This window comes from Rhizobium sp. 01T444 (assembly GCF_056398305.1).
The window spans coordinates 1-55,875 of sequence record NZ_JBFTPD010000021.1; the positions used below are offsets into that span (position 1 = coordinate 1).

The 55,875-nt window shown below is 61.1% G+C and carries 54 protein-coding genes (1 of these 54 only partly in view); 21 read left to right on the top strand and 33 right to left on the bottom strand.

The features are described from left to right. On the top strand, positions 1 to 455 hold a 455-nt coding region (locus tag AC1DTN_RS24750; RefSeq protein WP_477923015.1), incomplete at its 5' end, for a cobalamin-dependent protein. Between the two features lies 1 nt (position 456). On the opposite strand, the gene AC1DTN_RS24755 is transcribed toward AC1DTN_RS24750, so the two are convergent. Continuing rightward, complete coding sequence (locus AC1DTN_RS24755) at positions 457 to 1,617, bottom strand: fumarylacetoacetate hydrolase family protein (RefSeq protein WP_439018188.1); 1,161 nt, start codon at positions 1,615 to 1,617, stop codon at positions 457 to 459. A 368-nt stretch (positions 1,618 to 1,985) separates the two neighbouring features. Here AC1DTN_RS24755 and AC1DTN_RS24760 point away from each other — a divergent pair, with 368 nt between their 5' ends. From AC1DTN_RS24760 to AC1DTN_RS24770, 3 genes are read left to right on the top strand one after another with little or no spacing between them, the layout of a single operon-like run. Then, complete coding sequence (locus AC1DTN_RS24760; RefSeq protein WP_113319605.1) at positions 1,986 to 2,996, top strand: Gfo/Idh/MocA family protein; 1,011 nt, start codon at positions 1,986 to 1,988, stop codon at positions 2,994 to 2,996. Between the two features lie 10 nt (positions 2,997 to 3,006). Continuing rightward, the gene (locus AC1DTN_RS24765) at positions 3,007 to 4,104 is read left to right on the top strand and encodes a Gfo/Idh/MocA family protein (RefSeq protein ID WP_477923018.1); all 1,098 of its coding nucleotides are present in this window, start codon (positions 3,007 to 3,009) and stop codon (positions 4,102 to 4,104) included. Between the two features lie 10 nt (positions 4,105 to 4,114). Further along, positions 4,115 to 4,525 carry a VOC family protein gene (locus AC1DTN_RS24770; protein ID WP_113319651.1) on the top strand — a complete coding sequence of 137 codons (411 nt, stop codon included), beginning with the start codon at positions 4,115 to 4,117 and terminating at the stop codon, positions 4,523 to 4,525. 61 nt (positions 4,526 to 4,586) lie between these two features. Here the strand turns inward: AC1DTN_RS24770 and cydX are convergent, their stop codons facing one another. From cydX to AC1DTN_RS24805, 7 genes are all read right to left on the bottom strand, one after another. Continuing rightward, positions 4,587 to 4,709: a cytochrome bd-I oxidase subunit CydX gene (cydX, locus tag AC1DTN_RS24775; RefSeq protein ID WP_007815879.1), complete on the bottom strand. Its 123-nt coding sequence runs from the start codon at positions 4,707 to 4,709 to the stop codon at positions 4,587 to 4,589. A 12-nt stretch (positions 4,710 to 4,721) separates the two neighbouring features. Then, positions 4,722 to 5,876 (bottom strand): cytochrome d ubiquinol oxidase subunit II, encoded by a 1,155-nt coding sequence (gene cydB / locus AC1DTN_RS24780; protein ID WP_113319603.1) that lies wholly within the window; start codon positions 5,874 to 5,876, stop codon positions 4,722 to 4,724. Between the two features lie 6 nt (positions 5,877 to 5,882). Continuing rightward, entirely contained in the window at positions 5,883 to 7,460 is a 1,578-nt protein-coding gene (locus AC1DTN_RS24785; RefSeq protein WP_477923020.1) for a cytochrome ubiquinol oxidase subunit I, read from the bottom strand. 77 nt (positions 7,461 to 7,537) lie between these two features. Then, a complete protein-coding gene (locus AC1DTN_RS24790; RefSeq protein ID WP_477923022.1) occupies positions 7,538 to 9,229 on the bottom strand; it encodes an amino acid ABC transporter ATP-binding/permease protein in 1,692 nt (563 codons plus the stop codon). Then, positions 9,226 to 10,932: a thiol reductant ABC exporter subunit CydD gene (gene cydD / locus AC1DTN_RS24795; RefSeq protein WP_477923024.1), complete on the bottom strand. Its 1,707-nt coding sequence runs from the start codon at positions 10,930 to 10,932 to the stop codon at positions 9,226 to 9,228. The genes AC1DTN_RS24790 and cydD overlap by 4 nt, the downstream gene beginning before the upstream one ends. Positions 10,933 to 10,936: 4 nt before the next feature. Beyond that, on the bottom strand, positions 10,937 to 11,512 hold the full coding sequence (locus AC1DTN_RS24800; protein WP_037098473.1) for a GbsR/MarR family transcriptional regulator: 576 nt from the start codon (positions 11,510 to 11,512) through the stop codon (positions 10,937 to 10,939). A 249-nt stretch (positions 11,513 to 11,761) separates the two neighbouring features. Next, positions 11,762 to 12,361, bottom strand: coding sequence for a HupE/UreJ family protein (locus AC1DTN_RS24805; protein ID WP_113319599.1), 600 nt, complete (start codon positions 12,359 to 12,361; stop codon positions 11,762 to 11,764). Positions 12,362 to 12,604: 243 nt separating this feature from the next. Between AC1DTN_RS24805 and AC1DTN_RS24810 the strand changes: the two genes are divergently transcribed. Then, entirely contained in the window at positions 12,605 to 13,636 is a 1,032-nt protein-coding gene (locus AC1DTN_RS24810) for a hydroxyacid dehydrogenase (RefSeq protein ID WP_439018185.1), read from the top strand. On the opposite strand, the gene AC1DTN_RS24815 is transcribed toward AC1DTN_RS24810, so the two are convergent. The 3 genes from AC1DTN_RS24815 to AC1DTN_RS24825 form a co-directional block, all read right to left on the bottom strand. Next, positions 13,633 to 14,646 (bottom strand): Tim44 domain-containing protein, encoded by a 1,014-nt coding sequence (locus AC1DTN_RS24815; protein ID WP_113319597.1) that lies wholly within the window; start codon positions 14,644 to 14,646, stop codon positions 13,633 to 13,635. The two genes, AC1DTN_RS24810 and AC1DTN_RS24815, sit on opposite strands and share 4 nt — an antisense overlap. An 81-nt stretch (positions 14,647 to 14,727) precedes the next feature. After that, entirely contained in the window at positions 14,728 to 15,186 is a 459-nt protein-coding gene (locus tag AC1DTN_RS24820; protein WP_439018183.1) for a YbaK/EbsC family protein, read from the bottom strand. A 227-nt stretch (positions 15,187 to 15,413) separates the two neighbouring features. Further along, positions 15,414 to 15,596 (bottom strand): hypothetical protein, encoded by a 183-nt coding sequence (locus tag AC1DTN_RS24825; RefSeq protein WP_113319595.1) that lies wholly within the window; start codon positions 15,594 to 15,596, stop codon positions 15,414 to 15,416. A gap of 561 nt (positions 15,597 to 16,157) precedes the next feature. Here AC1DTN_RS24825 and AC1DTN_RS24830 point away from each other — a divergent pair. The 7 genes from AC1DTN_RS24830 to AC1DTN_RS24860 all read left to right on the top strand — a co-directional run bounded on the left by AC1DTN_RS24830 (position 16,158) and on the right by AC1DTN_RS24860 (position 23,353). Then, the gene (locus AC1DTN_RS24830) at positions 16,158 to 17,504 is read left to right on the top strand and encodes an extracellular solute-binding protein (RefSeq protein ID WP_439018182.1); all 1,347 of its coding nucleotides are present in this window, start codon (positions 16,158 to 16,160) and stop codon (positions 17,502 to 17,504) included. Positions 17,505 to 17,573: 69 nt separating this feature from the next. Further along, positions 17,574 to 18,875, top strand: a complete 1,302-nt coding sequence (locus AC1DTN_RS24835) for an ABC transporter permease subunit (protein WP_439018181.1) — start codon at positions 17,574 to 17,576, stop codon at positions 18,873 to 18,875. A gap of 3 nt (positions 18,876 to 18,878) precedes the next feature. Further along, entirely contained in the window at positions 18,879 to 19,721 is an 843-nt protein-coding gene (locus tag AC1DTN_RS24840) for a carbohydrate ABC transporter permease (RefSeq protein WP_439018180.1), read from the top strand. Then, on the top strand, positions 19,721 to 20,770 hold the full coding sequence (locus AC1DTN_RS24845) for an ABC transporter ATP-binding protein (protein WP_439018179.1): 1,050 nt from the start codon (positions 19,721 to 19,723) through the stop codon (positions 20,768 to 20,770). Before AC1DTN_RS24840 ends, AC1DTN_RS24845 begins: the two co-directional genes overlap by 1 nt. 3 nt (positions 20,771 to 20,773) lie before the next feature. Further along, positions 20,774 to 21,547, top strand: coding sequence for a glycerophosphodiester phosphodiesterase (locus AC1DTN_RS24850; RefSeq protein WP_439018178.1), 774 nt, complete (start codon positions 20,774 to 20,776; stop codon positions 21,545 to 21,547). Continuing rightward, positions 21,531 to 22,538 (top strand): LacI family DNA-binding transcriptional regulator, encoded by a 1,008-nt coding sequence (locus AC1DTN_RS24855; protein ID WP_439018177.1) that lies wholly within the window; start codon positions 21,531 to 21,533, stop codon positions 22,536 to 22,538. The genes AC1DTN_RS24850 and AC1DTN_RS24855 overlap by 17 nt, the downstream gene beginning before the upstream one ends. Next, entirely contained in the window at positions 22,538 to 23,353 is an 816-nt protein-coding gene (locus AC1DTN_RS24860; RefSeq protein ID WP_113319588.1) for an inositol monophosphatase family protein, read from the top strand. Before AC1DTN_RS24855 ends, AC1DTN_RS24860 begins: the two co-directional genes overlap by 1 nt. On the opposite strand, the gene AC1DTN_RS24865 is transcribed toward AC1DTN_RS24860, so the two are convergent. Then, on the bottom strand, positions 23,354 to 24,208 hold the full coding sequence (locus tag AC1DTN_RS24865) for a glycerophosphodiester phosphodiesterase (protein ID WP_439018176.1): 855 nt from the start codon (positions 24,206 to 24,208) through the stop codon (positions 23,354 to 23,356). A gap of 257 nt (positions 24,209 to 24,465) precedes the next feature. On the opposite strand from AC1DTN_RS24865, the gene AC1DTN_RS24870 reads away from it, so the two are divergent. Beyond that, positions 24,466 to 24,633, top strand: a complete 168-nt coding sequence (locus AC1DTN_RS24870; protein ID WP_439018175.1) for a hypothetical protein — start codon at positions 24,466 to 24,468, stop codon at positions 24,631 to 24,633. Between the two features lie 4 nt (positions 24,634 to 24,637). Here the strand turns inward: AC1DTN_RS24870 and AC1DTN_RS24875 are convergent, their stop codons facing one another. The 13 genes from AC1DTN_RS24875 to AC1DTN_RS24935 form a co-directional block, all read right to left on the bottom strand. Then, complete coding sequence (locus AC1DTN_RS24875) at positions 24,638 to 25,732, bottom strand: pyridoxal-phosphate-dependent aminotransferase family protein (RefSeq protein ID WP_439018174.1); 1,095 nt, start codon at positions 25,730 to 25,732, stop codon at positions 24,638 to 24,640. A gap of 11 nt (positions 25,733 to 25,743) precedes the next feature. Continuing rightward, entirely contained in the window at positions 25,744 to 26,523 is a 780-nt protein-coding gene (locus tag AC1DTN_RS24880; protein ID WP_439018173.1) for an ABC transporter ATP-binding protein, read from the bottom strand. Beyond that, positions 26,520 to 27,302 carry an ABC transporter ATP-binding protein gene (locus AC1DTN_RS24885; RefSeq protein ID WP_439018172.1) on the bottom strand — a complete coding sequence of 261 codons (783 nt, stop codon included), beginning with the start codon at positions 27,300 to 27,302 and terminating at the stop codon, positions 26,520 to 26,522. Before AC1DTN_RS24885 ends, AC1DTN_RS24880 begins: the two co-directional genes overlap by 4 nt. Next, complete coding sequence (locus AC1DTN_RS24890; protein ID WP_439018171.1) at positions 27,299 to 28,129, bottom strand: ABC transporter permease; 831 nt, start codon at positions 28,127 to 28,129, stop codon at positions 27,299 to 27,301. Before AC1DTN_RS24890 ends, AC1DTN_RS24885 begins: the two co-directional genes overlap by 4 nt. Further along, positions 28,126 to 29,115, bottom strand: a complete 990-nt coding sequence (locus AC1DTN_RS24895) for an ABC transporter permease (protein ID WP_439018170.1) — start codon at positions 29,113 to 29,115, stop codon at positions 28,126 to 28,128. Before AC1DTN_RS24895 ends, AC1DTN_RS24890 begins: the two co-directional genes overlap by 4 nt. A gap of 40 nt (positions 29,116 to 29,155) precedes the next feature. After that, the gene (locus AC1DTN_RS24900; RefSeq protein WP_439018169.1) at positions 29,156 to 30,766 is read right to left on the bottom strand and encodes an ABC transporter substrate-binding protein; all 1,611 of its coding nucleotides are present in this window, start codon (positions 30,764 to 30,766) and stop codon (positions 29,156 to 29,158) included. A gap of 123 nt (positions 30,767 to 30,889) precedes the next feature. After that, on the bottom strand, positions 30,890 to 32,290 hold the full coding sequence (locus AC1DTN_RS24905) for an LLM class flavin-dependent oxidoreductase (protein ID WP_439018168.1): 1,401 nt from the start codon (positions 32,288 to 32,290) through the stop codon (positions 30,890 to 30,892). A gap of 34 nt (positions 32,291 to 32,324) precedes the next feature. After that, complete coding sequence (locus AC1DTN_RS24910; RefSeq protein ID WP_439018167.1) at positions 32,325 to 33,302, bottom strand: ABC transporter permease; 978 nt, start codon at positions 33,300 to 33,302, stop codon at positions 32,325 to 32,327. A 1-nt stretch (position 33,303) separates the two neighbouring features. Then, entirely contained in the window at positions 33,304 to 34,323 is a 1,020-nt protein-coding gene (locus AC1DTN_RS24915; RefSeq protein ID WP_442207348.1) for an ABC transporter permease, read from the bottom strand. Then, on the bottom strand, positions 34,313 to 35,863 hold the full coding sequence (locus AC1DTN_RS24920) for a sugar ABC transporter ATP-binding protein (RefSeq protein WP_439018165.1): 1,551 nt from the start codon (positions 35,861 to 35,863) through the stop codon (positions 34,313 to 34,315). Before AC1DTN_RS24920 ends, AC1DTN_RS24915 begins: the two co-directional genes overlap by 11 nt. A 60-nt stretch (positions 35,864 to 35,923) precedes the next feature. After that, positions 35,924 to 36,934, bottom strand: coding sequence for a sugar ABC transporter substrate-binding protein (locus AC1DTN_RS24925; protein WP_439018164.1), 1,011 nt, complete (start codon positions 36,932 to 36,934; stop codon positions 35,924 to 35,926). A gap of 115 nt (positions 36,935 to 37,049) precedes the next feature. Beyond that, on the bottom strand, positions 37,050 to 38,108 hold the full coding sequence (locus tag AC1DTN_RS24930) for an ABC transporter permease (RefSeq protein WP_442207349.1): 1,059 nt from the start codon (positions 38,106 to 38,108) through the stop codon (positions 37,050 to 37,052). Continuing rightward, positions 38,105 to 39,589, bottom strand: coding sequence for a sugar ABC transporter ATP-binding protein (locus AC1DTN_RS24935; RefSeq protein WP_442207350.1), 1,485 nt, complete (start codon positions 39,587 to 39,589; stop codon positions 38,105 to 38,107). The genes AC1DTN_RS24930 and AC1DTN_RS24935 overlap by 4 nt, the downstream gene beginning before the upstream one ends. Before the next feature lie 233 nt (positions 39,590 to 39,822). On the opposite strand from AC1DTN_RS24935, the gene AC1DTN_RS24940 reads away from it, so the two are divergent. Together AC1DTN_RS24940 and AC1DTN_RS24945 are read left to right on the top strand one after the other, a co-directional pair. Continuing rightward, positions 39,823 to 40,869, top strand: a complete 1,047-nt coding sequence (locus tag AC1DTN_RS24940; RefSeq protein WP_442207351.1) for a substrate-binding domain-containing protein — start codon at positions 39,823 to 39,825, stop codon at positions 40,867 to 40,869. Between the two features lie 79 nt (positions 40,870 to 40,948). Continuing rightward, entirely contained in the window at positions 40,949 to 42,157 is a 1,209-nt protein-coding gene (locus tag AC1DTN_RS24945) for an acyl-CoA dehydrogenase family protein (RefSeq protein WP_442207352.1), read from the top strand. A gap of 70 nt (positions 42,158 to 42,227) precedes the next feature. On the opposite strand, the gene AC1DTN_RS24950 is transcribed toward AC1DTN_RS24945, so the two are convergent. After that, positions 42,228 to 43,445, bottom strand: coding sequence for an SfnB family sulfur acquisition oxidoreductase (locus tag AC1DTN_RS24950; RefSeq protein ID WP_442207353.1), 1,218 nt, complete (start codon positions 43,443 to 43,445; stop codon positions 42,228 to 42,230). Positions 43,446 to 43,757: 312 nt separating this feature from the next. Between AC1DTN_RS24950 and AC1DTN_RS24955 the strand changes: the two genes are divergently transcribed. After that, positions 43,758 to 45,086 (top strand): LLM class flavin-dependent oxidoreductase, encoded by a 1,329-nt coding sequence (locus AC1DTN_RS24955; protein WP_442207354.1) that lies wholly within the window; start codon positions 43,758 to 43,760, stop codon positions 45,084 to 45,086. Positions 45,087 to 45,091: 5 nt separating this feature from the next. Here the strand turns inward: AC1DTN_RS24955 and AC1DTN_RS24960 are convergent, their stop codons facing one another. Then, positions 45,092 to 45,868, bottom strand: a complete 777-nt coding sequence (locus AC1DTN_RS24960) for a class I SAM-dependent methyltransferase (protein ID WP_477923039.1) — start codon at positions 45,866 to 45,868, stop codon at positions 45,092 to 45,094. A gap of 174 nt (positions 45,869 to 46,042) precedes the next feature. Here AC1DTN_RS24960 and AC1DTN_RS24965 point away from each other — a divergent pair, with 174 nt between their 5' ends. Beyond that, positions 46,043 to 46,957 carry a LysR family transcriptional regulator gene (locus tag AC1DTN_RS24965; protein WP_113322994.1) on the top strand — a complete coding sequence of 305 codons (915 nt, stop codon included), beginning with the start codon at positions 46,043 to 46,045 and terminating at the stop codon, positions 46,955 to 46,957. On the opposite strand, the gene AC1DTN_RS24970 is transcribed toward AC1DTN_RS24965, so the two are convergent. From AC1DTN_RS24970 to AC1DTN_RS24990, 5 genes are all read right to left on the bottom strand, one after another. Continuing rightward, a complete protein-coding gene (locus AC1DTN_RS24970) occupies positions 46,947 to 47,276 on the bottom strand; it encodes a DUF6665 family protein (protein WP_442207356.1) in 330 nt (109 codons plus the stop codon). The genes AC1DTN_RS24965 and AC1DTN_RS24970 overlap by 11 nt on opposite strands. Before the next feature lie 19 nt (positions 47,277 to 47,295). Next, positions 47,296 to 47,448, bottom strand: coding sequence for a hypothetical protein (locus AC1DTN_RS24975; protein ID WP_310381983.1), 153 nt, complete (start codon positions 47,446 to 47,448; stop codon positions 47,296 to 47,298). Between the two features lie 133 nt (positions 47,449 to 47,581). After that, positions 47,582 to 48,223: a ThuA domain-containing protein gene (locus AC1DTN_RS24980; protein ID WP_113322992.1), complete on the bottom strand. Its 642-nt coding sequence runs from the start codon at positions 48,221 to 48,223 to the stop codon at positions 47,582 to 47,584. Between the two features lie 19 nt (positions 48,224 to 48,242). Continuing rightward, a complete protein-coding gene (locus AC1DTN_RS24985) occupies positions 48,243 to 49,346 on the bottom strand; it encodes a Gfo/Idh/MocA family protein (protein ID WP_442207375.1) in 1,104 nt (367 codons plus the stop codon). A 31-nt stretch (positions 49,347 to 49,377) separates the two neighbouring features. Next, complete coding sequence (locus tag AC1DTN_RS24990) at positions 49,378 to 50,577, bottom strand: ROK family protein (RefSeq protein ID WP_113322991.1); 1,200 nt, start codon at positions 50,575 to 50,577, stop codon at positions 49,378 to 49,380. Positions 50,578 to 50,835: 258 nt separating this feature from the next. Between AC1DTN_RS24990 and AC1DTN_RS24995 the strand changes: the two genes are divergently transcribed. From AC1DTN_RS24995 to AC1DTN_RS25010, 4 genes are all read left to right on the top strand, one after another. After that, positions 50,836 to 52,104 (top strand): extracellular solute-binding protein, encoded by a 1,269-nt coding sequence (locus tag AC1DTN_RS24995; RefSeq protein ID WP_439018889.1) that lies wholly within the window; start codon positions 50,836 to 50,838, stop codon positions 52,102 to 52,104. Positions 52,105 to 52,204: 100 nt separating this feature from the next. After that, on the top strand, positions 52,205 to 53,128 hold the full coding sequence (locus AC1DTN_RS25000) for a carbohydrate ABC transporter permease (RefSeq protein ID WP_439018888.1): 924 nt from the start codon (positions 52,205 to 52,207) through the stop codon (positions 53,126 to 53,128). A 79-nt stretch (positions 53,129 to 53,207) separates the two neighbouring features. Then, on the top strand, positions 53,208 to 54,005 hold the full coding sequence (locus tag AC1DTN_RS25005; RefSeq protein WP_112572501.1) for a carbohydrate ABC transporter permease: 798 nt from the start codon (positions 53,208 to 53,210) through the stop codon (positions 54,003 to 54,005). 21 nt (positions 54,006 to 54,026) lie between these two features. Next, positions 54,027 to 55,100 (top strand): ABC transporter ATP-binding protein, encoded by a 1,074-nt coding sequence (locus AC1DTN_RS25010; RefSeq protein WP_439018154.1) that lies wholly within the window; start codon positions 54,027 to 54,029, stop codon positions 55,098 to 55,100. 102 nt (positions 55,101 to 55,202) lie between these two features. Here the strand turns inward: AC1DTN_RS25010 and AC1DTN_RS25015 are convergent, their stop codons facing one another. Next, a protein-coding gene (locus tag AC1DTN_RS25015) for a dicarboxylate/amino acid:cation symporter (RefSeq protein ID WP_439018153.1) crosses the window boundary here: on the bottom strand, positions 55,203 to 55,875 show its 3' portion. Its footprint extends 662 nt past the window's final position; 673 of the gene's 1,335 nt are visible here — the last part of the coding sequence; its start codon lies off the right edge, out of view; its stop codon occupies positions 55,203 to 55,205.

Consider the following 55,875-nt stretch of genomic DNA (forward strand, 5'->3'; position numbering starts at 1 on the left):
AGCTTGACGTGCTCAAGGTGCGTATGGCGGAAGTGACCGAGGCGATGGGTAGAAAGCCTAAGATCATGGTCGCCAAGCTCGGCCAGGACGGACATGACCGCGGCGCCAAGGTCATTGCCTCGGCCTTCGGCGATGTCGGTTTCGATGTTCTGGCCGGCCCGCTGTTCCAGACGCCGGAGGAGGCGGCCGGCATGGCGCTCGGCGAGAAGGTCAATGTCATCGGTGTCTCGTCGCTGGCGGCCGGTCACCGGACGCTGCTGCCGCAGCTTATCGACCGGCTGAAGGAGCAGGGCGGCGGCGATATCATCGTTGTCTGCGGCGGCGTCATTCCCCGGCAGGATTATGAATTCCTGCACGAACACGGCGTTGCCGCCGTGTTCGGTCCGGGTACCAATGTGCTTGAGGCCGCGAATTCCGTTCTCGACCTCCTGCAGGGGATCAGGCGAAACCAGTAGCTCAGAGCAATCCGCGCTTTGCGAGGTTGCTCATCAGCGTGGAGATGCCGAAGGTCCAGGGCGGGCATTCCGTCGAAAGCCTGACGGTATTGACCAGCGCGCCGAGACCGGCGGACGAGATTTCCACGACGTCGCCGATCTTGTGGGTGAAGCCCTGGTTCTTCGCATCGCGGTCCTGCGTCGGCGCAAAGAGGGTGCCGAGGAACAGCAGGAATCCGTCGGGGTACTGATGGTGAGCACCAACCGTCTGCTTGACGAGATCGGTCGGGTCGCGGCTGATCTGTGACATGGAGCTCTTGCCGTGCAGCACGAAACCGTCTTGGCCGGTGACCTTTAGGTCGAGCTCGGCCTTGCGCACGTCGTCGAGACTGTAGCTCGCGTCAAACAGTCGAATGAAAGGTCCGATCGAGCAAGAGGCGTTGTTATCTTTCGCCTTGCCGAGCAGCAGCGCGGAGCGGCCTTCGACGTCACGCAGGTTCACGTCATTGCCGAGTGTCGCACCCTTTATCTCGCCGCGGCTATTGACCGCCAGCACGATTTCCGGCTCCGGATTGTTCCAGGTCGAGATCGGATGAAGACCGACGTCGGAACCCCAGCCGACGGAAGAGAGCACCGGAGACTTGGTGAAGACTTCGGCATCCGGGCCGATGCCGACTTCGAGATATTGCGACCAGATGCCTTCCTCGATCAGCGCCTGCTTCACCTTGGCAGCTTCGGGCGAGCCGGCCTTGATGTTGGTCAGGCTGCCGCCGATCAGCGTGCTGACGCGCTCGCGGATCGAGGCGGCGCGATCCGGGTTACCGGCCGCCTTCTCCTCGATGACGCGTTCGATCATCGACTGTGCGAATGTTACGCCGCAGGCCTTGATCGCCTGCAGGTCGGCCGGCGCCAGAAGATAAGCCTTGCTCGCATCCGGCTTGCCGGTGCTGTTGGCGGCGATCGCTTCCAGCGTGCCGAGCGTTTTACCGGCGGCGGCCCGGACGAACTCTGCGGCATCGGCTCGTTCCAGCAGCGCGCTCAGCGTCGGCGCTTCGGGGGAGGTGATATCGACAAGTGCGCCGTCGCGAAGCGTCACGACGCTCGGTCCGACAACATTAGGATTCCAGGCGCGGCCGACAAACAGGCCGCCCGAAGCGGTCGCATCGAGGGGAGAATGGGACATGGTGATCTTCCGTCACAGGGCGGAGCGGGGAGCGCTCCTGCAGAAAGGGATAGCTGCCGTCCTCCTACCCGACGGCTTGCGAAAATCGAGCATATTCATCGGGCAAGAGCAAGTCTCAGCGGGCGAAAAGCGGTTCGCATCGGCGGCTTGCGCCCGCGACGCAATGGAGCACCCAAGCGGCATTTCATCATAACTTATAACTATTTAGATACAAAATAACCGTTCTATTTCATATATTTACCAATGCGGCAAAAGAGTTTTGCCGCTGATCTTGCCTTGACAGGGCCTCTCTTTCGCTGTCTGTTTTGCACTATGGAGAAGGGTCGGCGGCTGCCGATTCCGGAAATTTCGCGGGAGGAAATACTGCGATGCTGAGATTTGCCGTCGTCGGGATCGACCATGGGCACACGTTCGATCATGTGAAGGGACTGCTGGCCGCGGGTGCCGAATTCGTCGGCTATTGCCCGCAAACGACTGTGCCTGCAATCCGCGAAATGTTCGAGAAGACCTATCCGGATGCGCCTCAGATCGATCGCGAGAAGATCTTCGCCGATCCCTCGATCGACGTCATCTGCATTGCCGCCATTCCGCGCGACCGCGCTGGCCTTGCCATCCGCGCCATGAAGGCTGGCAAGGATGTGATGACCGACAAGCCGGGTGTCACGACCTTTGCCCAGCTGGAAGAGGTCAAACGTACTGTTGCCGAGACCGGCAAGATCTTCTCCATCTGCTTTTCCGAGCGCCATTGCGTGCGCTCCGCCGTCAAGGCCGGCAAGCTGGTGAAGGAAGGGGCGATCGGCAAGGTCATCCAGACGCTCGGCATGGGGCCGCACCGCTTGCAGCTGCCGACACGGCCGGACTGGTTCTTCGATCCGGAAGCCTTCGGCGGCATCATCGTCGATATCGCTTCGCATCAGGTTGATCAGTTCCTGTTCTACACCGGCTCGACGACGGGTGAGGTGGTCGCAAGCTCCGTTGGTAATTTCGGCATGCCGGAAAAACCTGATTTCCAGGATTTCGGCGAAGTGCTGCTGCGTTCCGACAAGGCAAGCGGTTATGTCCGCGTCGACTGGTTCACGCCGGAGGCGCTGCCCACCTGGGGCGACGGACGCCTGACCATTCTCGGCACCGAAGGTTATATCGAGCTGCGCAAATATATCGATATCGCCGGCCGGCCCGGCAAGGATCATCTCTTCCTCGTCAACGGCAAGGAGATGACGCATATCGATTGCAGCGGCGAGAAGCTCGACTATTTTGATGCCTTTGCCGCCGATGTAAGCGACCGCACCGAAACGGCGATGACGCAGAACCACGTTTATGAGGTCTGCCGCCTTTCAATCGAAGCACAGACCAAGGCCGCCCGCATCGGCACCCGCTGAGGAAAACATCATGACACGGAAACTGCGCGTGGGCGTCATCGGCGCGGGCATTGCAGAACGGCATCTGACAGGCTTCGGCTGGAACCGCGATCTTTTCGAGGTTCCCGTTCTCTGCTCTCTCGACGCGGATCGCGRCCAGCCGCTCTGTGAGGAGCACAAAATTCCTGAATATACCCAGGATACGGATTCGCTCTTCACACGCGACGATCTCGATATCATCGATATCGCCACGCCGCCGAGCTCACATTTCGAGCTTTGCAAAAAGGCAATCGAAAGCGGCAAGCACGTGATATGCGAAAAGCCGCTCTTCGGTTCCATCGCCGAAGTGGACGAGATGGCGCGCATCCTGGCGCGTTCGAACGGCCGCAAGCTGATGCCGATCTTCCAGTATCGTTACGGCAGCGGCCTGCAGAAGCTGAAGCTGTTGATCGAGCGCGGCCTGGCCGGCAAGCCGTTCCTCACCACCATCGAAACGCATTGGTGGCGCGGGCCGGACTATTATGCCGTGCCGTGGCGCGGCAAGTGGGCGACGGAACTCGGCGGCGGCCTGCTCGGCCATGCGATCCATGCCCATGACATGCTGAACTATGTACACGGCCCATGCGCCGAGGTGTTTTCCTATGGCGCGACGCTGGTCAATCCGATCGAGGTGGAAGATACCGCCGCGCTATCGGTGAAGATGCAGAACGGCTCCCTCGCCACGCTCTCCATGACGCTCGGCTCACGCAAGGAGATCTCCAGACTGCGCTTCTGCTTCAGCGATCTCGTCGCCGAAAGCATTCTGGAACCCTACACGATGGGTCGCGATCCCTGGACCTTCATCGCTGGGACCGAGGAACATCAGGCCCGCATCGACGCAGCGCTTGCCGGCTACGAAGCCAAGGAAGACGGTTATACACGGCAGTTCGAGCTGTTCCATCAGGCCCTTATGGAGAGCAACGATCCGCCAGTCACCCTGCAGGACGCGCGCAATTCGCTGGAGCTCGTAACAGCCGCCTATTATTCGCAGCGTACCGGCCAGCCGACGCCGATGCCGATCACGGCCGATCATCCRCTCTATCGTTCCTGGCTGCCGGAAGAAGATCGGCGCGTTGCGGCTGGCGTCTGAGGTAGTGAAGATGCTGAAATCATTCGAACATATCGGTATGACCGTCAGCAATATGGATCGTGCCATCGAGTTCTATTGCGGTCTGCTCGGGCTAAAGTTGCAGCTGCGCAAGCAGATGCCTGATGGCATGCAGGTTGCCTTCCTCGACGCTGGCGGCGGCATGCTGGAAGTTTTCGCCCCGCCTGGCGGGGCCGCTCGCGCGGTCGATCTTCCCGAAGGAACGGCAGGCGTCAAGCACATCACCTTCCATTTCGAGAATGTCGAAGAAACCTTCGCGCAGCTGGAAGCGGCAGGCGTCGAAATCAAGGAACGGCCGCGCTTTGCCGTCCATTCGGAGATGCTGAACAGGATCGCCTTTGTCCGCGATCCCGATGGCATCATTGTCGAGCTTGCGGAGCGGTCGCAGAACCGGCTTGGCTGACAGCTGTGCGGCGATGAGCTGAAAGAAAAAGGGCGCGGTTTGGGCCGCGCCCTTCAATTCTTTATCGGCGTTCGCCCGATGCCTTTTTCTTGGCTTCGTCATCCACCAGCTCGTACCATATGGCGTTGAGGACGGCGAAGGCGGCTGCCAGCGGCAGGCCGAGTATCCATGCGAAATACCACATCGTTTCGTCTCCTCAGTAAGCGTGGCTGTTTTTGTCGGTGATGCTCTTCTCGTCGACCTTGCCCCACAGCACCTTGTAGACCCAGGCGGTGTAGGCAAAGATTATCGGCAGGAAGATGACCGTAACCACCAGCATGATGAAGAGCGTCTGGTGGCTCGACGACGCATCCCAGACCGTCAGGCTCGACCTCGGATCGAGCGAAGAGGGCAGGATGAAGGGGAACATCGACAGACCGACCGTCGAGATGATGCCTGTTATCGAGAGGTCGCTGAAGAGCAGGGTCATGACTTCCAGCCGTGCTCGCATGGCAAGGAAGGCGGCCGCCGCACCCAGGAAGCCGAGTACCGGAGCGGCGATCATCCAGGGATGGGTGACGTAATTGGCAAGCCATGCACCGCTTTCCAGCGCCACCGTCTTCAGAAGCGGGTTCGACGGGCCGACCGGACTGATATCGCTGGTGATGCGATAACCGCTGACACCGGCCCAGAGCCATAGGCCGCCGAGCGCAAAGAGCACGATGACCACAAGCGCTGCGATGCTGCCGAAGCGCCGGGCGCGATCGGCAACCGGCCCTGTTGCCTTCAGCACCAGCCATGCGCTGCCATGCATTACCAGCATGGCGACGGAAAGCAGGCCGCAGAGAAGGGCATAGGGGTTCAGAAGCGCGAAGAACGAGCCCTCGTAGAAGATCCGCATATCGTCCGCGAAGCGGAAGGGAATGCCTTGCAACACGTTGCCGACGGCAACGCCGAAGATCAGCGACGGCACGAAACCGCCGATGAAGAGCGCCCAGTCCCAGCCGTTTCGCCAGCGCGCGCTGTCGCGCTTGGAGCGATACTTGAAGCCGACCGGACGCAGGATGAGCGCGAAGAGGATCGCAAACATCGCCAGGTAGAAGCCCGAGAAGGAGACCGCRTAGAGCGGCGGCCAGGCGGCGAAGATCGCGCCGCCTGCGAGGATGAGCCAGACCTGATTGCCTTCCCAGGTGGCGCCGATCGTGTTGATGGCGACACGGCGTTCCGCATCGGTCTTGGCGACGAAGGGCAGGAGCGTCCCGACGCCGAGGTCGAAGCCGTCGGTGACGGCGAAGGCGATTAGCAGCACGCCGAGCAGCACCCACCAGATGAGGCGCAGGGTTCCATAATCGATGAGTTCATGAAGGATCATGACAGGTCACTCCGCGGGAACGAGGGTTTCGGAAATGAGCTTGGCTTCCGGTTCGTGGTCCGGTTCCGGGCCCTGGCGGATCGCCCTGAGCATCAGGCTCATCTCGATGATGATCAGGGTCGTGTAGAGTGCGGCAAACCCGATGATGGTGAGCAGCACTGCCCAGGCGCCGTGATTGGAGACGGCAACCGCCGTCGGCAGCACGCCTTCGATCACCCAGGGCTGACGGCCGATTTCGGCAACCACCCATCCGGCTTCGATAGCGATCCAGGGCAGAGGGATGGCAAAGACCGCGATGCGCAGCAACAGCGGATATTTGTCCAGATGTCGGCGGGCCGACAGCCAGAAGAAGGTTGCCGTCAGAACGATGAAGAACATGCCGAGGCCGACCATGATGCGGAACGACCAGAAGAGCGTCGGCACATGCGGGATGGTATCGCGTGCCGCCTGGGCAATCTGTTCGTCGGTCGCCTGACGCGGATCGTCGACATAGCGCTTCAGGAGCAAGCCATAGCCAAGGTCGTGGCCCAGATCTTCGAAGGAGCTCCGGACTTCCTGGGCGACCTGATCCTGGGCCGGGGCGGAACGGATCTGCATCAGCGCATCGTAGGCCTTGATGCCGTCACGGATACGGATCTCGGCCTGCTGTTCCAGCTTGTCGATACCGGGAATTTCCGTCGTCAGCGAGCGCGTGCCGATCAGGCCCATGACCCAGGGGATATGGACGGCGAAATGTGTCTCGCGTGCTTCCTGGTCCGGGAAGCCGAAGGCGGTGAAGGCGGCCGGAGCCGGCTCCGTCTTCCACATGGCTTCGATCGCAGCGAGTTTCATCTTCTGGTTTTCGGTGGCGAGATAGCCGCTTTCGTCACCGAGAACGACCACCGASAGCGCCGMMGCGAGGCCGAAGGAKGCGGCSACCGTCATCGAGCGCTTGGCAAGCTCGATATGCCGGCCCTTCAGCATGTACCAGGCCGAAACGCCGAGCACGAAGATCGAGGCGCAGACGTAGCCGGCTGAAACCGTGTGGACGAATTTCGCCTGGGCGACAGGGTTGAAGACCACGTCGAAGAAGCTGACGATCTCCATGCGCATCGTCTGGGGATTGAGCGCGGAACCGACCGGGTTCTGCATCCAGCCATTGGCGATGAGGATCCAGAGCGCGGAGAAATTTGAGCCGAGCGCCACTGCCCAGGTGGCGACCAGATGGCCGACCTTGGACAGCTTGTCCCAACCGAAGAAGAAAAGGCCCACAAAGGTCGCTTCGAGGAAGAAGGCCATCAGGCCCTCGATTGCAAGTGGCGCACCGAAGATGTCGCCGACATAATAGCTGTAATAGCTCCAGTTCATGCCGAACTGGAATTCCATGACGATACCGGTTGCGACGCCCAGCACGAAATTGATGCCGAAGAGCGTGCCCCAGAATTTCGTCATCTGCCGCCAGATCTGGCGGCCGGTCATGACATAGGTCGTCTCCATGATGGCAAGCAGCACGGAAAGGCCGAGCGTCAAGGGCACGAACAGAAAGTGATAAAGCGCAGTCAGCGCAAATTGGAAGCGCGATAGCGCTACGATGTCTAGTTCCATTGTCTTACTCCCACGGTCCCACGGGGTATCAAGAAGTTTCCGCATGCCGGCTGGCCGTGCGGAGCATGCCTGTTCGCTCAATCCGGCCGAAGCCGGTCGAGCGCCTTTTCGAACGCCGCCTCTCCACGGCGCGAAACTTCTGAGATGCGGCCGTCCTCGATGACGGCGATCAAGTCTGCAAGCGCCGCTTCGCGGCGAATATGTGTGGCAATGACAAGCGCGCGGCCTTCCGCTCTCAGCGCGAGGCGATGCAGCACATCGCGGGCGGTGCGGCCGTCGAGCCCCTCGGTCGGCTCGTCGAGCAGCCAGAGCGGCGTGTCGCGCAGGAAGAGGCGGGCGAGCGCCAGCCGGCGCGACTGGCCGCCGGAAAGCCCCATGCCGCCTTCGCCGAGCGGGGTATCGAGGCCTGATGGCAGCGCATCGACATCGGCAAGCAGGCCTGCGGCTCTGAGCGCGTCTCGCAGTCGGTCATCTTCAACATCGGGCGCCGCGAGCAGCAGGTTGCCGCGCAGCGTGTCCTGGAAAAGCTCGGTGCGCTGGGTGAGCAGCGTTGCGTCGAGCGCTACGGCCATGCCGGCACTTGGCGGCAGTTCGCCTGATAGTAGCGACAGCAGGGTCGATTTGCCGGCGCCGCTGCTGCCGACCAAGGCCATGTGCTCGCCGCGGCGAAGTTCGAGCGTTACGTCCCGCAAGGCCGGCAGAGCCGCTCCATCATGGGCGACGGCCACATTCTGCAGCGCGAAGGCAAGCTCATGGGCCGGAGCCTTGGGCGTGAAATCCGCTTGAATGGCCGAAAGGCGTGGCGCGATCCGCTTCGCCGCTAGCATGGTCCTGCCGAATTCCATCGCGCCGCGGCGCAATGCGGCAAAGGGTTCTGTTGCGGCAAAGGCGACGAGCACGCCGAGTGCCGCAACGGGTGCGGTGATCCTGCCCGTCTGCATYAGCGTCGCTGATGTGAGCAATGCCCCGACCAGAAGGGCGGTCGAGACGAGCCCGAAACCGAAACTCACGCCGGTCTCGATTCTGTTCAGGCGGTCGTCGGCCTTTGCGGTATAGGCGTCCGCGGCGGCGATTGCCTGCTGCTGTGCGGCAAGGCGGTTTGCCATGAGAAGATCGGTCTGCCCAGCGACGAGATCGATGGTCCGCGACCGGATGGTTTCGATGCCGTAGGCGCGGCGGCGAGCGTGCTTCAGTGCCAGCCGGCCGGCGGCGAGTGGCAGACCAAGCCCCACCAGAACGAGGCAAGATCCGAAGAGCAGGCCGAACAGCGGATGCATCAGGCCGAGTGTCACGCTGGCAACAAGTGCCGTGCCGACTGCTACGGCTGCCGGCACCAGGATGCGAAGATAGAGCGAATCCAACGCATCGATATCGGCGGTCAGCCGGAAGAGCAGCCGGGCCGGACGGTTGAGAAGGGCGCGCGCCGCACCGGCAGAGGCCCAGCCGCGAAACAGGCGCTCGCGAAGGGCGGCGAGCACGGCGAGCGTCGCGTTGTGGGTCGTCAGTCTTTCGCCATAGCGTGCAGCCGTGCGCAGGATGGCAAGGAAACGGATGCTGGCCGATGGCGCAAAGACGTCAAAGGTCGCGGCAACGGTTACCGAGAGACCTGCAAGCGCGGTTGCGGTAATGAACCAACCGGATAGGCCGAGCAGGGCGATACCAGCCGTAACGGTCGCCGCCGACAGTGCGGCGCCGAGCAGGAGTTCCTTGCGACGCGTCTGCATGAACAGGCGCAGGACCGGCCTGATATCTCTAAGGAAGTTGGTCATTCGGCAGCCTCCTGAAGACGCTCCGTATCAAGGCGGATGGCGTGGTGCATGCGTGCGGCCAGCAGCGGGTCGTGCGTTGCCACGATCAGCGTGTGGCCCTCCGCAAGAGCAAGCAGGCTCTCGGTGATCTCGGCAGCCGTCTCGGCATCGAGATGCGCGGTCGGCTCGTCAGCGAGGATGATGCGGATATCGGGGTCGCAGGCAGCCCGCGCGATCGCAAGGCGCAGCGCCTCGCCGCCAGAAAGACCGATGCCGCTTTCACCGAGCGGGCGATGTCCATAGGCATTCGCGACACCGCCAAGCCTTGCGAGATCGAGCGCCTTGGAGACTTCTGCCTTGGCGATGCCGGGCCGTCCCAGCGCAATATTGCCGGCAACGGTGCCTGCGAAAATATGCGGCTTCTGGCCGATCCAGGCCATTTTGCCGCGATCTGTCGCTGTGCCGCCAATCAGAACCTGACCCTCATTGCAGGGCGCCAGACCGGCGATCAGCGACAACAGTGTTGATTTGCCGGTACCGCTGGCGCCAAGCAGCGCTACGTGTTCGCCGGCGGCAATATCGAGACTGAAGCCATCAAGGACCGGCGCATGATCCGGCTGATAGCGAAAGCTGATATTTTCCAGGTTGATATTGAGGGCCTCGTTCGCGGCAAAGGCTCCCGCCTCTTCGCGATCGGGAAGCGTCATGCCTTCGGCAGCGAGCCCATCCAGCGCCTTCAGCGCGGCCTCGCCCGAGGCACGGTCATGCCAGACGGCGGAGAGTTCACGCAGCGGCTCGAAAAAGGCCGGTGCCAGCAGCAGGACGAACAGGCCTTGCGAAAGGTCAAGGCCGCCCGACCAGGCGCCAAAGCGGATTTCGCCGAGCAGGCTGAAGCCGACATAGACGGCGGTCATCGCGACCCCGAGTGCCGAAAAGAGTTCGAGCACAGCCGAAGACAGGAAAGCGATCTTCAGCACTGTCATGGTGCGCGTGCGAAGCGATTCTGCTTCCGCGCGAAGCCTGCGCGCTGTGGCATCGACCGCGTTCAGAGAGCGGATCGTCGCAAGACCGCGCAGCCGGTCGAGCAGGAAAGCGTTGAGGCCGCCCGTTGCGACGAGTTGCTTTTCGCTCGCAGTCTGCGCGCGCCAACCAATCAGCGCCATGAAGATCGGAATGAGCGGCGCCGCAAACAGCAGCACGAGCGCGGCGATCCAGGAGATCGGAAAGATGCAGCTAAGGATGATGAGCGGCACAAGGCTTGCCTTCATCCGCGCCGGCTGGAAACGAGAGAGATAGGGCACGATCAGCTCAGCTTGTTCGCCGAGAACGCTGGCGGCCTCACCCGACGCAGGGCGCCCGGCATCAACAGGCGAAAGACGGGCAAGCAGGCGGATGGCAGTGGCGCGTTTTTCGCTGAGTTCAGCGCGTGCCGCACGAAAAGCAAGGCGGCCGCCGGCCGCATCGAGACAGCTTTTGACGACGCCGAGCAACAGGATGAAGAGTGCCGGCCAGAGGATATCGGCAGGGCTTCCACCATCGGCGAGCCGGCCGACGGACCAGGCGAGCAGGCCTGCCTGGGGAATCCAGAGGGCAGCCGCAAACGCTTGCAGCATCGCTGCGCCGCGTAGGCGGCTTTTGGTCTTGGACGGCTTGCGTGCCGCGGCCTTACGATCCGGTATCCCGGACACTTGCTGGTTTCTCGCGTCGAAGAAAGCACTACCCATGGCGCTAACTCTTGTTCGCAGGATTGGGACGGCGGCGGCCAAGCGAAACGACTCTGTCCTTGGCCTCCAGCAATTTGGTCACTTTCGCACCTAGTGAGAGTAACGTCGCAAGCCTTTCTGTTTCAAGTTGTTTTACGTCTTCATACCAATGCGTCAGCTGTTCGATCAGCGTGTGCATCTCGCTCATACGCTCCTGCGCATGGCGTTCGGCCTCGCTCGCCGGGCGCTGCATGAGGATCTCGCGCAGCACAGATAATGTGGGATCGACCTCGCGCTTCTTGCGCTCTTCGGCAAGCGTTCTGAGAATCAGCCAGACATCGTCGGGTGTGGTGAAGAAGTCGCGCCGGTCATCCGGCTTGTGGCGCAGAATCACTAGGTTCCAGGCCTGCAATTCGCGAAGGCTCATGGAGACGTTCGAGCGCGATATGCCGAGCGCATCGACGATCTCCTCGGCGCAAAGCGGCGAAGGCGAGACGTAGAGTAGGGCATAGATCTGGCCGACCGTGCGATTGATGCCCCAGCGGGAACCCATTTCACCGAAGTGCAGGACAAAGGACTGAACGAGAGGCGGAAGGTTCATTGTCGTTTCCGTTATATCTGTTATTTCAGAAATTTCTGAAATCACTATACAGACTTTCGCGTTTATGCCGCAATTGCCCAGCTTGACCTGCGTCAATTTGGATACATGCTTCGGTGGTCTGTTTCTTCATAGACCGGCGTCGCGCGCCTGAAATTGACTTGAGTCAAATCGCGCAAATATAAAACGCCCGACAGACAAGTGTCTGCCGGGCGCCAAATGCCATATAAATTTATCGGAGAGGCGTGAGCCTCAGATCAGGCCGGTCAGGATGCCGACGCCGGCAACTGCCGCAAGGCCGCCTGCGGAACGCACGACAAAGGCGCCCTGACGCTCGCCGAAGCGGGCGATGAGGAAGCCGATGCCGAGCCCGACTGCATGCAGCAGAGCGGTTGCGATCATGAAACCTACGGCATAGGCAGCGCCGCCGGCATTTTCAGGCATCTCGACGCCATGCGCGTGGCCGTGGAAGATTGCAAACAGGCCGACAATCGCCATCGCGACTGCTGTCGAGGCACGGATGTTCAGCGCGACGACAGCGCCGAGCACGATGACGGAAAGCGCAATGCCGGTCTCGACGAAAGGCACATTGATACCGGCAATGCCGAGCGCGCCACCGAAGGCCATGACGAGCACGAAGGTCGCGGGCACGGCCCAGAGAGCGCGGCCGCCAAGCTGGAAGGCGAGAACGCCGACCATGACCATGGCAAGGATGTGATCGAGGCCGGAGATAGGATGGCTGAAACCATGGACAAGGCCGGCCGTCTCACCGACGCCGGTATGGGCATAGGCGACTGCCGGGAGCGCTGCGGTGGCGAGCGTAAGGACGCCGCTCTTGAAGATTGATTTCATTGTGGAATTCCCTCCGAGCTTTTAGATCCTGCGGCCGCCGACCCCTCAGGCACGGTTTCAAGTCGCGTCGCCAAGCTAGTCCAGCGAGATTTTATCGTCAACGAAAAGCATGAAAATAAATAGGAATTTCAATTGCTTATATCATAGGCAATTGCCTTTTTGAAGGGCGGCTTCACAAGGGGCGCTCAACCGGATTATCAATCATCTTGCGGAGGTGTGCCGCCGCGTCTCGAGGAGGACCCCATGACGAATACCGAAAGGCCGCTGGCGATCAGCGCGCCGGAGCCGCGTACGCTCGACCTGATCTTCAGCGATAAGGCGCGCGCCGAACTCAACGCCAAATATGAGATCGTCGAGGCCGATCCCGAAAACATCGCTGGCCTCGACGATGATGTCATCGGCAAGGCGCGCTACATCATCGGCCAGCCACCGCTTTCTGCGGAAACGCTTGGTCGTATGCCGCAGCTCCGCTCGATCCTCAATGTCGAGAGTAATCTCCTCAACAACATGCCCTACGAGATCCTCTTCCAGCGCGGCATTCATGTGGTGACGACAGGACAGGTCTTTGCCGAGCCGGTGGCGGAGATCGGTCTTGGCTTTGCGCTCAGCCTCGCCCGCGGCATCGTCGATGCCGATGTGGCTTTCCGGGAAGGCAATGAACTCTGGGGCGGTGAGGGCAATACAAGCGCCCGGCTAATATCCGGTTCCGAGATCGGCATTGTCGGTTTCGGCGATCTCGGCAAGGCGCTGCGGCGGGTTCTGTCGGGCTTTCGCGCCAGGATCAGGGTTTTCGATCCCTGGATGCCACGCTCGATCCTGGAGGAAAATGGCGTCCAGCCCGCGAGCCTGAACGAAGTGCTGACACAGAGTGATTTCGTTTTCGTCGTAGCATCGGTCACCAGCGAGAACAGGGGCTTCCTTGGTGCGGATGCGTTTGCCAGCATGCGCAAGGGTGCCGCCTTCATCCTGCTCAGTCGCGCCGATGTCGTGGATTTCGACGCGCTGATGGCCGCCGTCGCGTCAGGCCACATCGTTGCGGCAAGCGATGTCTATCCGCAGGAGCCGTTGCCGTCAGACCATCCGGTGCGGAACCTCAAGGGCTTCATCCGCTCGGCCCATCGGGCCGGTGCACTCGATATCGCCTTCAAGAGGATGGGCGACATGGTGCTTGAGGATATGGATCTGATGGACCGCGGCCTGCCGCCGATGCGCTGCAAGCGGGCGGAGCGCGAAACGGTGTCCCGCATGCGCTCCAAACCCGTTTCGGTTAATTAAGCAGCGCGCTGGCCGGTGCCCTGGATGGCGGCAAGCTTCCAGTCGGCGCCGGACTTGCGCACGAAGGTCCAGACCTCAGTGCTTTCGCTCGGGCGGCGGTCGTCGCCCGAGACGAGGCGACCGCTGTTACGCTCGACCATGGCGTCGATCGAGGAGTAGCGCATCGCAAGCGTCGCATATTCCAGCCCGTCGTCGCGCCAGGCTTCGGCGATATCGCCCTGTAGCAGCTTGACGTCGGTAACCTGGTTGCGGACGCCGTTGGTCGCGTTCTCGCCGAGTTCTTCAGCAAGGTAGGACATGGCTTCCGGCGTCGTCAGGCGGCGCAGCGCACCGTAATCCTCCGCGCCATAAGCGGTCTGAATCTTGGTCAGCAATTCCTCGAACTGATCGAGGTCGGCCTGGGCAAGGCCGATCTCATCGCTCGGCCGTGCGTTGTGCTGCTGTTGGCCGCTGGAGCCCGAACCGATTGCCGGAATATGGAAGGACGAACCGCCATTGGCCGGCGACATGCCATAGGACTGCGGTCCGCCATAGCTCTGGCCGCCTGCGCTGTAGGACGGCTGGCGGCGATTGGCGAAGAAGCGCATGGCAAGGGTGATCGCTCCGAAGATCAGCGCGATCTGCAGGAGCATGCCGAGGAAACCGAAGCCGCCGCCGAAACCGTGGCCGAGCAGCATACCGAGCAGACCGCCAGCAATCAGGCCGCCGATCATCGAACGGCCGAAGCCGCCAAAGAAGCCGGGGCGCTGCTGGGCGTAGCCGGGTTGTTGTGTGTTATAGGGCGTAGTTGTCTGCGGGCGCGGCGTCATCGAGCGCTCAATGGGCGCAACCGGGGCAGGAGCAGTCTGCGTGACCGGAGGCGCGCTGAAGGTACGCGTGCCGCGGCTTCCGAATCCGCCGAATCCACCGGCGCGGCGCGCATCGGCATCACCGATCGAAGCAAAGACGGTAGCGCTCGCAAGAACGGCAATCGCCGCGATCCTGGCAAAACGCGAAACGGCAGTGGGCATTCGTTCATCTCCTATCATGCGCTGAATGGCATGTCGGTACCTAATATAGGTATTCTTTCTGCGCTGTGAAGTTATGCGCCGCTACTGGCAGACGTCGACCCATTCGGCCCGGGTGATTTCCGCCAGTCTTTCGGTGGGGATGCGCACCGCGGAATTGGTCGAGCCGGCGGCCGGAACGACCTCATCGAACTGCTTCAGCGACATGTCGCAATAGATCGGCAAGGGTGCCGGCAGGCCGAAGGGGCAGACGCCACCGACTGGGTGGCTCGTCACCGCCAGCACTTCCTCCGCGTCGAGCATGCGCCCCTTGCCGCCGAAGGTGTCCTTGAACTTCCTGTTATCAAGACGCGCCATGCCGCTCGCCACGATCAGCATGATGCGATCACCGACGCGCAGGCAGATCGTCTTGGCGATCTGCGCCGGCTCGACGCCATGCGCTTCTGCGGCGAGGGTGACTGTCGAAGAGCTGCCGGCGGTTTCGATGATGGCAATGTCGGGGGCGTTGGCGGCGAAGAAGGTGCGAACGGATTCGAGGCTCATGGGATGGATACTTCTGGATGAACAGCCGACAAGGGACCGCGAAGCGGCATGGGGATTCATGCGTTCAACTTAATATCTCAATTTCAGAAAATTCAATCGCTTGGTTTACAGAGACGATTTCGGGTGCTTCGAAAGGCCACCCGGATTGCCGGCCGCAAGCTGGCGGGATGATCTGAAAGAGGATCACCCGCCAGCTGATCGCTGGTAAGGTTTGCAAAGTGTGGGACTTACTCATCGAACAGAGCAAGATCACGGCGCAGCCATGGTGGGAAAGCTTCGACGCTGTTCACGACGCGACGACGTCTCCACCGGGCAATGATGGTTGCGACGAGAATTTCTCTAAAGCTGAAGCGCGAGCAGAGCTCGCTCACGGATGTCGCCAGGCTCTCGCCGGCGTGTTGATTGTTCATGATCAAATGCGGCCAGAATTCTGGACCGCCCTTCCTTCAAGCTGAATGTGCGCAGCAAGATCAGGCGCAGTCGTTATCGCTGCCAGGCGCTGCGTGCGAAACGGGTGCCATCTTTGGATGGTGAAGCTTGAAAGACCCCGAATAGGGGCAAGGGTTGGGAGCTTCGAAGGCTATGCCAAAGAGGCGTGGGACGAAGAAATATCTGTCATTGCACGCCTCCGTTGTTGAACAGCTCCGGCGAGATTACTAGCCGATTGAGAAAAGGTAGGCAAGAGCTTGAATATGGACGCAGGGTCCGTGTCGCGGTCGATGACCGGCGTCGTTGCGTCCTTTGATATCAATTTCCACCGGCAGCTGAACTGGCGTTTCCATCAGCGATTGACCACGTCGAGAACATCGTCATAATAATTTTGCACACGTGCTCAATTTTGTCATTCGGCCGTTACGTTCGCCCCCTAGAGCGGGATACGCCACGTTTTCGTGGGGCTATCGGAACGGCCATCAACACCAGTGATGACCCGTCAAGAGGCCTCACACTGCTCTTCTAGGGAGACGAAGAAGATGACCATTTTGCCGACACTGAAATCCCTTACCATTGCGGCCGCAATCCTGGCCTCGACCTCTGCATTTGCGCTTGCCAAGGATGTTCACATCAGCGTCTGGGCTGGTGGTACCGGCCCGAACGACGTTTATCGCCTCGATGCCATTGAGATCGCCGCTCAGCAGCTTCAGCGCGAAGCTGCTTTGAAGGGCGAAGATCTGAAGATCATTGTTGAAAAGACCCCTTACTCCGGTTGGGATGATTTCAAGCAGGCGCTGACGCTTGCCGCCGAAGCCAAGAAGGCTCCGAATATCGTCGTCAGCGGCCATGAAGACATCGCTCCCTGGTCGCAGGCCGGCCTCATCGTTCCTGTGGAGGATTATGTCGACCTCGACTCCTGGCCGCTCAACGACATCTACGAAAACCTGATGCAGATCGCCTCCTACAATGGCTCGGTCTACGGCATCCCGCAGGATGCAGAATCCCGCCCGATGCTGTTCTGGAAGCCGCACATGAAGGCGATCGGCTACAGCGATGCTGACCTCGACGCGCTGCCGCAGAACGTCCAGGACGGCAAGTACACGATGAAGAACTTGCTCGAAGACGCCAAGAAGATGCAGGACAAGGGCCTCGTACAGCCCGGCTACGGCTTCTATCCGCGCACCAGCAACGGTCCTGATTACTGGCAGTTTTACACCTCATTCGGCGGCGTCATGGAAGAAAACGGCAAGCTCGTTTTCGACAAGGCTGCGATGAAGCGCACGTACCAGTTCTTTGCTGATGCCGTTGCTTCCGGCGTCACCAAGAAGAACCACATCGGCATGCCGGGCGACCAGTGGTGGAAGGAAGTCTCCAGCGGCAAGGCCGGCATCTGGGACGCCGGCACCTGGCACTATGCCCGCATGGTCAACCAGGAAGGCCTGAAAGACTTCTTCGGCAACATCGCCTTCACGCTGATTCCGGCTGGCGAAGGCGGCAAGGCCAACACGCTGACGCACCCTCTCGTTTACCTGCTGACATCGGGTCATAGCGACGAGGACACGCAGATCGCAGCCCAGCTGATCACGATCGCTTCGGAGCCGCGCACCAATGCGCTGCACGCTATCAAGTCGGCGCATCTCGGTGTCTCCAAGTCCGAATCAGCCGTTGATTTCTACGCCGCCAATCGCTGGGCCCGCGAGGCGACGGAGCGACTGCTGCCCCACGCCAACGCGATGCCGAACAATTCCGATTTCGGCACCTACTGGAACATCATGTGGAAGAACCTTGAAGCATCCTGGACCGGCGCCAAGACTGTCGACGCCGCCGTCAATGATGCCGAGAGCGAGCTGAAGAGCACGCTCGGCGACAAGATCGTCATCCGCTAAGATCGGCGCACTCTGCCGGAAGGCGGCCGCAACGCCGCCTTCCGGAGCGTCGTCCATGAGGGGACTTCCATGAAATCGTCCAGAACGCTTGGGCTGGTGATGATCGCACCTGCGGCGATCATGATCCTTCTGTTCTTCCTGCTACCGGTCGTTCTGACCGCCGTCTTCTCGATGACGAACATGACGACGGCGACCGGCATTTCCGGCGGCGTCTACCAGGTCGCGCCGAATTCGCTGATCACGCTCAAATCGACCATGCCCGATATCGCCGATCAGCTGGGCGAGCCGCGCTACACGATCGACGAAGCTGGCCTCAAGGCCGTCGAAGACCTGAGCCTCTCGTCAGCCATCGTCTCGGAACTGCGCGATAAGCATATGAACGAGGTCTTCCCATCACGCCGCGAAATCGAGCGCATGATCAAGGACCTGAACGAGCGCCCCTCGACGCGCGAGGTCAAACAAATTTCCGACCAGTTCAACCGCTCGGTCGTCAATGCCCGATTCGACAGCAAGGACGAGCTTTTCTCCGCCCTCGATACGCTCGGCTTCAAGCTGACGCCCGACCAGAAGGAACAGGTCGCCAAGGCCGCCTATACCGGTTGGGTGTGGACATCTGACAATTTCTCGCGCATGGCCTCCTCGCCGGATATGGCCCGCGTGCTGCTGAATACAGTGCTCTACGTCGCGCTGGTGCTGGTCATTTTTAATGTCGGCTATGCGCTGCTGCTTGCCATCTGGACGCATTACATGCCGGCGGCACCGGCTTCCTTTTTCCGGGGTGTCTGGCTACTGCCGCGCATCACGCCCGTCGTCATCTATGTCATGCTCTGGAAATGGCTTGCCTGGGATACCGGCTTCATTTCCACGCTGATGGGCAATTTCGGTTATCCGCCGAAGAATTACCTACTCGACAATGCCTATAATGCCTGGGTCTTCGTTGTCATGATCAATGGCTTCATCGGCGCCTCCATGGGCATGCTGGTTTTCTCGTCGGCAATGAAGGCTATTCCGAAGAGCCAGTTCTATGCGAGCGAGGTTGACGGCGCGTCGCGCTGGCAGCAGATCCGCTACATCATCTTGCCGCAGATGCGCTGGCCGATCCTCTTCGTCACCTGCTACCAGACGCTCTCGCTGCTCGCCTCCTTCAACGAAATCCTGCTTTCGACGAACGGCGGACCCGGCAGGGCGACCGAAATCTGGGCGCTCGCCGCCTACCATACGGCGCTCAACAACTACGCCGGCAACCTGGAATACGGTCTCGGCGCCGCCATGGCCCTCGTGCTTGTGGTTATCGGGGTGACATTGTCTCTGATCTACCTGCGCATCTTCAACTACGGCACACTTGTCTCCAAGCCGCTGATCGAGGACTGATCCATGGCCGAAAAAGCGCAACCCTCCGCGAATTTCAGCAGTTGGCCGGTCATCGCCATGCTCGCCGTCGTCAGCCTGCCGCTGCTTTTGATGTACGCCTATTTCTTCATCGACACGGTAACGGTGAAAGAGGCCGGCTCGCTCATACCCTCCAGCTTCACCCTCCAGCACTGGCGCTTCCTGTGGCAGACGACCGAAGGCAAGCCGAACATCTGGATCGTGACGCTCAATACGCTGCTTTTCGCCAGCTCCACGACGAGCGTGGTCGTCATCGTCTCGTCGATGGCAGGCTATGTGCTCTCGCGGCTCAATGTACCTGCGCGCGGCTTCTTCCTTGCCGGTGTCATGGTGCTCCACGCCTTCCCGTCGGTAACGCTGATCATCGCCATCTTCATCGTGCTGCAGATGATCGGCCTCTACAATTCCCTGATCGGCGTCATCCTGGTCAAGGCGGCGATTGATCTGCCGCTCGGCATCTGGTTGATGAAGGGCTTCTACGACACGGTGCCCTGGGAAATAGAGATGGCTGGCGTCGTCGATGGCGCTTCGCGGTTCCGGGTCTGGCGTAGCCTCGTTCTGCCGCAGGTCGGTCCGGGCATCATGGCGCTCGGCCTCTTCTCGTTCCTGTCCGGCTGGGGCGAATTCATCCTGCCGCAGGTGCTGGCGCCCGGCAATCAGGTGCAAGTGCTCTCGGTCTATCTCGCCGGCTTCCTCGCCGACGATAACAATTATGATTTCAACATGTTCAAGGCGGTAGGCCTCTTCTACGTCATCCCGGTTCTGATCGCCTACGCACTCTTCCACAAATATCTCATGAACATCTATGGCGGCGGGAGCAAAGGCTGATGCGTATCCTCCTCGACAATTTTTCGAAGAGCTTCGGCTCCACCAAGGTCATCGAGAACATGAATCTCGAAGTCGGCAGCGGCGAGATGCTGGCGCTTCTCGGGCCCTCGGGCTGCGGCAAGTCCACAACGCTGTTTGCCATCTGCGGCATCCATCGCCCGACCGGCGGCCGTATTCTCTTTGGCGACCGGGACGTCACCGACCTGCCGAGCCAGATGCGCAATGTCGGCGTCGTCTTTCAGTCCTATGCGCTCTATCCGCATATGACGGTTGCAGAGAACATCGGCTTTCCGCTGAAGGTGAAGGGCGTCAATGCGGCCGATATCCGCAAGGAGGTCGAGCGCATTTCCGGCCTCGTGCAGATCGGCAATCTGATGGAGCGCCGGCCAGCCCAGCTTTCCGGCGGCCAGCAGCAGCGCGTAGCCCTTGCCCGTGCGCTGATCCGCAAGCCGGACGTCCTGCTGCTCGACGAGCCGCTTGCCAATCTCGATGCCAAGCTTCGCCTCGAAATGCGTTCGGAAATTCGCCGCATCCAGCGCGAGACGGGCATCACCGCCATCCTAGTCACCCATGATCAGGTGGAAGCGATGAGTATGTGCGACCGCATTGCCATCATGAAGGAAGGCGAGATCGTGCAGATCGCGACGCCGGCCGAGATGTATAGCGACCCGCGCACTGCCTTCGTCGCCGGCTTCCTTGGCAATCCGCCGATCACCTTCCTGCGTGGCGTGATGAAGGATGGCGCTTTCGCCATGCCGGAAAGCGAGATCCGCGTGCCGGTATCGGTCCAGGCCGCCGAGGGCACCAAGCTGACGCTCGGCGTGCGCCCCGAACATTTCAATCCGGCCGGCGACATCGCCGTTCCCGGCAAGGTCACCTTTGCCGAAACGCAGGGCCGCGAGAACCTTTACGACGTGCAGCTTGCCGGCGGCTCGCTGCTGCGGTCCATTCAGCCGGTCCGCAATGACATCACCGTCGGCGACGAGGTGAAGTGGGCGATCGACAGCCGAGGCGTATTCGTCTTCGATGAAGAAGGCCGGAGGCTCTGAGCGATGCGTGACTTCTCGTCTTTTTTCGAACGTTATGATTGGCCCTCGAACAAGGGATATCTGCCTTTCTGCATCGGCCATCGCGGTGCAAGTGGCCATGAGCGGGAGAATACCCTCGAAGCCTTCCAGCGCGCTGCCGAACTCGGCGCGGAAATGTGGGAGCTCGACACGCAACTCACCAAAGATGGTGTGGTTGTCGTTTCCCACGACGATCATCTCGAGCGCGTCTTCGGTATCGACCGCCGAATTTCCGAGATGACGGCGGCCGAGCTTGCTGCTCTCGAAGGCGTCAACGTTCCGACCTTCGAGGCGGTCGCAGCCCTTGGACGGCGGACCAATACAGGCCTCTATATCGAGCTCAAGGCGCCGGGCACGGGGCTTCGGTGCTGGAAGCATCTTATTGAGAAAAACCAGCGCTTTGCCTGCCTCGGCTCTTTCGATACCGCGCAAGTGCGTGAGCTTCGCGATGCGGGCTGCGATTACCCGCTCTCGGTACTGGTCCGTGTTGGCCACGATCCGCACGCAGCTGGCGATGAAGCCGGCGCCGATATCCTGCACCTTTGCTGGGAAAGGGCCGGCGAGCGCCCGCAGGATCTGGTCACAGGAGAGCTGATGCGGCGAGCCTTCGGCGAAAGCCGTGAAATCGTGCTGTGGCACGAGGAACGGCCGGCCATTTTGTCCGACATCATGAAGCTTCCGGTACTCGGCATCTGTACGGACCTGCCCGATCTGATGCGCCCGGCCGCCAGGGATGAGAAGCATGGCAGACAAGGATAACAAGGGACCGAGGAAGGTCACGTCCTTCGACGTGGCACGTGTGGCGGGCGTCTCGCGCGCTGCCGTTTCGCGCGCTTTCACCCCGGATGCCAGTGTTTCGCCGAAGACGCGCGAGAAGGTCTATCAGGCGGCCAAGGATCTCGGCTACCGGGTGAACTATCTGGCTCGCAGCCTCACCAACAAGCGTTCCGATCTCGTCGGCCTTGTCGCCGCCGGCCTCGATAACCCGTTCCGCACGCTGCAGATCGAGCATCTGGCGCGGGTGCTGATCGCCCGCAATTTTCGCCCGATCCTGTTGCCGACCTCGAAGGAGGCGGACACCTCGACCGTCATCGGCCAGCTTCTGCACTATGCCGTCTCCGGCGTCATCGTCACATCGGACGCGCCGCCGACGGAGATCTGCGAGCAATGCGCAGCCGAAGGTGTGCCGATCGTGCTGATCAACAAGGGCGACGATATTCCCTTCGTCGACCGCATCATTTCCGATGATCGCATGGCAGGCCATCTCGCTGCCACGCATCTGATCGAAAGCGGCGTCAGGGCGCCGGCGGTCATGGCGGCGCCCGCTATCTCCTATACGGCAAGGCGGCGCGGTGAAGCCTTCATGACGGCCTGTCGGCAACTCGGCCTCGAGCCGCGCATGATCGAATTGAAAATCAACGACTATAAGAGCGGCCACGACGCGGCCGCCGATCTTGTTTCGCTCGGTATTGACGGTCTGTTCTGCGCCAACGACTACATGGCCTGCGGCGTGATCGACCGCATCATGAAGGGGCTTGGCCGCGACGATGAGCCGCCGCTACGCATCATCGGCCATGATGACATTCCGCAGGCCAGCTGGTCTGCCTATGACCTTACGACCATCCGCCAGCCCTGCGATTTCCAGGCCGAACAAACGGTCGATCTGCTGATGACCCGCATGTCCGAACCGGATATGACCGCCCGCGTCGAATTTACCCCCGTGACGCTGATTAAAAGAAGGACTGCTTGATGAATTCCGCATTCGATGCCTCTGCTCTAACCGCGCGGGCGGAGGTCGCAATCGACGTGGCCCGCAAGGTTGGACGCGAGGCTGCGCGCTTCAGGCGTGAAGGACACCCAGGCACGCTGCATGTCGAAAACAAGGGATTGCAGGATTTCGTTACCGTCGCAGACAGGCAGGCAGAACAGTCGATCCGCGAAGGGCTGCTGGTGCGCTTTCCAGACGACACATTCATGGGCGAGGAAACCGGCGGCGAGTCCGGCTCTGCCGGCACCTGGGTCGTCGATCCGATCGACGGCACGACAAATTATATCAGAGGCTTTCGTCACTGGGGCGTCTCCATCGCCTTCGTCGTTGGTGGCAAGGTGGAGATCGGCGTGGTCTATGATGCGGCCAACGACCAGGTTTTCTCCGCGATCCGCGGCCGTGGCGCCTTCAAGGAGAGCCAGCCGATCCACGCTGCTCCGACGACCGATCCTGCCAATGCGATCGTCGTGCTCGGCCATTCGCGCAAGACGAGCTTTGACGACTATGCGGCGCTCTCCAAGCGGCTCTACGAGCGCGGCATGGATTATCGCCGCATGGGTGCAGCCGCAGTCGATCTCGTGCGCGTGGCGGAAGGTGTTTCAGACCTCTTCTACGAACGGCACCTGAATGCCTGGGATATGCTGGCTGGCGCGCTGATCGCCTCGGAGGCCGGTGCGAAGGTCGCCATTCCACCTGTCGATACGCTGCTGGAGGATGGCGGTCCTGTTATCGCCCATTCGCCTGGACTGGCAGAAGAATTCGCCTTCCTCGTCGAGTTCGAAGGTCTGGCGGGCTGATCAGCCCGCCATGCGCTTCAGCCACGCCCGCTCGGTCGCCAGGGCTTCGTCCGTGGTGATCTGATCCGGCTTCAAAGTGACCAGTGCCGAGAAGTTCGTCCACTCCGCATCGCTGAAGCCGCCGTCGGGATCTTTCAGTGTGAAGGTCCAGGCGTCGACCAGCTTGGCCTCGCTGTGGCAGAGCGCGATCATGTCGAGGCCGGCCTTTGCGGCATCGAGCAACATCGGCCAGTAAAGGTAGATTGTTTCCGGCTCCGTCGGGCCGCGCAGATCTGCAAGCAGTTCCTTTTCGACCGCTTTCCAGCCTTCGGCTTTGGCGATATCGCCGAGTTTGTTGGTGGGGTCGATGCCGCGGCGCAGATGCGGCAGCTTGTCCTTGACGGCCAGGATTAGCTCCGGACTTCCAGCGCTGACGATGACGGAGGCGGAAATCTGCTGCAGGTGTTCTGCAAGATGGGCGATGCCCTTTTCGCCGATCGCCTCGTAATCGTCTTTCATATCGAACTGCAGCAGCGCGTCCGGATGGGCCGATTGCAGCATGGCTGCCAGATCCTCGCTGTAGAGGAGCGGACGATTGCCGTCCTTCATGCGCAGGTCGCGCAGATCCGCAAGGCTCTTTTGGGCAATGAGACCGCGCCCGGTCGTCTCGCCTTCCAGCTCCTTATCATGCAGCACGACGAAACCACCATCGGCGCGCACCCGCAGGTCGAGCTCCATCGAAGCGCCGGCCTTGAAGCCTTCGGCCATCACCTCGGCCGAAAACAGCGGGTCGGCCATACGCCGGCGCAGCCGGTGCCACTTCAGCAGGGGCGAATGGCCTTCAAACTCTATCCGAAGTCCGCCTGTATCGGTCATTCCATCATCCTCGACCTATTCGTCTCGGCTTCTTCGTGCATCGGAAAGGTTCGATTCTCAAGGGTCGGTGGAAGATTAGGCTTGATCTCGCGGCCGCGGCCCCTCTTTACCGAACAAAGCCTTTTTCGTGCGCCAGTCTTCCCGTGGCATCTGCATGCGGCACAACAGTGCAAATTAGAATACTAATTTTGTAGACAATGTTCCCTGGCCCAGCGATCCGTGCGAAAATCGTGGCTCGGTTTTCCAGGAGGTGACGTATGTTTGCGGCATTCAAAACTTTCTTTGCGAAGCTTTTCCGAGACCGTGACCAACCGGTGTTCGAAACATCTGTCCACGCGACGGAAGAGGATTCCGAAAGCCGTCTGCGTAGCCTGCGGGAGGAAGAACTCTTCTTCTGGCAGCCGACGCCGAATTCCTGGTACTGAGCGATCAGCTGCTATAGATCTTCGCGACAGCTTCCGATGCGGCGCCGATATTCGCCGGGAAGCCGGCCTGCCGAAGCGCGGCACCATAGGCCACGACATTTGCGAGCACGGTCTGGAAGGTTGCCCGTGCCCCTGTGTGGTTGATACGCATGAGGTGCGACGAGCCTGTCCCGACACCCGGCGTCAGTTCGACGCCCAACCCCGCCGCAAAACCAACCACAGAGGTGGGTTTAATTCCTGACGGTAAGGAGACCGTTGTCACGAGGTTCGATGCCTGTTCGGCCGGCACCCAAAGGTTGGCGCCCAGCGCTGCAAGTCCGGCCCGGCTCGCCGAAGCTGCTCTTTCATGGCGGGCGACGACCTGCCCGAGGCCTTCCGCCTCGACCCGGTCGAGGGCCGCTTCCAGTGCAAAGAATTCCAGCGGTGCCGGCGTTCCCGGCAACGCGCCGCGGCCGGCATCCACCCAAGCCTTCAGGTCGGCCAGCGACAGGATGGAATCACGCGGCGCACCRTCATAGAGGGCCAGTTCCCAGGCATGCTGGCTGACTGACAGCGCGGAAACGCCGGCCGGCCCGCCGAGTGCTTTCTGTGGGCCGATCACGGCGATATCGATGCCCAACGCGTCGACATCGAGCGCATGGCCGCCGACGGAGGCAACGGCATCGACTACCGTCACAATGCCTCGCGCCTTTGCGAGAGCAGCGATCTCGGGCAATGGATTGAGGATACCGCTTGCCGATTCCGCGTGGACGAGGGCCAGTACGTTGACATCGGGATTTGCATCCAGCGCGGCGGCGATTGCTCTGGCCTCGATAGGCAGGCCGGGCTGAGCGATGACATCGACGACGTGAGTACCGCCGCGCCGCAGCCATTGTCCAAACCAGCCGCCGTAGGCGCTGGTGACGACGTTCAGCGCGGAAAAGCCAGGTCTGGCAAGGCTGGTCGCAACGGCTTCGAGCGCCACCACCGCCTCGGCCTGCACCAGCAAAACGTCGTTGTCCGTCTTCAGGATCGCGCCGATGCGGCGGGCGAGGGCGGTGTAACGTTCGGCCGGATAGACCGGCGCACCATAGAACGGGTTCCAGGCGACTTCGGTCATGGGAAACTCCTTCAAACGGGTTCGGTTACAAGGCGCGGCACAGCCGCGACGAGCCGGCGCGCTGCATCGGATCGCGGGGCATTGACGATATCCGCTGCCGGTCCCTCCTCAACGATTCGGCCCGCATCCATGACCGCGATACGATGCGAAACCGCGCGCACCACCGCGAGGTCATGGGATATGAAGAGATAGGCAAGGCCACGCTCGCGCTGCAACTCGACCAGCAATTCGAGGATGCGGCCGCGAATGGTCACGTCGAGCGCGGAAACGGCTTCATCCAGCACTAGCAGAGACGGCCGCGTCGCGATGGCACGGGCAATGGCAACGCGCTGTCGTTGCCCGCCCGAGAGTGTGCGAACAGGGCGGGAGGCAAAGGTCGAGGGCAAGCCGACGCGCTCCAGCAGGGTAGCGATTTCGGCCGGCCGCTGTTTCCTGTTCGCGATGGCGTGGATCCGCAGCGGGTCGTCGAGAACCGAGGCGACGGAGGACAGCGGATTGAAGGCGCCGAGTGGGTCCTGAAACACCATCTGCATATGCGCGCGCCGGCGCCGCAGTTCGGCGCCTCGAAGCGCGCGCCAATCTTGCCCTTCGAATCGGATGAAGCCGGAATCGGGCTCCAGCAGTCGCAGAAGGACGCGCGACAACGTCGATTTTCCACTGCCCGACGCTCCAACCAAGCCCAGGGTTTCGCCGGCTGCAATCGTCAGTGAAACATTGTCGAGAGCGGCAACCTGTCGGCCGGTGGAGGAATAGGCCTTGGATAGAGCCTCAACAGTCAGAAGCCCGCTCATGACGCTGCCTCGGCAATCAAGGGCGGCGTGGACAGATCGCGATGGCTTGCGATGAGGGCCGCGGTATAGCCATCGGCCGGCGACGACAGGACCGATCTGATAGGGCCGGCCTCGACCAGTTCTCCATTCCGGAAGACGGCGATGCGATCGGCGAAACCGGAGGCAAGCGCGATATCATGGGTGATGAAGAGCAGGGTCATACCTTCTTCGCGCACCAGCCCGTCGAGAAGGCTGACGATCTCGGCCTGAACAACGACGTCGAGCGCGCTGGTCGGCTCATCGGCGATCAGCAAGGTTGGCTTGGCGGCAATCGCAGCCGCAATTGCCACACGCTGCCTTTGGCCGCCGGAAAGCTGATGCGGAAAGGCGCGCATGGCGCTCGCGGGCTGTGGTATGCGCACCCGCTCGAGAAGCTCTTCGGCACGGGCATAGGCTCGCCGCCAGTCTAACCCCAGGTGCCGTCGGGCCGCTTCGGCAACCTGCTCGCCGATGGTCAGCACCGGATTGAGGCTGGTGCCGGGGTCCTGAAAGACGAAACCGAAATCGCGACCGGGAAGCGGCGCATGACCAAGCGCCGGCCATGTTATGTTGCCTCTGATCCTGGCGCTCTTCGGCAAAAGTCCGGCAAGCGCTCGGGCAAATGTGCTTTTGCCGGAGCCGCTTTCGCCGATGAGGGCCAGCCTTTCACCTCTGAGGACATCGAGGTCGATGGATTCCAGAGCCGCATCGCGCTCGTAATGGACGGAAAGCCCTCTCACGCTGCAGAAGAGATCACTCATCGCAATCCCTCCTCATTGCCAAGCGCCTTGCTCAGCCCCTCGCTAAAGAGATGCACTCCGAGCACCGTTATTGCCAGCGCGAGGCCGGGCAGCACGGAAAGGTAGGCGGCCGAGCGCAACACGCTGCGGCCCTCAGCGATCATTGATCCCCAGGTGGCGAGATTGGGATTGCCGAGACCGAGGAAGGAAAGGGCGGCTTCAGTGAGGATCGCGCCTGCGACAATAGTGGCGGACAGGGCCAGAACCGGAGGCAGCGCATTCGGCAGGATTTCCTTGAAGGCGATCTCAGCCGGGTGCATGCCGATCACGTGTGCGGCAGCCACATAATCCCGTTCGCGGATGGACAGCACTTGCGCGCGCGTCAGCCGCGCAGGATCGGCCCAGGTTCCGAGCGCAATGGCGAAGACGATGACCGGCGTCGAGACGCCGATGATGCTGACAAAGGCGAGCGCCAGCAGGAAGCCCGGAACGATCTGGAAAGCATCGACGACGCGCATCAGTGCTTCATCGATGACACCACCGGCAAATCCGGCAGCCATGCCGACAAAGAGCCCAAGCACCATGGCGGACAGGGCAGCGGCGATACCGACGGCGAGCGAGGTGCGCGCACCGTAGAGCAGGCCGGCGAGCACGTCGCGCCCCAGCCTATCGGTGCCGAGCGGCAGCCTCGGATCGGTGAACGGCGTAAGGAGCGCCCGGCCAGCAATTCGTAGTGGATCTCCTGGCGAGATGACCGGCGCCAACAGGCCGGCGACGAGCAAAGCTGAAAGGATTGCAAGCCCGATCCCACCTTCCGGAGTTTGAGGAAGACGACGCAGCAGTGTCATGCCCGGCCCCCAGATGCGCCGATGCGCGGATCGAGCGTCGCATAGACCAGATCGACAATGAAATTAACGCAGATGACGAGAACAGCGCTGGAAAGGATAATGCCCATCAGCAATGGCGCGTCACGACCGTTGACGGCTTCCTGGGCCAGTCGGCCGAAGCCCGGAATGGCAAAAACGCTCTCGATCACCACACTGCCGCCGAGCATAGCCGCGGATTGCAGGCCGAGCATGGTAACAAGCGGCAGAAGCGCATTGCGTGCCACATGGCGAAGCACGATACGGCTGCGCGACAGGCCTTTGGCCCGGGCAAAGAGCACGAAATCGAGCTTCCAAGCTTCTTCCATACCCGAGCGCATGACGCGCAGGAACAGCGCGAGATAGATGAAGGCAAGTGCGCCAACCGGGAGGGCCAGGTGCTCCGCGATATCGAGCGCACGCGCGAGGCCTGTCTTGCCCGAGGCAATGGTTTCGATGCCAGCAATTGGCAGCCAGCGTAGCTTGACCGAAAAGAAGATGCTGAGCACCAATCCCAGCCAGAAGCTCGGAATGGCGTAGATGACGAGCGAGCCGATCGAGAGGAAGCGATCCCGCACGCTGCCGGGCCTTGCGCCAGCCAGAATGCCGAGTGTCGAACCAAGCCCGAAGGAAAGTGCCGTGGCACTTCCCATCAAAAGCAGCGTGTTCGGCAGCCGCTCGACAATCAGATCCCGCACCGGCCGGTTGAAGGCCACCGACCAGCCGAGATCGAGGCGGGCAAGTGACGACAGATAGAGCCAGAGGCGGGCAAAGACCGATTGATCGAGGCCGTAGCTCTGCCGCAGCGAATTTATAAGGGCGGCGTCACCACCGCCGATCGAACCAAGATAGGCATCGACCGCATCGCCGGAGGCGGATTCCAGCAGGAAAAAACTGAAGATCACGACGATCAGCAGCACCGGAATGCTGCTGATGACCCTGCGTCTCAGGAGGAGAAGTGCACGTTTCACGCCGGACGAGGCCCCTGCAGCAATTGCGCCTTCGACCCTATCACGATTGCAGCGCGGTATCGCCCCAGTTCGAAACTGCCCAGCGCGGATTGTCGGACACATTCAGCACGGTGTCTCGGGCGACCGTGATGAAGCCCCATTCGGCGACGTTGATCAATGGCAGCTCGGCCACCACAAGCTGCTGGAACTTGTAATAGAGGTCGGTGCGTGCGGCCGTATCAACGGTCTCGGACGCCTGCTTGATGATCTTGTCGAGCTCGGCGCTGACATAACCGCCCTGGTTGGAGAAGGGCACACCGTCAGGTGTTCCGGACTGCACGAGGATCGTCGTGGAAATTGCCGGATCACCGCGGAAGACCGGCGGGCCGACGGCGATGTCGAAGTCGTGGTCGGTATAGACGGCCTTCTGGTGGGCGGCCGCATCGGCATTGACGATGACGGCATCGATACCGATGGCAGCAAGCGCCTGGCGCAGATAATCGCCGAACTGGCGTGTCTCGTTGAAATAGGGTGCAGGGCGCAGCTTGAGTTGGAACCGATTGCCGTCAGCGCCTTTGGTATAGCCGCCCTGGTCCAGCAGCTCGTTTGCCGCCTTCACGTCGAAATTGTAGTTGGCGACATCGGCGGTGTAGAATTCTTTCGAATTCTTCGGAACGGGGCCGGTGGATTCTGTCGCATAGCCGAGAAAGATCGTATCGACGACAAACTTCTTGTCGATCGCATGGGCAATCGCCTGACGAACTCTTAGATCTGACAGCTCCTTGCGGCGATGATTGATCTCGACGACAAGCTGATAGGTTAGCGCCTCATAGCCCTTGGAAATCACCTTGATGCCATCGACCTTGGAGATGCGGTCGAGATCGGCAAGCGGCACGGCCGAGAAGGCGGCGAGATGGATCTCTTCTGCTTCGAGCGCGGCCCCGGCCGATTCACGGTCCGGCAACACGCGGTAGACGATTTCGTTGAGCTTCGGCTCGCCCTTCTGCCAGTAATTTTCGTTGCGTGTCAGCCGGTAATATTCGCCAGGCTTGTATTCGGCGAATTTGAAAGGTCCGGTGCCAACGAGTGCATTGTTGGCCGGATTGGTGGCGATATCGGTGCCTTCGAAAATATGCTTGGGAACGACGCTGGTGACAGCCGGAAGCGCATTGCGGATGAGCTGGAACGGCGTCGGCTTCGAGAAGCGGAAGATCGCCGTATGATCGTTGGGCGTATCGACAGCCTGCAGATTGGCAAAGACCAGGCGCCCGAGGTTCTGGAGCGGCTTCCACACGTTGAGCGCCGAGAAGGCAACGTCGGCCGAGGTGAAGGGCTTGCCGTCGTGCCAAGTGGCGTTTTCGCGCAGCTTGAAGGTCACGGAGAGCCCGTCCGGCGAGCCTTCCCATGACGTTGCAAGACGCGGTGCGAGACCATCCGAACCTTCATAGGAGGCTTCCGCCAACGGTTCGATCACCTTGCTTGAAATGAAGAAAACGCCGTTCGAGGCGACGATGGCAGGATTGAGGTTCTTCGGCTCGGAGTCGGCTGCAACGATCAGACGCCCGCCAGCCGGCACTGCCTGCGCCAGCGCAATGCGCGACAGCGCCGTTGTTCCGAGCAGCAGCGCCGTGCCCTTCAGCAGGCCACGCCGAGAGATATCCGCAATAGTCATGCCCCCTCCTGATCCCTTAAAAATTCAATGATCTATATTCGAGCTGAAACCGTAAGTGTGACAGGAATTAAATTCGAACAGGATGGCCAGGCGAGATATTTTTTGTCACCCAGCCATTATTTTTCAGCGGCCGCCGACAGCAAGCCGCAGCGCTTCCGCGCCAAGGTTGCGATAGGCAGCTCCCGGATGGGGCGCAACCAGCCTCGGCCCCGCAGCGCCGAGCTTTTCGCGCAGTGTACCCTGCCGGTATTCGGTCTTGTAGACGCCGCGCTTCTGCAGTTCCGGCACCAGCAGATCGACGGTATCTTCGAAGCTCTCGGGCGTCACCGCATAGGCAAGATTGAAGCCGTCGACATCGGTGTCCTCGACCCATTCCTGCATCAGATCGGCGACCGTCGATGGCGAGCCGACGAAGACCGGGCCGAAACCGCCGACGCCGACCCAATCGGCCATTTCGCGCACAGTCCATTCCTTGCTCGGGTCGATGGTCGTGAAGGTCTCGACAGCCGACTGCACGGCATTCGTATGGCGGTGGCGCAGCACCTCGTCCGGGCCGAACTGGCCGAAATCGATGCCCGTCCAACCGGATATCAGCGTCAGCGCCCCCTCGAAGGAAGCGTACTTGCGATATTCGTTGAATTTGCGCTGCGCCTCGGCATCCGTTTCGCCGAGCACCACGGTCTGCAGGTTGAAGGCAAGCATTTCGCGCGGGTTACGTCCCAGCCGTTCGGCGGCCTGGCGGACATTGGCGACATAGCGCTTCAGAACCGTCTTGGAGGGCGCAGCCACGAAGATGCATTCGGCATGTGCGCCGGCAAAATCCTTGCCGCGGCTGGAAGCGCCAGCCTGATAGAGAACGGGCGTGCGCTGCGGCGAGGGCTCGCTCAGGTGAATGCCGGGAACGTTAAAATACTTTCCCGAATGGTTGATCGGATGGACCTTTTCCGGATGGGTAAAGATGCCGCTTTCGCGGTCGCGCACGACAGCATCGGCCTCCCAGCTTCCTTCCCAGAGCTTGTAGCAGACCTCGAGATATTCGTCGGCGAGATCATAGCGGTCGTCATGGTTGGTCTGTGCCGGCTGGCCGATATTGAGCGCGCCGCTGTTGAGATAAGACGTGACGATGTTCCAGCCGACGCGGCCCTTGGTCAGGTGGTCGAGCGTCGAGATTCGCCGGGCGAATGTATAGGGGTGTTCAAAGGAAAGCGAAGCCGTCAGGCCGAAGCCGAGATGCTCGGTCTCATAGGCCATGGTCGGGATGAGTTGCAGCGGATCGTTGACCGGCACCTGCGCCGAATGGCGAAGTGCTGCATCGACGTTGCCGTTCAGGACGTCATAGACACCGAGCACATCGGCGATGAAGAGACCGTCGAACTTGCCGCGCTCCAGCGTCTTTGCCAGATGCACCCAGTAGTCGAGGTCCTTATAGGTCCAGGACTTGTCGCGCGGATGCCGCCAAAGCCCTGGCGACTGGTGTCCGACGCAATTCATATCGAAGGCGTTGAGCCTGATTTCACGGGTCATTTTATTCTTCCTACATCGGTCGGCGAGGTGCGGTTCAGGCGCCGACGGTTTTTCTGTTGATGAAGCTGAAGGCGAGCACGGCAAAGATGAGCGTGCCGGTACCGACCTGCTGCCAGTAAAAGTTCAGGCCCGTCAGCAGCAGGCCGTTGGCGACGATGCTGAGGAGCAGGACGCCGAGAACGGTGCCAAGCACATTGGGCCGACCGAGCGGCGACAGCGTCGTGCCGATGAAGGTGGCGCCGATGGCGTTCAGCAGGAACGCATTGCCGGAGGAGGGGATGTAGACGGTCACGGTCGCCGTCAGGATAAGGCCGGCAACGGCGGCAATCAGCCCGGCGAGAATGAAGGTGGCGGCCACAGGGACGCCAAGCCCGATGCCGGAATAGCGCACGACGCTTGGCTGAATACCGATCGAGACCACCACCCGCCCGAAACGCGTCCAGGCGAACACGGCTGCTGCACCGGCAATGACGACCGCGGCGATCACCAGCGGAACGGGCACACTGGCGATCGTGCCGTTGCCGACGAAGCGGAAGGCGTCCGGCACGCCCGAGGGCGGCAGATAGACCGGATTTCCGCCATTGGTCAGCAATTGCTGGATGCTACGACCTATAAACAAGGTGCCGAGTGTCGCCAGAAATGGTGCAACGCCGATCACGGACACAAGAACAGCATTGAACGCGCCGACCAGTGCGCCGGCTGCAAGGCCGGCGAGCAGCGCGAGCGGCACCGGCTGGCCCGCCAGAACGAGGGAGACGAAGGCGAAGCTTGCAAAATCGACGGCCGTGCCGACCGACAGATCGATGCCGCCTGCGGAGACGGCGAAGGTCATGGCGATCGAGACGATGGCGAGCAGCGTGAAATTGTTGACGAGAATGCTCTGCAGGTTGCCGGGAGTGAAGAAGGTTGGCGCCAGGATCGAGAAGACGGAGAAAACCACGATGAGCGCCACGATCAGGCCAAAGCGTGCGAGGCCGGCGAGCGAGCGGCCGGCTGAAGTCGAGGCGGTCATGTCAGATCTCCCGCTTGCGCAGCAATGTCGTGGCCGACACGACGATCAGAATGAGAAGCCCCTGCACGCCGCTGACGAGCGTACTCGGCAGGTTCAGGAGCTGGAAGCCGTTGGTGAGGAAGCCGATGAATAGCGCTGATATCAGTGTTCCCGGAACAGTGGGCACCAGCCGACGCGAAAAGACCGAGCCGAGCAATGCGATAACGACGATGGGCAGCAACGCTTCGCCCGAACCGGTCGTGCTGCCGCTGAGATAGGAAACCGAGAGAATGCCGGCAAAACCACCGCAGAACCCGCTGGCAATGAAGGCCCCGGCAAGCAGCCGCTTGAGCGGCAGGCCAGCGGCGCGCGCGGCATCCTGAAATTCGCCGACGGCATAAAGCCTCAGACCGACTGGCGTATATTGCACTATCGCGGTGGCAATTGCTGTAAACCCGATCAGCACATAGGCGAGAATGGGAATGCCGAAACTGTCGGAAGCCGAAACCACTGTCAGAAAATCGGTCGAGGCGGGCACGACGGTATTCTGCGTTAGGACGAGTTCGAGACCGGCGACGACATTCATTACCGCGAGCGTTGCTAGCAGCGGGACGATGCCCGCGAGCACGACGGCGACAGCGTTGACCGCGCCGATCGCAAGCCCGGTCAGCAAGGCCGCAGCCACCGCTGTTGCGTCGCCATAGCCGAGCTGGATCAAAGTCGCATAGACTGCAGCACTCAGGCCCATATTGGCGGCCAGCGACAGGTCGATGCCGCCGGTGACGACATTCGAGCCCCCCGCGACCAGCACTACGGTCAAGCCGATCGCCAGCACGCCCGAAATGGCGGACTGGCCGAGAACATTGCCGATATTGCCGACCGACAGGAAGTAGGGCGCGGTCAACGAGAACACGACGAGGATGGCCGCGAAAGCAAGCAGCGAGCCGAAGCGGAGCACCGCGACGGCTGCTGCGCCCTTGGCTTGCGGCACGGGGTCGGAGGAAACGGCGGGATGGGGCGCGAAGTGAACGTCAACCGACATGGCGCAATCCTTCCGAAGCGCCGGTCGAGATGGACAGCACTTCATCCGTTGTGGTTTTGGAGGAGTCTAGCTCTCGGATCAGCCGGCCGCGGAAAAACACCAGGATCCGGTCCGTGATGCCGACGAGCTCCGGCAGGTCGGAGGAGAGGACGATGACGCCGGCGCCACGCGCCGCAAGTTCGCCGATCAGCGCATAGATCTCGACCTTCGAGCCGATATCGACGCCGACGGTCGGTTCATCCAGCAGGTAGATTTCCGACTGGCGGCTCAGCCACTTGGCGATCGCCACCTTCTGCTGATTGCCGCCCGAGAGTGTGCGGACCAGCGCATCGCGCCCGGCCGTCTTGATCTGCAGCCGCTTGATCAGGTCCTCGGTATCGGAGCGCTCACGCCTGCGATTGAGGAAACCGAAACGGCTGTAGCGGTCAAGGCTCGGGAGCGTGACATTTTCGGCCACGCTAAGATTGAGGCCGACGCCGTGTCCGCGCCGATCCTCGGGAACAAGTGCAAGCCGACGGTCGACGGCCCTTGCCGGGCTGCGCGGCTGTGCTGCTCGACCCTCGATTTCAATCTCGCCGCTCGCGGCCTGTTCCAGACCGAAGAGCGTGCGGATCAGGTCTTTGGCGCCGGAGCCGAGGAGACCGGTGATGCCGAGCACCTCGCCACGTCGCAGGCTGAAACTGACATCGTCAAACCGGTTGGGCGCTGAAAGCCCGCGGATGTTCAGGATCGTTTCGCCGAGGTCGACCTGGCGCTTGGGGAACATTTCGGCGATGTCACGCTCGATCATCAGGCTGGCGATCGCCTTGGCCGAGGTTTCGCCAATCGGCAACGAAGCCACATCCCGGCCGTTTCGCAGCACGGTGACGTGATCGCAGAGTTCTTCGATCTCGTTGAGGTAATGCGAGATGTAGATGATGGTCACGCCTTCGTCGCGCAGCCGGCGGATCAGGCGAAAGAGGATCTCGGCCTCGCGCCGCACCAGGGCCGCGGTCGGCTCGTCGAAGACGAGTATTTTCGGCTGGTGGAGCAGTGCGCGGGTGATCTGGACGATCTGCCTTTCGGCGGTCGATAATTCACTTATAAGGGCGTTCTTCGGCAGAGTGATCCCGAAATAATTGGCTAGGAGCTCACCGGCACGCTTTTGCATCGCCCGGCGATCGAGGAAGGGAGTTTTCGCAAGCCGCGTTTCACGGCCGAGGAACAAAGCCTCGCCGACGGTGAATGTCGGAACCAGCAGCCTGTCCTGATGGATGAAATGGATGCCGAGCTCTTCATTGAGATGCGGTGTCAGCCGATCGTAGACTTTACCCTCGATTTCGATCGTGCCCTCGTCTGCGACATGCAGCCCTGCAAGCAGCTTGATCAGCGTCGACTTGCCGGCGCCGTTTTGTCCGACGAGGCCGTGGACGGTGCCGCGTCGTATGGCGAGCGATGCGTCGGCGAGCGCTTGGGCACCGCCGAAACGCTTGATGATGTGATCGAAGCGAATGATGACATCGTTGCTGTCGGTCACTTGCGCCGGGACGGGTTCAGTCATGATGCCGCTTTCCAGGGACATGCTGACCTTGCGGCGCTAACCGCAAGGTCAGCCTTGATATCAGCCGATGCCGAGCTTCTTGATGATCTCGGAGACGTTTTCCTTGTTGGCGAGCAGCGCCTGAACATAGGTCTCGCGCGGCAGCGTCTGGCCGGCGAGCAGCTTGGCAACGTTGCGGACTGCGACACGGCCGATTTCGGCGGGCTGCTGAGCGGCATCGGCGCCAGCCGGCGAGTTCTTGTCAGCAACGAGCTGGAGAACCTCCGGGCTTCCATCGACGCCATAAGTGCGGATCTCGTTGCGGCCGGCGGCGGCGATCGCCTGCGTGGCGCCGAGCTGCGGAATGTCCCAGGCCGACCAGACGGCCTTGATCGAGCCCTTGTCCGGATATTTGTTGAGGATGGCGGTGATCTGCGTGAAGGCGTCCTGAACCGTATTCGGGATGACGTCACGCAGTTCCGGCTGGATGATCTTCACCTTCGGGAAATACTTGATGACGTTGACGAGCTGGTCGTAACGGATCGCGCAGGGTGTCACGCCGTAGAACCCGTTGAAGACGACAATATTGCCTTCCCCGCCGATATCGGAGACGAGCTGCAGGGCGAGATCCTTGCCAATGCCCCAATTGTCCGACGTCGTGTTGTTGATCGAATTGGTTGAGCCGACATCGACGGTCAGAACAGGAATGCCGGCGTCACGGGCCTTCTTCAGCCAGGGATCGATGACGCTGAGCGTGCCGAGGATCTGGACGATCGCATCCGGCTTCTGAGCGACAAGCGTCTGAAGCTGGGCGATCAGCTTGCCGTCGTTACGGCCGGCATCAACGGCGATCGGTTCGCCGCCAAGCCGCTTCACCTCTTCGATCTGGGCATTATAGACCTGCAGATCGAAATAGTGGTCCGTACCGGTGGCGCTGATGGCGACGCGCTTGCCCTTCAGGGAAAGCCCCTCGTCGTCGGCCCTTGCGGCGGGTGCGGTCAGCATGCTGGCGCCTGCAAAGGTCGCGCTGGCGACAGCCGCGAGCTTCAAGATTTCACGGCGTCCGAAGCCGCCTCCAAGTCCTTCATTCATAACGATACCCTCTCAATTTGATAGTCTGTAAAATATATAGATTTAAGGCTCATAAGAGGTACGTTATTCCAAAAGCACACGGTCGCAGGAAATTTTCTGAAGCTAAGGCCTGGCTTCAGCGATCGCTGTTGCGGCCGAGCCCATAGGTCAGGGCAAGTGCTCCGACGAGCACGGCACCCTTGACGAAATCCTGCGTGTAATAGGGTGCGTTCAGCATCGTCAGGCCATTGAGCAGCACGCCGACGAAGACGGCGCCGGCAATGGTGCCAAGCACATTGGGGCGGCGCAGGTTGAGGACGGCAAAGCCGATGAGGGCGGCAGCGACCGAGTCCATCAGCAGCGAGCCGCCGGAGGAGACATCGCCGCGCCCGACACGGGCGGCGATCACGATGCCACCAAGAGCGGCCAAGGTTCCCGAGATGACATAGGCAAGCGTCTTCAGCCGGGTGGTGGAGGCGCCGGCAAGCCGCGTCGCTACCTCATTGCCGCCGGTCGCAAAGAGCAGTCGGCCGATGCGGGTACGCTCTGTCAGCACGAAAAGGAAGATGGCGACGGCGGCCATCAGCACGACGGAAACGGGCAGGGTGGCAAACAGGCTGTAACGGCCGATCAGCAAGAAAGCTGGATCATAGGCACCGGTCGCCTTGGAGCCGTCGGGCAGGACCAGTCCGGCAGAAATCGATCGCCCGGCGGTCGGGATGAGTTGCAGGCCCGACAGCAGGAACATCATGGCAAGCGTCGCCAGCAGATCGGGCACGCGCAGGCGCACGATGAGCAAGGCATTGACGAGCCCGACCGCGGCACCGAAGGCAAGGACGAGCGGCACGGTGGCAAAAACATCGAGATGCCAGACGATCATCGCATAGCTCGCGGCCATGACGCTGGAGGCGGCGACAGCACCGATCGAGAGATCAAAGCCGCCGACGGCAAGCGTCACCGTCACACCGGCGCCGAGGATCGCAACGACCGATACGGCCTGCAGGATACTCATCAGGTTGCCGATGTTGATGAAGGCCGGTTGGGCGATGGTGAAGCCAATCACCATCAGCCCGAGCAGGATGAACACCGCACCGGCGCGCAAGAAGCTGCCGAGTGCCAGAGCGCGGCTATCCTCATTATGGCTCTGAGGGACCGCACTGGTCTTTGGCAGGGCCTCTTCGTCGATGGTCGTCATGCGGAAATTTCCTGTGGGGCTGAAGAAGAGGCGATGTCGACGAGATCAGGCAGCAAGCTGTGGTGGTCGATCGTCAGGATGCGATCGGCGACCTCATAGGCCTCTTCGGGATCGGATGTGGCGATCAGCGTTGCGCGGTCGGTGCGTGCCCGGATCGCCTGGATGATGTCATGGCGGGCGCCGACGTCGACCCCCTGGAACGGCTCGTCGAGCAACAGCAGCCGGCTCGGCTCCGCTTCCCAGCGGGCGATGACCGTCTTCTGCTGATTGCCGCCCGACAGTGACCAGATCGAAGCGTGCGGACCGGCGGCCTTGATGCTGAGCCGGGAAATGGCCTGCTCTGCCTCGTGCCGCTCGCGGCCGCCGAATAGCAGGCCGCTCGGATACCATTTGGCAAGATGCGGCAGGCTGATGGTAGCCGCGAGCGAATTGCCGGGCCACGCGGCCGGCATCAGCGAGGAGCGATGGCGGTCCTCCGCCGCCATGGCGACACCTGCGGCAATCGCCTCAGCCGGCGATTTCGGCCGGTAGGGCTTGCCATCGAGTTGCATCGTGCCATCGGCCAAGTCTCGAACGCCGAAGATCGCCGAGAGCAGGCGGCTTTTGCCGGCGCCGAGCACGCCGGTGATGGCAACGACCTCGCCTTCGTGCAGGGTCAGATCGAAGGGCTTGCTTGATGGCAGAAGCCGGATGCCGTTCATCTCGAGAACAGCTGAGCCCGTCACTGGGCGGGCATCCGGCCGTGCCGCTTCGAGCCTGCGACCGATCATCGTTTCGATGGCGCTGGAAAAATCGATAGGGCGATTGAAGCTGCCGACGATGCGGCCGCCGCGCATGACGAGTGCCCGGTCGGCGATCGCTTCGAGGTCGGCGGTCCGGTGAGAGATATAGAGGATGGCAAGGCCTTGCGCCCGCAAGGTGAGCAGGATGTCAAATAGGCGTCGGCTCTCGTCCGCCGAAAGGCTTGCYGTCGGTTCGTCGAGGATCAGCAGCTCGGCCTTGTTGGCAAGCGCGCGGGCGATCGCAACCAGCTGCCGGTCGGCGGCAGTCAGATCGCCGAAATCCCGGTCGAGCGGCAGCGAGAATCCGGCGGTATCGAGCACGGAGCGCGCTTCGCGTCGCACGCTTGCGTGAGAGAGAAAGAAGGGTGTGCTGCCCTCTGCGAAGCGATGCAGCAGCAGGGCATCGGCAACCGTCAGCCCCGCCGGTCCGACAAGATCCGTCGATTGATGCACGGTCACGATGCCGGCCTTTGCCGCCTCGGATGGTGTTTTCGGCGAAAAGGGCCGGCCGTTCAGGCTGATTGTGCCGCCATCTGCCGCAAGCACGCCGGAGACTATCTTTACCAGCGTCGATTTGCCGGCGCCATTGGCTCCCATCAGCGCGACGATCTCACCCCGCTCGATAGAGAAATGCGCGCCGAAAAGCGCGCGTGTGGACCCGAAACTGCGGGTGATATTCTCGACTTGAAGGAGCGGCATCGGGCAAATCCGGGTCTGCTTTTAAGCCGCGATATTGGCCTGACAGATGCCCGAACTTCGAGGCAAGCCTTGCCTCGGTCGGAAGGCGATGGGAACAAAGAATCTCCTGAATCCGCAAAAATCAGATCATTAAATCTACTAAAAACATAGAGTTTATATCTAATAATTTCATGCGTCGCAGGGAGCTGCCAACCTGTCAGACGACGCACCCGATTGACTAGAGGATCGCGACGATGAAATCCTTCGCACGGCTGGCGCTCTCTGCAGCCGCAATTTCTTTTTCTCTCTATCAGACCTCCTTTGCCGCTGGCCTTAACGGCGCACCGGCGCCCTTTGATAAGGGCGGCGTCAAGGTGGCACTGATCAGCTACATCTCGGCGGGTGACTTCTTCCAGGCTTATCAGGCCGGTGCGGAATCCCAGGCCAAGGCGCTCGATATCGACCTGCGCGTCTTCCCCGGCCGGCAGGATGCCGCCGAGCAGCGTGAGCAGATCCTTCAGGCGATCAATCTTGGCGTGGCCGGGATCGTCGTCGATCACGGCCTGCCGGAATCGCTCGGCGATGTCGTCCAGCAGGCGCTGGACAAGGGCATCAAGGTCGTCGCCTTCGACGTCAACCTCAACAATCCCAAGGTGCCGCAGGTGGAGCAGAGCGACCACGAACTCGCTCAACTCGCGCTCGAACAGGTGGTGAAGGACAACGGCAAGAGCTTCAATGCCGGTTATGTCTATGTCGCCGGTTTCGCGCCGCTCGACCGCCGCAACGAGGTCTGGGATAAGTTCAAGTCGGAGAATTCCGGCGTTGTTGAAAAGGCCCGGTTCGGTAACGTGAGCGACACCACCGCGACCTCTACCGCCGATCAGGCCAAGGCCGCGCTGACCGCCAATCCCGATATCGGCGTCGTCTTTGCGCCCTATGACGAGTTTGCCCGTGGCGTAAAGCTTGCCGCCAACGACCTTGGTATTGCAAGCAAGCTGAAGATCTATTCGGCCGACGTTTCGACTGCTGACATTCAGGAGATCATCGAAGAGGGCAGCCCCTGGGTTGCGACCGTCGCCACCAACCCGGCTGTCGTTGGCGCCGTCTCCGTCCGCGCCGCGGCTCTGCAGATCGCCGGACAGGACGTCCCCCATCAGATCACAGTCAAGCCGACGCTGCTCACGCAGGAAAGCCTGCGCGCAGCCGGCGTCAAGACGATCGAGGACCTGGCGCAGAAGATCCCGGCCTTCAGCACAAGCGACGCGGCAACCGCTAGCTGGATCCCGGACAAGCTTTTCTAGGCTGCCTGCCTCGATCTTCCGGCGGGGGTTGTGCGGCCCCCGCCGGCCCATTTTTTTCAGGAAATCGGAGTTTCGACCCATGAGCCAGTCCAATGTCGTCTTCGCGACCAATCGCAGCACAACGCGAGAGGACCTCTTTGCCCGCGCCGAAGATATCTCGGCCGATCTCTCCAGACGCGCCGCCGAGCTCGACCGCGACGGTCGCCCGCCTCTTGCGGAGATCGTCAAGCTGAAGAATGCCGGCCTGCTGAACGCCCTGCATGATCAGAAGATCGGCGGCGGTGGCCTTGATTGGGTGGATGGCTTGCGGCTGGTGCGTATCCTTGCGCGCGGCGAAAGCTCGATCGGCCAGCTGCTAGGCTATCACTTCGTCAACAGCCAGTATGTCTACTGGGCGCTAGAAGAAGCACGTGCTCATGCGGTGGGTGCCGAAACCGTGGCGAAAAACCTCTATTGGGGCGCTGCCGTCAATCCGCGTGATCCGGGTCTTGTGCTGACCCGTCGTGGCAATGGCTATGTGCTGAACGGGCGCAAGTCGTTTTCCACCGCCGCCCATGTATCTGACTATATCAATGCCAACGCCACGCTCGACGACAAGATCGTCGGTTTCGCCGTGCCGACCAACCGGCCCGGTTATCAGGCAAATGACGACTGGGACAATTTCGGCCAGCGGCTCTCCGACAGCGGCAGTGTCGAGTTCCACGATTTTCCTGTTTATGAGGAAGACTTCGTCGGTCCCCCGGCTGCTCCTGATGCCGCCCCGCCGGTGCTTTCCACCTTCAATACGCCGCTCATCCAGCTCGTCTTCGTCAACTTCTATCTTGGCAGCGCAGAAGGCGCGCTCCAGGCTGCCGTCGATTATGTGCGCACGACGACGCGCCCGTGGATCACCTCGGGCGTCGAGCGCGCTGCAGACGACCCCTATATCCTGGAGCGGGTCGGTGAGTTCACCGCCGCGCTGAAAGCCTCTGCTGCCCTGGCCGATACGGCCGCCGCCGCCGTTCAGGCAGGTCTCGCAAAGGGCCACAGTGTCACCGCCCGCGAGCGTGGCGAGGCGGCGGCAGAAGCCTATGCCGCCAAGGTGCATGCAACCCATGTCTCGCTTGATACCACCTCTCGTGTCTTCGAGCTGACCGGCGCGCGCTCCACGGCGGAGAAATATCGCTTCGACCGTTTCTGGCGCAATGTGCGCACTCACACGCTGCACGATCCGGTCTTCTACAAGGCCAAGGAAGTCGGCGAATTCGTGCTGAACGACAAAATCCCTGAAGTGAGCCTTTACAGCTGAACTCAGGAACATAAGCAAAAAAGAACCCCATTTCCGGTGACGGAAGTGGGGTTTTAGTTGAGGAGAGGGTTCAGAGCGCGCCGTTCTTCGGCGGAATCGCGCCGTTCAGGTGGTAATTGCCGACGACATGGTACTTCCAGCGCACGGGATCGTGCAGCGTATGGGTGCGTGCGTTGCGCCAGTGCCGGTCGAGATTGAGGTCGCTCTTGACCGCAGAGGTTCCGGCAAGCTCGAAGAGCGTGTTGGTGGCCTCAATGGCGATCTCGGTCGTCAGCACCTTGGCGGCAGCCACGGCAAGCGTGGCGTCGACGACGGTCTTTTCCGTCGTCTCGATCTGCGCGGCATCGACCTTGCGGCCGGCGCGTTCGAGGAGTGCTGCAGCAGCTTCCAGCCGGATGGCGATCTGCCCGACCTTCGAGATCGTCAGCGGATCCTCGGCGGCGCGCTCCACGCCGCTATCCATCCAGGGGCGTGACTTGGTACGCACGAATTCCAACGTTTCCGCAAAAGCGGCCCGCGCGATGCCGAGATCGATGCCGGCATGGACGATCTGGCCGACCGAGCCGATCGTCGCCGGCCGCTCGAAACCCTTGTGATGCAGGACGACGGAATCGGCATGGACATAGACATTCTTGAGGATCGTGGTGCCACTGCCGGTCGTGCGCTGGCCAAAGCCGTCCCAGTCGTCGAGGATCTCAACACCCTCGGTCCCTTTCGGCACGAAGGCCATGACAAGCCGGTCTTCCTCATCAAGCGCGAAGACCGTGATCCAGTCGGCAAACAGTACGCCGGTCGAGTAATATTTCTGGCCGTTGATGCGGTAGCCGGGTCCGTCCCTGACGATGCGCGTATTGTAGTGGCCGACCGTCTTCGTGCCGCGCTCCGAAAGCGCATTGCCGAAACGATCGCCGGCAAGCGCCCGGCCGAAGAAATACCGCTTCTGCTCCTCGCTGCCATCGGTGCGCAGGGCTTCTAGAATGTAGAAATGGTTCTGCGGGATCTGGCCGATCGAGCCATCAGCTTCCGCCAGGATCGCGGTCACTTCGGCAAGCACGGCATTCGAAACATCGAGCCCACCATATTGCGCTGGAACGGCAATCGCCAGCAGGCCGGATTGCGCCAGCGCATCGAGTTCGGCGAAAGGCAACCGGCGCTCTGCGTCTCGTGCGGCGGCCGTGGCGGCAAATTGAGCGCCGAGCCTGCGGGCCGTCTCAAGTGCCTCCTCGTCGCTGGCTATGCGGGCGGCCACGGGCCGGATCTGGTCTTGCTGCCTGAGCACGGTCGTCATTGATTTCTCCAGTTCTGACCGTGATATGGGTGAAAGAAATCGGAGCGACAGGTAAGATTATAAATTCTATAGATGTGATAGAAAATGAAAAGTGCTTGCTTCTGTGAGGCGCGTCGGCACGGCTAACGTCTGCCCCTATCCATCTCATCCGGCAATTGACCGGGTTGCCGGTGAAATCGCCGCCAGAAAATGCCAATGCTGATCTCGAATTGCTGTGCGCCAACGCCTACGTAACCCAAACGGATGCGTCGTTCCGGCATCACCGTTCAGCAGAGGGCAGGCGGTCGCTTCGCCCGATCCATGAGGAAAAACATGACCCGTTCACGGCAGTTGCGCCTCGGCGCCTTCATGCGTCCCGTTAGCCTGCACACCGGCGCATGGCGCTATCCCGGCTCCTATCCGGATGCCAATTTCAATTTCTCCCATATCAAAGCCTTCGCGCAGAAGCTCGAGGCCGCGAAATTTGATGCCTTCTTTATGGCCGATCACCTGGCGGTGCTCAACATGCCGGTCGAAGCGCTGAAGCGCAGTCACACCGTGACTTCCTTCGAGCCCTTCACGCTGCTGTCGGCGCTTGCCTCCGTCACCGAGAGGATTGGGCTCGCTGCAACGGCATCGACGACCTTCGACGAGCCCTACCATGTAGCCCGCCGTTTCGCTTCGCTCGATCACATCAGCAATGGCCGCGCCGCGTGGAATATCGTCACGACCTCCAATCCCGATGCTGCGCTCAATTTCGGCCTTGACGAGCATGTGGAACATGGCGAGCGCTACAAGCGGGCGCGCGAGTTCTACGATGTCGTCACCGGCCTCTGGGACAGCTTCGCCGACGACGCCTTCAGTCGCGACCGCGAGAGCGGTATTTATTTTGATCCCGAAAAAATGCATGTGCTCAACCACAAGGGCGAGGAACTGAGCGTGCGTGGGCCGTTGAATATTGCCCGACCGGTTCAGGGCTGGCCCGTTATCGTGCAGGCCGGCCAGTCGGATCCCGGCCGCCAGTTGGCCGCGGAAACCGCCGAAGTGGTCTTCTGTTCGCCGCGTGATCTCGAAGGCGGCAAGGCTCTCTATGCCGACATCAAGGGCCGGATGGAGGCGATCGGCCGCAACCGCGATCACCTGAAACTGCTGCCGGCCGCCTTTGTTGTCATCGGCGACAGCATCGAGGAGGCGCGCGCCAAGCGCCTCGCCCTCGACAGTCTCGTTCACTATGACAGCGCCATCGCCTCGCTGTCGATCGCGCTTGGCCATGATGCCTCGGGCTTCGACCCGGATGCGCCGCTGCCCAAGGATATTCCCGATACCAATGCCAGTAAGACGGGCCGCGGTCAGGTCATCAAGCTGGCGCAGGAGGAAAACCTCACCGTCCGGCAGCTTGCACAGCGTTACGGCGGCTATTCCGGTCTTGCCTTCGTTGGCACGCCTGCAAGCATTGCCGGCGAGATGGAACGTTGGCTGGACGAAGAGGGCTCTGACGGTTTCAACGTCGTCTTCCCCTACCTGCCGCAGGGGCTTGACGACGTGACCACGCGCCTGGTGCCTGAACTGCAGCGCCGTGGCCTATTCCGTAGGGAATACGAAGGCACGACGCTGCGCGAACACCTTGGCCTGCCGCGACCGGAGAATCGCTTCTTCAGCTAAGGCTGTCAGGGCAGGGCGACGATCAGGCGCAGTGAACCTTCGAAGAAGGGTTGCGTGCGCAGATGCCCGTAACGCGCATCCCACGTGCCATCCTTGAGATCGCGGCCGAGTTCGGTCACGAAGCGCTCGCCGATCGATGGATCGACGAAGCTCCAGGCCGAATTTGCAAGCCGGGCGCCGGGATCGAGCATAAGCTCCGGCCGACCGTAGTAGGCCTCGCCGAAGCCATCGATGCAGGCAAGCGGGATTGGCACGGGCAATATCTCAATTGTGCCGCCGAGATGATCGGCGACGGTCTGCRGGGCCGGATAGCGGCTTGCCTCGACGGCGATCATCTCCGGCGCATAGTCGAACAGCCATGAGTGTTCCAGTTCATTGGGATCGCAGCTCAAGATCAGCACGGGACCGCGCGAAACACGACGCATTTCTGAAACACCAGCTTTGAGGTCCGACCATTGATGCACAGTGAAGGTCGCCATGCTCGCGTCGAATGATTGATCTGCGAAGGGAAGTTTTTCGGCCGTTGCATCGATTGCCTCGGGCAGATGGTCCGGACGTTGGGCGCGCATGGATGCAGAAGGTTCTACTGGTGTCACCTTCCGGTCGACCGGCTCGTAGGAGCCTGCACCTGCGCCGACATTCAGAACGGTCTCGGCGTTGCCAAGTGCGGCGCGGATGAATTCGGCGATATGCGGATCGGGCCGGCGGTACCTGGTGTAATTTGTACCGATCACGCCGTAATTGGCGTCGCCCGCACTTCCGTCCCTGTGTCTGCTGTTCACGATCGGTCTCCATAACTGCTTCAAAAGGCAAAGCGCCGCTGTTGTCGGAGCGCTGAGCTCTCCGGCGTTTGTTGTTCCTGAAAAGGCATTCGCCAATTCGCGAGCCGCAAGAAACACCATGGAATGCAGTGTGAAAATCGATATGATCGAACAAATGTTGTTCGGAAAATGCACATGGCTCGCCGTATTCCATCGCTCAATGCGCTCCGCGCTTTCGAAGCCGCCGGCCGTCTCGGGCGCATGACGCTCGCCGCGGACGAACTGAACGTCACCCATAGCGCCGTCAGCCGCCAGATCCAGCATCTCGAAAATGTGCTCGGCGTTCCTCTCTTTGAAGGCCCGAAGAACCGGCTGCGTCTGACCGAGGCCGGCACGACGCTTCTGTCAGGTCTGAATGCCGCCTTCGACCAGATCGACACGTCCGTCCGCGCGGTGGCCGATACCGAGGATGGTGCGCTCGATGTATCCTGCCCCGGAACCTTCACCATGCGCTGGCTGATCCCAAGGCTCTACCGGTTTCAGGCGGAATATCCCGATATCGATGTGCGCCTGACCGCCTCTTCACGTCCGGTGGATTTTGCGCGCGACAGCTTCGATGTCGCTATCCGCGTTGGAACAGCACCCTGGCCAGCCGGTGCGGATGTCATCCCGCTCTTTCCCGAACAGACCGGTCCCGTGCTTTCGCCGGCATTGGCGGAAATTGTCGGCGAACGCTTCACAGGTGCCGCTCGCCTTCATACCCGCAGCCGTCTACGCGCCTGGGGTGACTGGCTTGCTCGCTCGGGCATCACCGTCGAAGCCGGTGGCCGTGTCGAATATGAGCATTTCTATTTCATGCTGGAGGCTGCCAACGCCGGGCTTGGCGTCTGCGTCGTGCCCTGGCCCTATGTGACGGATGATGTTCGCTTCGGCCGGTTGGTGGCGCCGCATGGATTTCTGGAAAGCGGCCATGAATACGTGGCCTTGCGCCGGGCGAGGCGAAACCGCAAATCCACGCTCTTTTGCGAATGGCTGGAAAAAGAGGCGCGCGCATTCGTTCTCTCGCATCCGGCGCCTGCGACACAGAGCCTGACCGCCGCTATTTCCTGACGACGCCGACCCGCGCCAGCACTTCGCCGGGAATGGCGTAACGCTGGACAATATCCCTGCTGTTGCGCAGCCCGCAGATCTCGCGCTGGACGAAGAGCGCCCAAACGGCATCGGACGCCTCGTTGATCAGCGTTTCGCGCTGCTCGGCACTATCGCGATCGGGATTCCAGGCCTTCAGGGCTGAGAGAGCCGATTCGACTTTGAGACCGTTGCGTCCGAGTGAACTGGCGCGCTCCGACATGAGCTCGTATTCGAGTACATTCACCCCGCCTTCGGCCGAAAAAGACTGCCTGAAGGATTGCGGCGGGCGAACGCTCATCGGACGATCCCTCGCTGGATTATTGCGGCTGGACGCCGGTGACCTGGACATAGACCCAGGCCAATGCAAACACGATGATCACCGCGGCGATGATCACGAGCTTGCGGAGCATGGGATTGGGGGCTTTCGGCGGGGGCTTCGGCTTGCGAAACTTGATAACGTTATCGCTCATTGTCTTGCTGTCTGGTTCGTTCTTTCCACAGCAGTAACGCATATCGACGGATTTGGCACCCGTGTCGTGCCCAAATATGCACTTTTCATGTGGGGCTGCCGGCGAGACACCGGCAGCCCCAACGTCGAACCGATCAGCGCGCTGCCCAATTGGCGCCGCGGCGGAAGATCGTCTTCATCTGCGGCACGTCGAATTCCTTGGCGACATGGCCGAGTGAGGAATAGAAGACGCGACCCTTGCCATATTTCCGCTTCCAGACAACCGGCATCGTCACGCCGTCGATCCAGTAAGCATGTTCGCCGGTGAAAGTCGTCGTCGCCAGCACCTCGTTCGAGGGATCGACATGCATGTAATATTGTTCGGAATTATAGGGGAAATCGGTGATCCCCTCCATCAGCGGGTCGTCCGGCCGGGTGATGTTGACGGTGTAGTTTATGATATTACCGGGATGGGCAACCCATTGGCCGCCGATGATGAACTGGTAATCGGTCGATTCGCGGAAGCTGTCGCCGGCGCCGCCGTGATAGCCGGCAATGCCGACGCCGCTTTCGATCGCGGCAGCGAGGTTCTTGACCTCTTCCTTCTCGATCTTCGACATGGTGATGACGGGAACGATCAGGCTCAGATCGTGGATCGACGGATCGGCGAAGGCCTCCGTGCTGTGCTCCACATAGACCTTGAAGCCGTCTTCCTCGAGTATGTCCTTGATGATTGCGGCGCATTGTTCCGGTTCGTGGCCGGCCCAGCCGCCCCAGACGATCAGTGCTTCACGCATCGTGTATTCCTCCTGAATGTTACTTGCCGAGCAGTCCGTCGACGAGGGATTGAGAAAGCGGAGCAGGGCGCTCCGTTGTCGTGGTGAGCGTTACCGTGCTGCCGGTGTCAGATGCCTTCTGGAAGGCTTCCATCACCTCGAGCACATGCAGCGCCAGATCGCCATTTGCGCGATGCGGCCGGTTCGAGCGGATCGCGTGGGCGAGATCGGCCACACCGAGGGAGCGATAATTGCCGTCGGCATAGGGCAGCGTCACGGGCTGGTCCTCGAACTGGCCGCCCTTCTTCAGATATTCGACCGGGCCGGCAAAACGGTTCGGATCCGGCACGATCAGCGTGCCTTCGGTGCCGTAGACTTCGAGCGGCACATGCTTGTGGCCTGCCACATCGAAGCTCATGCCGATCTGCACGACAGCGCCATTGGCGAAAGCCATCACGCCGGCCACATGCGTCGGGATATGAACAGAAATGCGCTCGCCATTGCGCGGCTCGCTGGTGATGATGCGCTCATCGCGCGGCGTGACCGCAAAACCGGCGACCTTGGCAACCGGCCCCAGCAGATTGACGAGGTCGGTGATGTAATAGGGACCCATGTCGAGCATCGGGCCGCCGCCGACTTCATAATAGAAGGCCGGATTGGGATGCCAGCGCTCATGGCCCGGGCACATGAAGGTCGCGGTGCCGCCGACTGGAATGCCGATGACGCCCTCGTCGATCAGGGCGCGGGCGGTCTGGTGACCGCCGCCAAGGAAGGTGTCAGGGGCAGCGCCGATGCGCAGACCCTTGGCCTTGGCGGCATCCGCCAATTTTTTCCCTTCCGCGAAATTAATCCCCAGCGGCTTTTCCGAATAGGTATGCTTGCCGGCCTCCAGTGCCTGCAGACCGACTGCAACGTGGGCCTTCGGAATGGTCAGGTTGACGATGATTTCGACCTTCGGATCGGCCAGAAGCTCTTCGACAGACCTGGCCTGAAGATTGAATTCGTTGGCTTTTGCCTCTGCAAGTTCGCGATTGAGGTCGGCCAGTCCGCGGATCTCGAGGATCGGGAATGCCGATGTCATCGCCTTCAGATAGGCGCCCGAAATATTGCCGCATCCAATGATGCCGATACCGACTTTTTCCATCATATCCTCCATAAATACTGATTTTTGCGCGTCAGAGCGCCGGTCCTGTAGTGCTCCAGGGCGATTCGTAGAGTTCATAAAGCGCAACAGCGGCAGCACCCTGCGCCCAGAAGTCGTCGGTCGAATCATCGAAAACGAGTTCGCTGACGCCTTGCAGGGACGGCGGGATAGCCAGCGCATAGGCATCCCGCAGACTGTTGAGGAAGGGCTCACCCAGCGCAAGCGAGGAGCCGACGAGAATAACGCGCGGTGGCGCAAACAGGGTGACGATATTGGCAATGGTCAGCCCCACCGCCTCGCCGGCGCGCATGGCCGCGCCGATCAGACGGTCGTCATCGGCCTGGATCAGCGCCTGAACATGGGTCATGCCTCGGCCGAGGCGTACCGCTTCGGCAAAGCGGCCATCGGCCTGTTGTTCGCCGAGAATGGCGCTTTCACCGGCCTGGCTGGAAAGACGCACCACGCCCTGCTGACCCATGCCGAGGACAAGATCGCCGAGATTGTGGCTGAGGCCGCCAGCGCCGCGGAAAAGCTGGTTGTCGTGCAGCACGCCGAGACCGAGTGTCTGCTCCAGCGAGATCAGCACCATGTCTTCGAGATCGCGGGCCTTGCCGAACCAATGATGGCCAAGCGTGATGGCATGTGCGTCGCTCTCGATGATGGTCGGCGTCGACAGGCGGGCCGACATTTCCGCAGCAAAATCAATGTTGACTTCGCGGAAGATGGGGCTTGAACGGATATGGCCGGTACGGTGCTCGATGACGCCAGGGAGTGCCAGGCAGATGCTGTCGATATCATCGAGCGAGAGGCCGATATCGACGACGCAGCGCCGCACGCCATCCTCGATGAGGTCGGCAATCACGGCAATCGGCTGCCGATCGATGCGGATCGGCAGGGCGAGCTTGGAGAGCACGTCGCCGCGGAAATTGGTAACCACGAAGATCATGCGGCTGGCGGCAATCTTGGCGCCAACTACGCGGGCGGCATCCGGATTGACCTCCAGCATGACGCGCGGCCTGCCACGCACTGCCTCGTTGCGGATATCACCCTCGTGAATGGGCAAAATGAGCCCGTCGTCGAGAAGCGAAGCGGTAATGGCCGAAACTGTCGTCGTGGACAATTCGGTGCGTTCGCTGATCTGGATGCGGGAGATCGGGCCGTGGCGCCGGATCGTATCCAGCACGTTCAAGCGGTTGATGGCACGCATCAATTCAGGATCGGCAGTCTTCATCGTCTCGTGCGCACCTAAACTGTCATAGGCCTCGCGATTTTATTCGAGAGGCAAATTAAATTCGCCTTGTTGTAGATCTGATTTTCACAATCGCGCAACAGGAATTTCCATAATGGCATCATTTTGCGCATCTTCTGCCGCTTTTTCAGGCAGGGTATTGACAGAAAGGCAAAGGTTGCGATTATTTAATCCGGATACAGAAATAAAGCGCCTCGGGAGGAGTGCCAAGTGCTGACTACCAAAACTCATCGCATCAACATGCTGTCGGCGATCGCAATCGCGGTTGCCGGTTACTGTGCATCAACGGTAACGGCTGCCGCCGATACGACCATCCGCTGGCTCCACCTGGAGCAGGTTCCGGGCACCCTCGAGGTGTGGAACAAGCTCGCCAAGGACTTCGAAGCGAGCCACCCCGGCGTCAAGGTCGAGCTGCAGTTCCTCGAAAACCAGGCCTTCAAGGCCAAGCTTCCGACGCTCCTGCAGTCGAACGAAGCCCCGAGCTTCTTCTACACCTGGGGTGGCGGCGTGCTGAAGGCGCAAGCCGAGACCGGTATGCTGCGGCCGATCGATGCCGCCCTTGACGCCGATGGCGGCGCATGGCGCAACGGCACCAGTGCTGCCACGATCGACGGCATGACCTTCGACGGCAAGGTCTGGGCAGCGCCCTACAAGACTGGCCTCGTCTCCTTCTTCTACAACAAGGAATTGTTCAAGAAGGCCAATGTCGATGCCAGCAAGATCAAGACCTGGGGCGATTTCCTCAGCGCCGTGAAGACGCTGAAGGCCGCAGGCATCGTGCCGATCGCCGGCGGTGGCGGTGATAAGTGGCCGATCCATTTCTATTGGGGCTATCTCGCCATGCGCGAAGCCGGCCATGATGGCTTCGAAAAGGCCAAGGCTGGCGAGGGTGATGGTTTTGCCGGTGAAGCCTTCGTGAAGGCCGGCGAGCATCTCGCCGAACTCGGCAAGCTCGAACCCTTCCAGAACGGCTATCTTGGCGCCACCTGGAACGATGCGCTTGCTGCTTTCGGCGACGGACGCGCGGCCATGCTGCTCGGCTTTGAAAACACCAACGACACCTCGCGTGCGAGCTCAACCAGCGGAAAGGGTCAGCCGGACGACAATATCGGCCGCTTCCCGTTCCCGGTCGTCGAAGGCGCTCCGGGTCTCGCGACCGATTACCTCGGTCGTCTGAACGGTTGGGTCGTCACCAAGAATGCGCCTCCGGAAACCGAAGAGTTCCTGAAGTTCCTCGGCAATCCGGAAAATCAGAAGCTGTTGGCTCAGAAGACCGGTATCATCCCCGTCGCCAAGGGCGCAGCCGATGGCGTTAAGAACGTGCTTCTGAAGGACAGCGCGGTCGCTCTCGATCAGGAAACTTGGCACCAGAACTTCCTCGATCAGGATCTCGGCCCGAATGTCGGTGGTGTCGTCAACGACATGACGATGGAGATCGTCTCTGGCTCGACTTCGCCGGCCGACGCTGCCCAGCAGATCCAGGACGCCTACTCGCTCGAAGCGAAGTAAAAAATCCGCCGGCGCTCGAACCGAGCGCCGGCTCCTTCTCACTCGCGGCGCAGTCGCGAATTCGCCCGAGGAGTCCTAGAGACCGATGAGTGATACTTTCATGTCAGCAAATGTGGCAGGGACGAGCGCCAAAGTGGCCCCGCGCCGGCACAAGCGTTCGCTGGCCCACAGCAAATGGCCGGTGCTGATCCTTTTCCTGCCGCCGGCATTGATGCTTTTCACGCTGCTCGTCATCGTACCGATGGGCGAAGCCGCATGGTATTCCTTCTATAACTGGAATGGCTACGGCGACCCGACGCAATGGATCGGCTTCCGCAATTACCAGCTCATTTTCCGCAACGGTGCCTTTACCCAGGCGCTCATCAATAACGGCCTGATCGTCCTCATCTCGCTCTGTGTGCAGATCCCGCTGGCGCTATGGCTCGCGACAATGGTCTCCACCAAGATCAAGGGCGCGCTGTTCTTTCGCCTCATCTTCTTCCTGCCCTATGTTCTGGCCGACGTTGCCGCCGGCATGATCTGGCGCTTCGTCTATGACGGCGATTTCGGCCTGGTCGCCGGCATTTCGCATATGATCGGCGTTGAGCCACCCTTCTGGCTCGCCGATCGCGACGTCGCCATGTATGCCATTCTCGGCGTCATCGTCTGGAAGTATTTCGGCTTTCACATGATGCTCTTCATTGCCGGCCTTCAGGCGATCGACAAGAGCGTGCTGGAGGCGGCCGATATCGATGGCGCGACCGGTTGGCAGAAATTCCGGCACGTCACGTTGCCGCTTCTCGGCTCCACCGTTCGCCTGTCCGTCTTCTTCGGCGTCGTCGGCTCTCTGCAGCTCTTCGACATGATCATGCCGCTGACTGGCGGCGGTCCGTCGAACTCGACGCAAACGATGGTGACCTTCCTTTATAATTTCGGGGTGACCCGCATGCAGGTCGGTTTCGGCAGCGCCGTCGGCGTCGTGCTGTTCCTGATCTGCGTCACGCTCGCCTTCAGCTACAAGCGGATATTCATGCGCAATGACTGATATCTCAACCGCACCACCTATCGATGCCGCATCGGCAAATAGCGCCGGCCGCAAGGTCCGCACCGGTACGCAGATCTACATGTACGTCTCGCTGCTGATCGTCGCCGGCCTCGTCGTCATCCCGCTCATCAGCACCGCGCTCGGCGGCTTCAAGACACTTTCCGACCTTCGGGGCAATCCCTTCGGTCTGCCGACGGAATGGCAGTGGAGCAACTATATCGACATCATCGTCAGCCATCGCTACTGGCTGCAGATGGGCAATTCATTGCTGATCGCGCTGCTCACCGTCTTCCTGACGCTGACGCTCGGTGCCATGGCGGCCTTCTGTTTTGCCCATATCCGCTTCTTCGGCTCGACCTATCTGGTGAACTATTTCCTGATCGGGCTGATGTTTCCGGCTGCAACTGCCATCCTGCCGCTCTACATCCGCATCCGCGATCTCGGCCTTCTCAATACATATTGGGGTGTGGTGCTGCCGCAGGTGGCCTTCGGGCTCGGCATGAGCATCATGCTGTTCCGCAACTATTTCAGGAACCTGCCGTCCGAGCTCTTCGATGCGGCTTTCGTCGATGGCTGCGGTTATATGCGCTTCTTCTGGCATATCTCGCTGCCGCTCTCGCGCCCGATCGTCGCGACCGTCGGCATCATTTCCTTTGTCGGAAGCTGGAACAGCTATATCGTGCCGCTGATCATGCTCAATTCGGAGAGCCTCTATCCCTGGCCGCTCGGCATCATGGTCTACAGAGGGGAGTTTGCCACTGACTGGCACCTCATCCTCGCCTTCATCACGCTGACCATCCTGCCGACCATCATCGTCTTTTTCCTCGCCCAGAAGCACATCATCGCCGGCCTGACCGCCGGTGCGGTGAAGTCCTGAGCCCGCATCGGAGACACGCACATGGCGTCTGTCGAACTCAAGAATATTCGCAAGGCCTATGGATCGCTCGATGTGATCCATAATATCTCGCTGTCGATCGAGGATGGGCAGTTCGTTGCCCTCGTCGGCCCGTCCGGCTGCGGCAAGTCCACGCTCCTGCGCATGATCGCTGGTCTCGAGGAAATCAGCGGCGGTGAGGTCATCATCGACAACGCCGTCGTCAACGAACTGACACCCCGCGAGCGCAACATCGCCATGGTCTTCCAGTCCTATGCGCTCTATCCGCATATGACCGTCGCAGAGAACATGGGTTTCAATCTGAAACTATCAGGTCTTCCCAAGCCGCAGATCGAGCAGCGCGTGGCTGAGGCCGCGCGTATGCTGGATCTGACGAAGCTCATGGAGCGTAAGCCGGCGCAGCTTTCGGGCGGCCAGCGCCAGCGCGTCGCCATGGGTCGCGCCATCGTGCGCAACCCGGCCGTCTTCCTGTTCGACGAGCCGCTATCGAACCTCGATGCCAAGCTGCGTGTGCAGATGCGCTCGGAAATCAAGGCGTTGCATCAGAAGGTCAAGACGACGTCCATCTACGTTACGCATGACCAGATCGAGGCCATGACGCTCGCCGACCGCATCGTCGTCCTGAACCAGGGCAATATCGAGCAGGAGGGCACGCCGCTCGAACTTTACAAAAAACCGGCCAATCTCTTCGTCGCAGCCTTTATCGGCTCTCCGGCGATGAACCTCATCGAAGGTATTGTCGAAGGCGAGGGTGGCGTGCCTGCAGCCCGTCTTTCAGATGGAACCGCGATCCGCATTGCGCCGGACCGTAAGGTCCGTCCGGGCCAGGTGGTGACAGTCGGCCTGCGTCCCGAACATCTGACGCCGGGCGGCAGGGATGGAAATGCGCTCGCCGGCCAGACCCTTCTTGTCGAGCCGACCGGCGCCCAGACGCACGTCGTCTTCGATCTGGCCGGTCAGCCGGTCACGGCGGTGGTGGATGGAGACTATGCCGCCCGCTACGGCGCCCGTTTCGAGGCCAATATCGCCAGCGATCAGGTCCATATTTTCGACCGCGGCACGGGTCTGGCGCTTTAAATCTGAGAGATCGCTGACGATCCGGACGTGTGCCGGCTCGTCGACATCAAATGAAATCCGCCGCCAATGTATGACTGGCGGCGGGTTTGTTTTGTCGGTTGTTTACTCGGCGGGCTGCGCCACTGGAACAAGCACGTCGCTGTCTTCGCGCAAATCGCCGGCCATTGCGGCGGCAAAGCGGGTCTGGTCGAGTTCGTTTTCCCAACGGGCGACGACGATAGTCGCGACGGCATTGCCGACAAGGTTCGTCAATGCCCGGCATTCCGACATGAAGCGGTCGATGCCGAGGATGAGCGCCATGCCGGCGATCGGAACCGAGGGGACGACTGAGAGTGTGGCGGCAAGCGTGATGAAGCCGGCGCCGGTAATGCCCGCAGCACCCTTGGAGCTCAACATCGCCACCAGAAGCAGCAGGATCTGGTCGCCGAAGCTCAGATGCGTATCAGTAGCCTGGGCGATGAAGAGTGCAGCCAGCGTCATATAGATGTTGGTGCCGTCGAGATTGAACGAATAGCCGGTCGGAATGACGAGGCCGACGACCGAGCGCTTGCAGCCGGCCCGTTCCATCTTGTTCATCAGGCCGGGCAGGGCGGCTTCCGAGGACGAAGTCCCGAGCACCAGCAGCAGTTCTTCCTTGATATAGCGGAGCAGCGCCAGGATGGAGAAGCCGTTGTAGCGGGCAACTGCACCGAGCACGACCAACACGAAGAGCAGCGACGTCAGATAGAAGGTGCCGATCAGGAAGGCGAGGTTGGCGATCGCGCCGATACCATAT

What these genes read in the sequence shown, in the direction of transcription:
- AC1DTN_RS24945 (WP_442207352.1), top strand. Translation starts at nt 40,949, where the DNA reads ATGAGCCAGTCCAATGTCGTCTTCGCGACCAATCGCAGCACAACGCGA.
- AC1DTN_RS24940 (WP_442207351.1), top strand. Translation starts at nt 39,823, where the DNA reads ATGAAATCCTTCGCACGGCTGGCGCTCTCTGCAGCCGCAATTTCTTTT.
- AC1DTN_RS24800 (WP_037098473.1), bottom strand. Translation starts at nt 11,512, where the DNA reads ATGAACCTTCCGCCTCTCGTTCAGTCCTTTGTCCTGCACTTCGGTGAA.
- AC1DTN_RS24925 (WP_439018164.1), bottom strand. Translation starts at nt 36,934, where the DNA reads ATGAATGAAGGACTTGGAGGCGGCTTCGGACGCCGTGAAATCTTGAAG.
- AC1DTN_RS24990 (WP_113322991.1), bottom strand. Translation starts at nt 50,577, where the DNA reads ATGAAGACTGCCGATCCTGAATTGATGCGTGCCATCAACCGCTTGAAC.
- AC1DTN_RS24980 (WP_113322992.1), bottom strand. Translation starts at nt 48,223, where the DNA reads ATGCGTGAAGCACTGATCGTCTGGGGCGGCTGGGCCGGCCACGAACCG.
- AC1DTN_RS24810 (WP_439018185.1), top strand. Translation starts at nt 12,605, where the DNA reads ATGACGAATACCGAAAGGCCGCTGGCGATCAGCGCGCCGGAGCCGCGT.
- AC1DTN_RS24985 (WP_442207375.1), bottom strand. Translation starts at nt 49,346, where the DNA reads ATGGAAAAAGTCGGTATCGGCATCATTGGATGCGGCAATATTTCGGGC.
- AC1DTN_RS24815 (WP_113319597.1), bottom strand. Translation starts at nt 14,646, where the DNA reads ATGCCCACTGCCGTTTCGCGTTTTGCCAGGATCGCGGCGATTGCCGTT.
- AC1DTN_RS24865 (WP_439018176.1), bottom strand. Translation starts at nt 24,208, where the DNA reads ATGACCGATACAGGCGGACTTCGGATAGAGTTTGAAGGCCATTCGCCC.
- AC1DTN_RS24965 (WP_113322994.1), top strand. Translation starts at nt 46,043, where the DNA reads ATGGCTCGCCGTATTCCATCGCTCAATGCGCTCCGCGCTTTCGAAGCC.
- AC1DTN_RS25005 (WP_112572501.1), top strand. Translation starts at nt 53,208, where the DNA reads ATGTACGTCTCGCTGCTGATCGTCGCCGGCCTCGTCGTCATCCCGCTC.
- AC1DTN_RS24915 (WP_442207348.1), bottom strand. Translation starts at nt 34,323, where the DNA reads ATGTCGGTTGACGTTCACTTCGCGCCCCATCCCGCCGTTTCCTCCGAC.
- AC1DTN_RS24930 (WP_442207349.1), bottom strand. Translation starts at nt 38,108, where the DNA reads ATGACGACCATCGACGAAGAGGCCCTGCCAAAGACCAGTGCGGTCCCT.
- AC1DTN_RS24855 (WP_439018177.1), top strand. Translation starts at nt 21,531, where the DNA reads ATGGCAGACAAGGATAACAAGGGACCGAGGAAGGTCACGTCCTTCGAC.
- AC1DTN_RS24870 (WP_439018175.1), top strand. Translation starts at nt 24,466, where the DNA reads ATGTTTGCGGCATTCAAAACTTTCTTTGCGAAGCTTTTCCGAGACCGT.
- AC1DTN_RS24860 (WP_113319588.1), top strand. Translation starts at nt 22,538, where the DNA reads ATGAATTCCGCATTCGATGCCTCTGCTCTAACCGCGCGGGCGGAGGTC.
- AC1DTN_RS24970 (WP_442207356.1), bottom strand. Translation starts at nt 47,276, where the DNA reads ATGAGCGTTCGCCCGCCGCAATCCTTCAGGCAGTCTTTTTCGGCCGAA.
- AC1DTN_RS24910 (WP_439018167.1), bottom strand. Translation starts at nt 33,302, where the DNA reads ATGACCGCCTCGACTTCAGCCGGCCGCTCGCTCGCCGGCCTCGCACGC.
- AC1DTN_RS24955 (WP_442207354.1), top strand. Translation starts at nt 43,758, where the DNA reads ATGACCCGTTCACGGCAGTTGCGCCTCGGCGCCTTCATGCGTCCCGTT.
- AC1DTN_RS24880 (WP_439018173.1), bottom strand. Translation starts at nt 26,523, where the DNA reads ATGAGCGGGCTTCTGACTGTTGAGGCTCTATCCAAGGCCTATTCCTCC.
- AC1DTN_RS24755 (WP_439018188.1), bottom strand. Translation starts at nt 1,617, where the DNA reads ATGTCCCATTCTCCCCTCGATGCGACCGCTTCGGGCGGCCTGTTTGTC.
- cydX (WP_007815879.1), bottom strand. Translation starts at nt 4,709, where the DNA reads ATGTGGTATTTCGCATGGATACTCGGCCTGCCGCTGGCAGCCGCCTTC.
- AC1DTN_RS24950 (WP_442207353.1), bottom strand. Translation starts at nt 43,445, where the DNA reads ATGACGACCGTGCTCAGGCAGCAAGACCAGATCCGGCCCGTGGCCGCC.
- AC1DTN_RS24845 (WP_439018179.1), top strand. Translation starts at nt 19,721, where the DNA reads ATGCGTATCCTCCTCGACAATTTTTCGAAGAGCTTCGGCTCCACCAAG.
- AC1DTN_RS24840 (WP_439018180.1), top strand. Translation starts at nt 18,879, where the DNA reads ATGGCCGAAAAAGCGCAACCCTCCGCGAATTTCAGCAGTTGGCCGGTC.
- AC1DTN_RS24920 (WP_439018165.1), bottom strand. Translation starts at nt 35,863, where the DNA reads ATGACTGAACCCGTCCCGGCGCAAGTGACCGACAGCAACGATGTCATC.
- AC1DTN_RS24890 (WP_439018171.1), bottom strand. Translation starts at nt 28,129, where the DNA reads ATGACACTGCTGCGTCGTCTTCCTCAAACTCCGGAAGGTGGGATCGGG.
- AC1DTN_RS25000 (WP_439018888.1), top strand. Translation starts at nt 52,205, where the DNA reads ATGTCAGCAAATGTGGCAGGGACGAGCGCCAAAGTGGCCCCGCGCCGG.
- AC1DTN_RS24900 (WP_439018169.1), bottom strand. Translation starts at nt 30,766, where the DNA reads ATGACTATTGCGGATATCTCTCGGCGTGGCCTGCTGAAGGGCACGGCG.
- AC1DTN_RS24905 (WP_439018168.1), bottom strand. Translation starts at nt 32,290, where the DNA reads ATGACCCGTGAAATCAGGCTCAACGCCTTCGATATGAATTGCGTCGGA.
- AC1DTN_RS24770 (WP_113319651.1), top strand. Translation starts at nt 4,115, where the DNA reads ATGCTGAAATCATTCGAACATATCGGTATGACCGTCAGCAATATGGAT.
- AC1DTN_RS24825 (WP_113319595.1), bottom strand. Translation starts at nt 15,596, where the DNA reads ATGAACAATCAACACGCCGGCGAGAGCCTGGCGACATCCGTGAGCGAG.
- cydD (WP_477923024.1), bottom strand. Translation starts at nt 10,932, where the DNA reads ATGGGTAGTGCTTTCTTCGACGCGAGAAACCAGCAAGTGTCCGGGATA.
- AC1DTN_RS24820 (WP_439018183.1), bottom strand. Translation starts at nt 15,186, where the DNA reads ATGAGCCTCGAATCCGTTCGCACCTTCTTCGCCGCCAACGCCCCCGAC.
- AC1DTN_RS24805 (WP_113319599.1), bottom strand. Translation starts at nt 12,361, where the DNA reads ATGAAATCAATCTTCAAGAGCGGCGTCCTTACGCTCGCCACCGCAGCG.
- AC1DTN_RS24975 (WP_310381983.1), bottom strand. Translation starts at nt 47,448, where the DNA reads ATGAGCGATAACGTTATCAAGTTTCGCAAGCCGAAGCCCCCGCCGAAA.
- AC1DTN_RS25010 (WP_439018154.1), top strand. Translation starts at nt 54,027, where the DNA reads ATGGCGTCTGTCGAACTCAAGAATATTCGCAAGGCCTATGGATCGCTC.
- AC1DTN_RS24835 (WP_439018181.1), top strand. Translation starts at nt 17,574, where the DNA reads ATGAAATCGTCCAGAACGCTTGGGCTGGTGATGATCGCACCTGCGGCG.
- AC1DTN_RS24760 (WP_113319605.1), top strand. Translation starts at nt 1,986, where the DNA reads ATGCTGAGATTTGCCGTCGTCGGGATCGACCATGGGCACACGTTCGAT.
- AC1DTN_RS24850 (WP_439018178.1), top strand. Translation starts at nt 20,774, where the DNA reads ATGCGTGACTTCTCGTCTTTTTTCGAACGTTATGATTGGCCCTCGAAC.
- AC1DTN_RS24995 (WP_439018889.1), top strand. Translation starts at nt 50,836, where the DNA reads ATGCTGTCGGCGATCGCAATCGCGGTTGCCGGTTACTGTGCATCAACG.
- AC1DTN_RS24830 (WP_439018182.1), top strand. Translation starts at nt 16,158, where the DNA reads ATGACCATTTTGCCGACACTGAAATCCCTTACCATTGCGGCCGCAATC.
- AC1DTN_RS24885 (WP_439018172.1), bottom strand. Translation starts at nt 27,302, where the DNA reads ATGAGTGATCTCTTCTGCAGCGTGAGAGGGCTTTCCGTCCATTACGAG.